Source organism: Bordetella sp. 15P40C-2 (assembly GCF_009763235.1).
In the GTDB taxonomy this organism is placed as follows: domain Bacteria; phylum Pseudomonadota; class Gammaproteobacteria; order Burkholderiales; family Burkholderiaceae_B; genus Bordetella_A.
This window is the reverse complement of the sequence record NZ_WSJA01000002.1, coordinates 56733-113990: the sequence shown is the minus strand read 5'-3', so window position 1 is coordinate 113990 and position 57258 is coordinate 56733. Positions and strand designations below refer to the sequence as shown.

51 protein-coding genes (2 of these 51 running past the window's edge) are annotated in these 57258 nt (G+C 62.2%); 17 read left to right on the top strand and 34 right to left on the bottom strand.

The annotated features are described in order from the left end of the window. The 10 genes from GOQ25_RS01405 to GOQ25_RS01360 all read right to left on the bottom strand — a co-directional run. Positions 1–721, bottom strand: partial view of an ABC transporter ATP-binding protein gene (locus GOQ25_RS01405; protein ID WP_160348652.1) — the 5' portion only. It extends 38 nt beyond the left edge of the window; 721 of the gene's 759 nt are visible here — the first part of the coding sequence; the start codon lies at positions 719–721; its stop codon lies off the left edge, out of view. After that, on the bottom strand, positions 721–2046 hold the full coding sequence (locus GOQ25_RS01400; RefSeq protein WP_160348651.1) for an acyl-CoA thioesterase/bile acid-CoA:amino acid N-acyltransferase family protein: 1326 nt from the start codon (positions 2044–2046) through the stop codon (positions 721–723). Before GOQ25_RS01400 ends, GOQ25_RS01405 begins: the two co-directional genes overlap by 1 nt. Then, positions 2043–3119, bottom strand: coding sequence for an ABC transporter substrate-binding protein (locus GOQ25_RS01395; protein ID WP_160348650.1), 1077 nt, complete (start codon positions 3117–3119; stop codon positions 2043–2045). The genes GOQ25_RS01400 and GOQ25_RS01395 overlap by 4 nt, the downstream gene beginning before the upstream one ends. 67 nt (positions 3120–3186) lie before the next feature. Beyond that, positions 3187–4713, bottom strand: a complete 1527-nt coding sequence (locus tag GOQ25_RS01390; protein ID WP_160348649.1) for a class I adenylate-forming enzyme family protein — start codon at positions 4711–4713, stop codon at positions 3187–3189. Between the two features lie 85 nt (positions 4714–4798). Then, positions 4799–5221 (bottom strand): PaaI family thioesterase, encoded by a 423-nt coding sequence (locus GOQ25_RS01385; protein WP_160348648.1) that lies wholly within the window; start codon positions 5219–5221, stop codon positions 4799–4801. A 45-nt stretch (positions 5222–5266) separates the two neighbouring features. After that, complete coding sequence (locus tag GOQ25_RS01380; RefSeq protein WP_202109289.1) at positions 5267–6271, bottom strand: zinc-binding dehydrogenase; 1005 nt, start codon at positions 6269–6271, stop codon at positions 5267–5269. A 35-nt stretch (positions 6272–6306) separates the two neighbouring features. Continuing rightward, positions 6307–7293, bottom strand: a complete 987-nt coding sequence (locus GOQ25_RS01375; protein WP_160348646.1) for an ABC transporter substrate-binding protein — start codon at positions 7291–7293, stop codon at positions 6307–6309. A gap of 15 nt (positions 7294–7308) precedes the next feature. Next, entirely contained in the window at positions 7309–8079 is a 771-nt protein-coding gene (locus GOQ25_RS01370; RefSeq protein ID WP_160348645.1) for an ABC transporter permease, read from the bottom strand. Continuing rightward, positions 8076–8870 (bottom strand): ABC transporter ATP-binding protein, encoded by a 795-nt coding sequence (locus tag GOQ25_RS01365; RefSeq protein ID WP_160348644.1) that lies wholly within the window; start codon positions 8868–8870, stop codon positions 8076–8078. The genes GOQ25_RS01370 and GOQ25_RS01365 overlap by 4 nt, the downstream gene beginning before the upstream one ends. Continuing rightward, a complete protein-coding gene (locus tag GOQ25_RS01360; protein WP_160348643.1) occupies positions 8867–9607 on the bottom strand; it encodes a GntR family transcriptional regulator in 741 nt (246 codons plus the stop codon). The genes GOQ25_RS01365 and GOQ25_RS01360 overlap by 4 nt, the downstream gene beginning before the upstream one ends. 525 nt (positions 9608–10132) lie before the next feature. Between GOQ25_RS01360 and GOQ25_RS01355 the strand changes: the two genes are divergently transcribed. Beyond that, positions 10133–10300 carry a hypothetical protein gene (locus GOQ25_RS01355; RefSeq protein WP_160348642.1) on the top strand — a complete coding sequence of 56 codons (168 nt, stop codon included), beginning with the start codon at positions 10133–10135 and terminating at the stop codon, positions 10298–10300. Positions 10301–10590: 290 nt separating this feature from the next. Further along, complete coding sequence (locus tag GOQ25_RS01350) at positions 10591–11235, top strand: OmpA family protein (RefSeq protein WP_160348641.1); 645 nt, start codon at positions 10591–10593, stop codon at positions 11233–11235. A gap of 104 nt (positions 11236–11339) precedes the next feature. Here the strand turns inward: GOQ25_RS01350 and GOQ25_RS01345 are convergent, their stop codons facing one another. The 3 genes from GOQ25_RS01345 to GOQ25_RS01335 form a co-directional block, all read right to left on the bottom strand. After that, positions 11340–12035: a DUF6776 family protein gene (locus GOQ25_RS01345; RefSeq protein ID WP_160348640.1), complete on the bottom strand. Its 696-nt coding sequence runs from the start codon at positions 12033–12035 to the stop codon at positions 11340–11342. 114 nt (positions 12036–12149) lie between these two features. After that, entirely contained in the window at positions 12150–12884 is a 735-nt protein-coding gene (gene murU / locus GOQ25_RS01340; protein ID WP_160348639.1) for an N-acetylmuramate alpha-1-phosphate uridylyltransferase MurU, read from the bottom strand. Beyond that, on the bottom strand, positions 12884–13924 hold the full coding sequence (locus tag GOQ25_RS01335; RefSeq protein WP_160348638.1) for an aminoglycoside phosphotransferase family protein: 1041 nt from the start codon (positions 13922–13924) through the stop codon (positions 12884–12886). The genes murU and GOQ25_RS01335 overlap by 1 nt, the downstream gene beginning before the upstream one ends. 199 nt (positions 13925–14123) lie before the next feature. Here GOQ25_RS01335 and GOQ25_RS01330 point away from each other — a divergent pair, with 199 nt between their 5' ends. The 3 genes from GOQ25_RS01330 to rsmA are packed head-to-tail and all read left to right on the top strand — an operon-like array spanning position 14124 to position 18834. Further along, positions 14124–16493, top strand: coding sequence for an LPS-assembly protein LptD (locus GOQ25_RS01330; protein WP_370519858.1), 2370 nt, complete (start codon positions 14124–14126; stop codon positions 16491–16493). Further along, complete coding sequence (locus tag GOQ25_RS01325; protein ID WP_160348791.1) at positions 16490–18028, top strand: peptidylprolyl isomerase; 1539 nt, start codon at positions 16490–16492, stop codon at positions 18026–18028. The genes GOQ25_RS01330 and GOQ25_RS01325 overlap by 4 nt, the downstream gene beginning before the upstream one ends. A 17-nt stretch (positions 18029–18045) precedes the next feature. Further along, positions 18046–18834 carry a 16S rRNA (adenine(1518)-N(6)/adenine(1519)-N(6))-dimethyltransferase RsmA gene (gene rsmA, locus GOQ25_RS01320; protein ID WP_160348636.1) on the top strand — a complete coding sequence of 263 codons (789 nt, stop codon included), beginning with the start codon at positions 18046–18048 and terminating at the stop codon, positions 18832–18834. A 111-nt stretch (positions 18835–18945) separates the two neighbouring features. On the opposite strand, the gene GOQ25_RS01315 is transcribed toward rsmA, so the two are convergent. Continuing rightward, positions 18946–20088, bottom strand: a complete 1143-nt coding sequence (locus GOQ25_RS01315; RefSeq protein WP_160348635.1) for a glycerate kinase — start codon at positions 20086–20088, stop codon at positions 18946–18948. Between the two features lie 163 nt (positions 20089–20251). Between GOQ25_RS01315 and pyk the strand changes: the two genes are divergently transcribed. From pyk to GOQ25_RS01300, 3 genes are all read left to right on the top strand, one after another. Next, positions 20252–21694: a pyruvate kinase gene (pyk, locus tag GOQ25_RS01310; protein WP_160348634.1), complete on the top strand. Its 1443-nt coding sequence runs from the start codon at positions 20252–20254 to the stop codon at positions 21692–21694. Between the two features lie 269 nt (positions 21695–21963). Further along, complete coding sequence (locus GOQ25_RS01305; protein ID WP_160348633.1) at positions 21964–22269, top strand: hypothetical protein; 306 nt, start codon at positions 21964–21966, stop codon at positions 22267–22269. A 61-nt stretch (positions 22270–22330) separates the two neighbouring features. After that, the gene (locus tag GOQ25_RS01300) at positions 22331–22666 is read left to right on the top strand and encodes a hypothetical protein (protein ID WP_160348632.1); all 336 of its coding nucleotides are present in this window, start codon (positions 22331–22333) and stop codon (positions 22664–22666) included. On the opposite strand, the gene GOQ25_RS01295 is transcribed toward GOQ25_RS01300, so the two are convergent. Continuing rightward, positions 22648–23877, bottom strand: coding sequence for a nucleoside recognition domain-containing protein (locus tag GOQ25_RS01295; RefSeq protein ID WP_160348631.1), 1230 nt, complete (start codon positions 23875–23877; stop codon positions 22648–22650). The genes GOQ25_RS01300 and GOQ25_RS01295 overlap by 19 nt on opposite strands. A gap of 222 nt (positions 23878–24099) precedes the next feature. On the opposite strand from GOQ25_RS01295, the gene GOQ25_RS01290 reads away from it, so the two are divergent. After that, positions 24100–26316 (top strand): acyl-CoA dehydrogenase, encoded by a 2217-nt coding sequence (locus tag GOQ25_RS01290; protein WP_160348790.1) that lies wholly within the window; start codon positions 24100–24102, stop codon positions 26314–26316. 10 nt (positions 26317–26326) lie between these two features. Here the strand turns inward: GOQ25_RS01290 and GOQ25_RS01285 are convergent, their stop codons facing one another. The 5 genes from GOQ25_RS01285 to GOQ25_RS01265 form a co-directional block, all read right to left on the bottom strand. Then, positions 26327–26848 (bottom strand): MarR family winged helix-turn-helix transcriptional regulator, encoded by a 522-nt coding sequence (locus GOQ25_RS01285; protein WP_160348630.1) that lies wholly within the window; start codon positions 26846–26848, stop codon positions 26327–26329. Beyond that, positions 26829–29141 carry a molybdopterin cofactor-binding domain-containing protein gene (locus GOQ25_RS01280; RefSeq protein WP_160348629.1) on the bottom strand — a complete coding sequence of 771 codons (2313 nt, stop codon included), beginning with the start codon at positions 29139–29141 and terminating at the stop codon, positions 26829–26831. The genes GOQ25_RS01285 and GOQ25_RS01280 overlap by 20 nt, the downstream gene beginning before the upstream one ends. A gap of 14 nt (positions 29142–29155) precedes the next feature. Continuing rightward, positions 29156–29824, bottom strand: a complete 669-nt coding sequence (locus tag GOQ25_RS01275; protein ID WP_160348628.1) for an isochorismatase family protein — start codon at positions 29822–29824, stop codon at positions 29156–29158. Next, entirely contained in the window at positions 29821–30906 is a 1086-nt protein-coding gene (locus GOQ25_RS01270; protein ID WP_160348627.1) for a 2,5-dihydroxypyridine 5,6-dioxygenase, read from the bottom strand. The genes GOQ25_RS01275 and GOQ25_RS01270 overlap by 4 nt, the downstream gene beginning before the upstream one ends. A 63-nt stretch (positions 30907–30969) precedes the next feature. After that, positions 30970–31824 carry an alpha/beta fold hydrolase gene (locus GOQ25_RS01265; protein ID WP_160348626.1) on the bottom strand — a complete coding sequence of 285 codons (855 nt, stop codon included), beginning with the start codon at positions 31822–31824 and terminating at the stop codon, positions 30970–30972. Between the two features lie 308 nt (positions 31825–32132). Here GOQ25_RS01265 and GOQ25_RS01260 point away from each other — a divergent pair, with 308 nt between their 5' ends. From GOQ25_RS01260 to GOQ25_RS01245, 4 genes are all read left to right on the top strand, one after another. Next, the gene (locus tag GOQ25_RS01260; protein ID WP_160348625.1) at positions 32133–33287 is read left to right on the top strand and encodes an FAD-dependent monooxygenase; all 1155 of its coding nucleotides are present in this window, start codon (positions 32133–32135) and stop codon (positions 33285–33287) included. 30 nt (positions 33288–33317) lie between these two features. Continuing rightward, positions 33318–33860 carry a (2Fe-2S)-binding protein gene (locus GOQ25_RS01255; RefSeq protein WP_160348624.1) on the top strand — a complete coding sequence of 181 codons (543 nt, stop codon included), beginning with the start codon at positions 33318–33320 and terminating at the stop codon, positions 33858–33860. Positions 33861–33949: 89 nt separating this feature from the next. Next, on the top strand, positions 33950–36847 hold the full coding sequence (locus GOQ25_RS01250) for a cytochrome c (protein ID WP_160348789.1): 2898 nt from the start codon (positions 33950–33952) through the stop codon (positions 36845–36847). An 87-nt stretch (positions 36848–36934) separates the two neighbouring features. After that, positions 36935–38251, top strand: coding sequence for an MFS transporter (locus GOQ25_RS01245; protein WP_160348623.1), 1317 nt, complete (start codon positions 36935–36937; stop codon positions 38249–38251). A 95-nt stretch (positions 38252–38346) separates the two neighbouring features. On the opposite strand, the gene def is transcribed toward GOQ25_RS01245, so the two are convergent. From def to glyQ, 10 genes are all read right to left on the bottom strand, one after another. Beyond that, the gene (gene def, locus GOQ25_RS01240) at positions 38347–38880 is read right to left on the bottom strand and encodes a peptide deformylase (RefSeq protein ID WP_160348622.1); all 534 of its coding nucleotides are present in this window, start codon (positions 38878–38880) and stop codon (positions 38347–38349) included. Positions 38881–38897: 17 nt separating this feature from the next. Next, complete coding sequence (gene gloA / locus GOQ25_RS01235; protein ID WP_160348621.1) at positions 38898–39293, bottom strand: lactoylglutathione lyase; 396 nt, start codon at positions 39291–39293, stop codon at positions 38898–38900. Between the two features lie 141 nt (positions 39294–39434). Then, entirely contained in the window at positions 39435–40673 is a 1239-nt protein-coding gene (gene tcuB / locus GOQ25_RS01230; protein ID WP_370519856.1) for a tricarballylate utilization 4Fe-4S protein TcuB, read from the bottom strand. Continuing rightward, complete coding sequence (gene tcuA, locus GOQ25_RS01225; RefSeq protein WP_160348620.1) at positions 40660–42075, bottom strand: FAD-dependent tricarballylate dehydrogenase TcuA; 1416 nt, start codon at positions 42073–42075, stop codon at positions 40660–40662. Before tcuA ends, tcuB begins: the two co-directional genes overlap by 14 nt. 79 nt (positions 42076–42154) lie before the next feature. Then, entirely contained in the window at positions 42155–43081 is a 927-nt protein-coding gene (locus GOQ25_RS01220) for a LysR family transcriptional regulator (RefSeq protein WP_160348619.1), read from the bottom strand. Between the two features lie 8 nt (positions 43082–43089). Continuing rightward, on the bottom strand, positions 43090–43971 hold the full coding sequence (locus GOQ25_RS01215; RefSeq protein ID WP_160348618.1) for a M48 family metallopeptidase: 882 nt from the start codon (positions 43969–43971) through the stop codon (positions 43090–43092). Further along, the gene (locus GOQ25_RS01210; protein WP_160348617.1) at positions 43949–44686 is read right to left on the bottom strand and encodes a 1-acyl-sn-glycerol-3-phosphate acyltransferase; all 738 of its coding nucleotides are present in this window, start codon (positions 44684–44686) and stop codon (positions 43949–43951) included. Before GOQ25_RS01210 ends, GOQ25_RS01215 begins: the two co-directional genes overlap by 23 nt. A gap of 2 nt (positions 44687–44688) precedes the next feature. Continuing rightward, positions 44689–45225, bottom strand: coding sequence for a D-glycero-beta-D-manno-heptose 1,7-bisphosphate 7-phosphatase (gmhB, locus tag GOQ25_RS01205; RefSeq protein WP_160348616.1), 537 nt, complete (start codon positions 45223–45225; stop codon positions 44689–44691). Then, on the bottom strand, positions 45222–47360 hold the full coding sequence (glyS, locus tag GOQ25_RS01200) for a glycine--tRNA ligase subunit beta (protein WP_160348615.1): 2139 nt from the start codon (positions 47358–47360) through the stop codon (positions 45222–45224). Before glyS ends, gmhB begins: the two co-directional genes overlap by 4 nt. Beyond that, positions 47361–48269 carry a glycine--tRNA ligase subunit alpha gene (glyQ, locus tag GOQ25_RS01195; protein WP_160348787.1) on the bottom strand — a complete coding sequence of 303 codons (909 nt, stop codon included), beginning with the start codon at positions 48267–48269 and terminating at the stop codon, positions 47361–47363. Positions 48270–48552: 283 nt separating this feature from the next. Between glyQ and GOQ25_RS01190 the strand changes: the two genes are divergently transcribed. Beyond that, positions 48553–49320, top strand: coding sequence for a crotonase/enoyl-CoA hydratase family protein (locus GOQ25_RS01190; RefSeq protein ID WP_160348614.1), 768 nt, complete (start codon positions 48553–48555; stop codon positions 49318–49320). 94 nt (positions 49321–49414) lie between these two features. Further along, on the top strand, positions 49415–50938 hold the full coding sequence (locus GOQ25_RS01185; protein ID WP_160348613.1) for a fumarate hydratase: 1524 nt from the start codon (positions 49415–49417) through the stop codon (positions 50936–50938). Between the two features lie 139 nt (positions 50939–51077). On the opposite strand, the gene GOQ25_RS01180 is transcribed toward GOQ25_RS01185, so the two are convergent. The 3 genes from GOQ25_RS01180 to GOQ25_RS01170 all read right to left on the bottom strand — a co-directional run bounded on the left by GOQ25_RS01180 (position 51078) and on the right by GOQ25_RS01170 (position 54163). Next, on the bottom strand, positions 51078–52280 hold the full coding sequence (locus tag GOQ25_RS01180; RefSeq protein WP_160348612.1) for a CaiB/BaiF CoA-transferase family protein: 1203 nt from the start codon (positions 52278–52280) through the stop codon (positions 51078–51080). 73 nt (positions 52281–52353) lie between these two features. Continuing rightward, on the bottom strand, positions 52354–53238 hold the full coding sequence (locus GOQ25_RS01175; protein WP_160348611.1) for a MaoC/PaaZ C-terminal domain-containing protein: 885 nt from the start codon (positions 53236–53238) through the stop codon (positions 52354–52356). A 10-nt stretch (positions 53239–53248) separates the two neighbouring features. Beyond that, on the bottom strand, positions 53249–54163 hold the full coding sequence (locus tag GOQ25_RS01170) for an SDR family NAD(P)-dependent oxidoreductase (protein ID WP_160348610.1): 915 nt from the start codon (positions 54161–54163) through the stop codon (positions 53249–53251). Between the two features lie 152 nt (positions 54164–54315). On the opposite strand from GOQ25_RS01170, the gene GOQ25_RS01165 reads away from it, so the two are divergent. Further along, positions 54316–55215: a LysR substrate-binding domain-containing protein gene (locus GOQ25_RS01165; protein WP_160348609.1), complete on the top strand. Its 900-nt coding sequence runs from the start codon at positions 54316–54318 to the stop codon at positions 55213–55215. Between the two features lie 135 nt (positions 55216–55350). Then, on the top strand, positions 55351–56334 hold the full coding sequence (locus GOQ25_RS01160; protein WP_160348608.1) for a tripartite tricarboxylate transporter substrate binding protein: 984 nt from the start codon (positions 55351–55353) through the stop codon (positions 56332–56334). A gap of 57 nt (positions 56335–56391) precedes the next feature. On the opposite strand, the gene GOQ25_RS01155 is transcribed toward GOQ25_RS01160, so the two are convergent. Continuing rightward, positions 56392–57258, bottom strand: the 3' portion of a protein-coding gene (locus GOQ25_RS01155; RefSeq protein WP_160348607.1) for a nitronate monooxygenase family protein. The gene runs 96 nt beyond the window's last position; 867 of the gene's 963 nt are visible here — the last part of the coding sequence; its start codon lies beyond the right edge, outside the window; the stop codon is at positions 56392–56394.

Genomic DNA, 57258 nt, shown 5'->3' with positions numbered 1-57258 from the left:
CCGCGGTGAAGTCCGCGTCGTTCAGCGTTTCCAGGGTGCGAGGACGCGGCAGGTCCGGGCGATAGTCCTCGATGATGCGACCCGGGCGGGGCGACATCACCAAAACGCGATCAGCCAGAAAGACCGCTTCGGGAATGCTATGCGTGATGAAGAGAACGGACTTTTTCTGCGTGCTCCAAATACGTTGCAACTCCAGGGTGAGAGCTTCACGGCTCAGTGCATCGAGGGCGGCGAAGGGTTCGTCCATCAAGAGCAAATCGGGATCGGGTAGCAGCATGCGGGCAATCCCAACACGTTGCTGCATCCCGCCCGACAGTTCATAGGGATAGTTCTTGGCAAAGCCTTCGAGTCCGACCAACTCGAGCAAGGTGCGCGCGCGTTCTCGCGCGGGGCCTGTTGGAAGCTTTAACGTCGTCGCCGGCAGCAAGACATTGTCCAGCACCGTTTTCCAGGGCAAAAGGTTGGGCTTTTGAAACACAACACCGGTGCGGCGGCTCGGGCGGGTGATGCGTTCGCCGCCCAGATCGATCGTGCCCGACGTCGCCGGCAGCAAACCCGCTGCGAGCTTGAGCATGGTGGACTTGCCGCAGCCGGAAGGCCCGAGCACGGCGACGAACTCGCCGTCTTCAATCTTCAAATCAATATCGCGCAATGCCTCGATCACGCCACTACGGGTGGGGTAGGTCAACCCCACGCCTTGCAGGTTCAAACTGGCGCTCATTACTGTCCCTTGTTGCCGCTTGCTTCGTGGCGAGCTTGCCGCGCCTGGGCGAGGAATTCATGCACGCGGGCCCACGAGACACGGTTGGCCGTGGCGTTAGCCGCGGCGGTTCCCCCGCCACTTAATACGACCTTGCCTACCGGATGCGGTTTGGCGATCAGCGTGGCCGGCAGGTTCGGTACGCCGATGGCGTGGCCCGCACCCTCGCAACGCACATGTTCGACCGGCCAGGCATGCTGGTGCTCGCGCAAGGTCTGCTCGATTTGCTCGCTATACCAGCTGGACGGCCAGAATCCATCATCCGTGCCCGAGATCAGCATGACCGGGCCGCGGATCTGCTCAACCGGAATGCGCGCGGCGGCCACGGCGGCGGCGTTGCGCATGGGCGTATGGAAAGCAGGCTCCTGACGTACCGGGCGACCATCTTCCGGCCGCTGATCAAAAGCGCTCCAGTCCACATCGGGATTGTTCTGCCAGACGTTGGGCAAGGGCTTGCCTTGCCATGTCCAGACGGAGGAGTCCGGCGCTTGACCGGCAAAGCCCGCGCGCAGCGTGCCGTGTATAACCGAGCTGGGCACATAAGCGAGGGTGGCGCTGATTTTTTCGGGAAAGCGCGAAGCAAGCAATAACGATAGTTCACCACCGCGCGATTGACCCGTGATGGCAACGAAGCCATCGGCGGGTTTCAGCTCCCGGTGCACCCAATCGAGCGCGCGTTCGAAATATTCCAGCGGCATATCGCCGATAGTGTCCGGCAGCCCCGGGGCTTTGAAATAGCCCAGCGCCAGTGCTTGATAGCCCTGAGCGGCATACAGTGCCGCGCGTTGGCGCGGAATCCCGCCGCCCGAGCCATTCATGACGATGATCGCAGGGTGCGGGCCCGGCGTGGCCGGCGTGAACAAGGTCCCCACGATCTGCGCTTCGGCGATCTCGCGGCGTGTCACGCCATCGACGATAAAGCGTTGGATGAATTGCGTCTGTGCCTTTTCACCGCGATCATTGCTGGCCGACAGCTGTATCGTCAGCGCGTTGGTTTCCTCGGAGAGTTCCAGTTCGGTGGGCAGCGACTGGCAACGCATTGCCCACACGGTAGCCATCGCGTCCGGGGTGTCCCAGTCGCCTTGTTGCGGCGCCTGAATATCCAGATCGACAATGCCAGTCTCGTCGAGGACAAACTGAGCGGTGCTGTGCCATGTACTGCCATCGGGATGCGACAACGTCGCAACGAGCGTCACAGGGCCCGCGGTAAATCCGCTCAGGCGCACGCTGCGGCGGACGTCAACTGCGGCATCGACGGGGGTGACCTCAATGTTCGGCTGACTCATTTAGCACTCCGGGCCTTTTCGCGCACGGCGTTGGCGTCGAAATTGTTGATCTGCTCGATCAGCGAATTGGAGAAAATGTCTTCGACGGGCACATTGGCCGAAGGGTACTCACCGGCATCGGCCATTGCCTGAATGCCCGCCTTGATCGAGGTCAAATCGTATTGGCCCGGTACGCGCGGCGTGCCATCACGCTTGTTCAGCACCCGGTCCAGACGGCGCGACAGCAGGGTTGCGGCATCGGCCAGTGCCTTTTCCGGCGCGACATCGGCGGGTTTGGCCTGCGGGTTGGCGCGCCAGAAGGCTTGCACGCAGTATTCCGGGTTCGCCTGGCAGGCGATCTGAGCCTTGGTATAGGCGCGGCCAAAGCGGGCCAGCAGATCCGGGTTGTCGCGGAAGTTGTCGACGTGCGTGATAAAGCCGTTGCCGGCCGTCTCGCTGAACACCTCGGGATACGCGACGCGGCGGATCTTGGTGCCCGACATTTCGAGCATATCGTTCCAGCTGCTGTTGAAGTTCAGCGCATCGACGCGGCCAGCCTTGAGGGCTTGAAAACCGGCCGCCAGGGCGCCCACAGCCACATAGTCCACGTCTTTACCGGGGGTCAGACCCGCCGTGCGCAGCGCGGCGCGGCCGCCCGGGATGGTGCCCCAGGTCAGGGCGCCCACGCCGATCTGTTTGTTTTTCAGATCGGTGATGGTCTTGATCGGCGATTCCTCCAAGACGGCGAATTCCATGGTGTTGGTCGGCACGCCGTTATAGAAGTAGCGCAGCGGCAGCACGTCCTTGCCGCTGAAATAGCTGGAGATGACGGGTTCCGAGGTCGGATAGCCGATGGTCACGCGTTTGCTGGCGACTTGTGGCAGCAACGCGCCCGCGCCTTGAAACACGATCGTTTTCACGCTCAGATTTTCGTCTTTGAAGAATCTGAGCTCTTCGGCCGCCGCGTAGGGTGCGCCGTCATGCACGGCCGGTGGGATGGCCAGGGCGACCGTAACTTCGTCCAGGGCGTGCGCGGCCGTCAAGGGGGCGAGCGCGGCCAGCGCGGAGGTCAGAGTAAGCAGCGTAAAGCGCATGATGATTCCTTCTCAGTCCTGTGAGTAGGGTGCGAGGCTGTTGTGAATGGACGCCTCGCACCAATTTTTAACTTTTGTTCTGTGCTTCTTGGGCCAGCCGACGCGCGGCGTCGGCTAACAGTTGATGGCGATCGATTTTGTTGGTGGATGCCAGTGGCAGAGCATCGACGAACCAAACGCGCCGCGGATGTTGATATGCGGGCGCATTGGCCAGTGCGTGCTGTTTGATTTCTTCTGCATCGACTTGATGTCCGGAGCGCAGGACCACGAACGCCACCGGCTTGGTTCCTTTGATGTCGTCATCGACCGGGACCACCGCCGCTTGCTGAATCGCGGGATGTTGCTCCAGCATCTTTTCCACTTCACCGGGGTAGATGTTTTCGCCGCCGCTGACGAACATATCGTCGCGCCGGCCGACGAAGGTGTAAAAGCCATTGGTATCGCGACGGAATACGTCGCCAGTGATGTAGTGCCCGTCTTCGGTAAAGGGCGCGGCCAGATCCGGCCGTTGGTGATAGCCTTGCATCAGTCCGGGGCTGCGTACAGCCAGGATGCCTTGATCGGGGCCGTCTTGCGGGCCGGGGATGAGTTTGACGCTGACCAGCGGATGCGGATAACCGACCGACATGGTGGGCGCCGGCAGACCGTCCGGGTGCGGGCCGAACACAACGGGTCCGCCTTCGGTGGTGCCATACGCGTTGATGACACGTGCGGCGGGGAAGATCTGATGGATCTGCTTGAGCAGGCTCGCGCTCACGGGGGCAGAGCCCATGCGGATCACTTTGACTGACGACAAGTCCGTACGCGAAAGCAGTTCGCGTTCGCGCAGCATCATCGCGATCATCGGCGGTACGGCGGTCAGCCAGGTGCAGCGATACGTACCAATGGCATCGATGTAGGCGGCCGCTGTGAATTGCGGCAGCAGCACTGTGGTGGCGTGGCTGGCCAGGGATAGAAAGGCCAGCGCAAGCGCATTCATGTGATAGAGCGGCGCGGCAATCAGCGCGCGTTCCGCATTGAGCGGCGTGGCTTGCACGCGCGTCTGCACGGTCCACCACTGTCCTGCGTGCGACAAACGCACGCCTTTGGGCTTGCCGGTCGAGCCGGAGGTGTACAGAAATAGGGCAGTATCGTCGGCGCTGGGCGCATACGACGGGGCGCTGCCTTCGGCACGCCAGACATCAAACGCTGCCGTATCGAGCGCCAGGCTGGGAATGCCAGCCGGCACCGCGCCGGCACGTGCCATGTCATGCAGTACCAAGCGCGCGCCCGAGTCCTTTAACACATACTCGATGGTGGCGGGCGGAAATTTGTAGTTCACCGGCACGGCAATCAACCCCGCGCGCATGATACCCAGCACGGTGGCGATATACGGCACGGAGTTGGCCGCCAGCACGGCGATGCGATCGCCGGGCTGATAACCCTGTTGCCGCAGGGCCTGGGCCACACCGCGTGCCATGTCATCCACATCGGCGTAGGTGTAGGTGCGCGGCACAGCCGCGGCGCCCACGCGCCCATCTAGCCCAATGAGGGCGACTTGTTGCGGGTCGGCTTGCGGATCGATCAGATCGCCCAGATTTTTCAGAGTTGTCATGATGCGGGACTGCGTGTCGGTGAACCGGAATGAGGGTCGTGCCTGAAGCGGCGCGTCCCCCGCGCGAGCAGGGGACGCAAGTGCTTTATGCCTTGGGTTTCGGCGTGGAATACGCGCCGCGGCCGCTGGCCAACAGCTTGCCTTCCGAGTCATAAACGTAGGCTTCGGCAATGGAGATGGAGCCAGCCTTGATGACTTTGCCCTTGGCACGCAGATCACCGCGCATGGCCGGGCGGTGATAGTCCACGCGCAGGTCGATGGTGGGCACACCACGACCCGTTTGCGATACCAGTGCCCAGTCTGCGGTCAGGTCAACCAATGCGGCCAGGATGCCGCCATGGGTGTAGCCGCCTTCGGGATTCACGACCCATTCTTCACGCCATTTGGCCGACAGCTCGATTTCGCCTTCGCCAACCGACAGGACTTCGATGCCCAGCCATTGGTGATAGGGGCCGCGACGCAGGCGCGTCTGGACGTCTTCTTTGCTGGGGAGAGTGTTTTCGCTCATGTTGCTTCTCAAAAATAGTTCGGACGATGTGAACGCCGTGTCAGCTTAGGGGGTGACAATGACCTTGCCCAATACTTCGCGGTCGCGGATCAGCGCGAGGCCTTCGGCGGCTTGCTCCAGCGGCACGACGCGGTCGATGACGGGCTTGACGCTGCCATCGGCAACCATGTCCAGCAGGGCCTTCAGGTTGTCGTCGTAGAAGCTGTTCGAACCCTTGATGTTGATCTCGAAGCTCCACACATAGCGCAGATCTTCCTTCGGATCGTGGCCGGCCGTCGCGCCGCAAACGAGCAGCGTACCGCCGCGCTTGATGCACTTGAGCGAAGGCACCCAGGTGTCGCCACCGGTGAAATTGATCACCACGTCCACACCGCCTTCGTCGGTGCGACGTTGCGGTTTGCCGTATTGCGCGATGGCCCACTTGGAGAAGTCGGTTTCGCGGTAGTTGATGACGTGGTCGGCGCCCACTTTGCGCAGCTGCTCGCCCTTGGCGTCGCTGCCTGCGCAAGCGATGACTTCGGCGCCCAGCAACTTGGCCAGAATGACGCAGGCAGTACCCACGCCGCCGCTGGCGCCCAGGATCAGCACGCGGTCGCCGGCCTTGACGGTGTTGTGCGTGATCAGCATGCGGTGCGCGGTACCGTAGGCCACCGGCAAGGCGGCTGCGTCTTCGTAGCTGACGGCGTCCGGCAGGGCGATAAGCTGAGGTGCGGACACCAGGCAATATTGCGCCATGCCGCCGTCGAGCATTTCGCCCATCAGGCCCTTGGAGCGGTTCAGCGGGTTGACCAGCACGCGGTCGCCGACTTTCCAGCCTTCGACGCCCGCTCCGACCTCGACGATCTCGCCGGCCATGTCCAGACCGATCACCACGGGCAGCGGCACTTTGATGCCGGGCATGCCGCGCACGGTGAACACGTCGTGATAGTTAAAGGAGGACGCACCCACACGAATCACCACGTGGCCTTCCGTCGCCGTGGGCACGGGTTTGTCGGTGACGACATGCAATTTGTCCAGGTCACCGTGTTCGCTCAATAGCAGGGCTTTCATCGTTTTGCTCATGGTTACTCTCTCTTCGGTAGTCGTTATTGAATGGACTTGGATTTTTCGTACGGGCCGGTGACAAACAGGTCAGCCGGCAGCTCGCCCTTGATCATGCCGCTGGCCTTAAAGACTTCGTGCTCGCGCTTGAGCGTGTCGATATCGGCTGGCTCGAAAGCCACGCGGTTCATCTGCGACCATTGCCCGGCATAGACGCGCGCGTCCGCCTCCGGCAGGTTGGCCGATTTCTGCAGAATCGTTGCGACTTCATCGCGATTTTTATCGCCCCAGGCCAGCGTGTTGCGCAGACCCGCCAGAACGCGGGCGACAACCTCGGGGTGCTTTTCCAAGAACTCGCTGCGCACGGTGCCGATACCGATATAGGGCACCGAGTCCGTCTTGGTCAGCTTTTTCCATTCGTCGGCGAATGATCCGAGTGGCGTGACCTTCAGGTCTTTGAGTTGGGCAATGGTGACAGAGCGCAAGGCAGAAGCGTCGACCTGTTTTTGCGCCAGAAACTGCGCCAGACGAGCTTCATTGCCACCCACCAACGAGAAGTCGTTGGCTTTAATGCCGTAGTTGCCATCGAGCACTGCGCCAGCGATCACGGCCACTGAGCTGCCTGCGGGCGACATGCCGACTTTTTTGCCTCGCAGTTGTTCCAGCGAGGTGATGGGGGAGCCTTCGGGCACGACGAATTGCACATCGGCGGGCTGCGTGGCGGCAACCACCTTGACGGGCACGCCTTCCGCGGCGCTGCTAAAGACCCCTGCGGCGGGCGCGCCAAACGCGAAGTCAATCGAGTTCGAGGCCAGCGCGCGCAGCGGTGCATTCACGTCCGGAAAGCGCACGAACTCGACATCGAGGTCCTGGTTTTTCAGAAAGTCAGTGGCTTCCAGCACCGAGCCATAGCCCAGGCTCACGCCGCTGCTCCAATAACCAATACGCACCTTGTCGGCGGCGAACGCCGACGCACTGGTCAGCAAGGCCGCCGCAGCGAGCCCGGCCGAAAGCAATTTTTTTCCGTTCATGTCGAACTCCTTGAATTAGAGCGGTTTCCAGCGGAACAGGCGTCTTTCCAGAGGCTTCAATATGCCGCCTTCGAGCGCCAGCATGAGCAAGACCAGCATTAAGGTCCAGGCGAACACTTGGTCTGTCTGTACCAGATCGGCGGCCTGCCGCAGGCGATAACCGATGCCATCGGATGAGCCCAACGTTTCGGCCACCAACGATACGCGCCAGCCAAAGCCAAACGCCAGGCGCGCACCGGAAAAGAAATACGGCAAGATGGTGGGCAGATAGATCTTTCGTAGAATCTGTGTGCGCGTCATGCGGAAACTGCGCGCCAGATCGATGTGCTGTTTATCGACGTTCTTCGAGCCCTGCCATACGTTGGTCAAGATCAGCGGCATGGCCGTCATGAACACCACGAAGATCGTGGTCGCATTCGAGATACCGAACCAGATGATGGCGAACACGGCCCAGATGGCCGACGATACGGTATTGGTGACCGACAGGAGCGGTTCGAAAAAGCTGGCTAGCGTACGATTCGACCCGAGCAACAGCCCCAAGGGCGTGCCCACGACCGTGGCCAGCAGAAAGCCCATGACCACGCGATATAGCGTCATGCCCACGTCATGGGCAAAGGTCGCGGTGCCGAACAAGGACTGCATCGCATGCCAGACTTTTAGCGGGCCGGGCAACACGAAGGCAGGCATACGCGAGGCCGCCAAGGCCCAAATGGCCACGAAGATCGCCGCGAGCGCGACACGTTGAGCCACGACGACCCAGATGGAACGTTGGGAGCCGTTGCTCATGGCGTGACCTGCAGACGGAGTTGACGGGTAAGTTCGGCGGTATCGCGATCCGTCGGTACACGCGGACGCGGCAGGTCGACCTCCACGATCTGCTTGACGCGGCCGGGTCGCGGTTCAAGCAGCACAATGCGATCGGCCAATACGACAGCTTCTTCTACATCGTGCGTGACAAACAGGATCGTCGCGCCAGTTTCGCCCTGAATACGCAGCAGCTCCTGATGCATTTGGCTGCGGGTATGCGGGTCCAGTTTCGAAAACGGCTCGTCCATCAGCAGAATCGAGGGTTCAACGACCAGACTGCGCGCGAGGGCCACGCGGCTGCGCATGCCGCCCGATAATTGATGCGGCCACGAGCGCGCGAACTCTTCTAATCCCACTACCTGCAATGCGCGTTCGGCGCGCGCATGACGTTCTTGTTTGGACAGACGCATGGCTTCCAGACCGAACTCGACGTTTTCTTTGACGGTGCGCCACGGTAGCAGGCGGTCTTCCTGGAACATGTAGGCGAGTTGATGCCATTGCTGGAACTGTGCCGCGGGCACGCCCTGGATCTCGAGCGTGCCGCTATCGAAGGTATCCAGCCCCGCCACGATGTTTAGCAGCGTGCTTTTGCCGCAGCCCGATGCGCCCAACAGCGCGACGACTTCACCGCGGCGGACATCGAAGGAAACGTCACGCAGCGCCTGCAAGCTGCCGTAGTACTTGTTCAGCGTCCGCACGTCCAGCACGGTGGGCGCATCGCTGCGCGCGCGGCTGTCAGACGTCAAGGCTTCGGGGCTTAACACATTCATCGCCAGCTCCCCGCACCCGTAAACGGGATCGCCGCGCCGGTTTGCGCCAGGCTTGCATATAGCTTTTCCATCGTCATGCTTTGAAAGGTTTCGATGTGCCGGCGGGCGATGGTTTCGGCTCGCTTGGCGTCCTGTTCTTCGAACGCGTCAATCAACGCGTTGTGATCGTGCTTGATTTCGGGCTTGGTCTTTTGCACGCCAAATCCCAACGCCACCAGGCGCGACATTTCGTCCAGCAAGGATTCCAGCGTGCGATGCAGACGTTCATTGCCAGAGGCGGCCGAGATCGCCAGATGAAATGCTTTATTCGCATGCATGAACGACTGGATGTGTTCGCTCAATGACAGCGCCGGGTCATGTTGCCGGCATGCGGCTTCCAGTTCGCGCAAATGCGCGGTGTCGACGCGGCCCACGGCCAATCGAGCCGCCAGCGGCTCGAGTTGCACGCGCAGCGTGAAAACTTCCTCGACGTCGCGCAGGGTGATCGGCGTGATCTGGTATCCCTTGCGAGGGCGCGATTGCATATAGCCTTCGTGGGCCAGTCGCACCAGTGCAACGCGCACGCTGGCTTTACGAATCCCGTAGCGCTGCATCAGCTCGGGCTCGGTCACGAACGCGCCGGGCGGCAGGCGGCAAGAAATAATGTCGCTGCGCAGGCGCGAGTATGCGTCGTCACCGAAGCTGATCGGGGCGTTTCCTTCTATTGCCGAGGCAGAGAGTGCAGTGGGAATGATCATGGAAGCCGCGTTTGAAAATGGTCGTGTGAGCAGCTCACACTGTGGTGTAAGTGCTGCCTACACAAAGCCATTCTAGGTGCCTACAAACTTGCCGTGAAACACTGATATACGCTTTACATATAAGTAAAAGCTATATAGATCGTCACGCGTAAGCGGCCCAGCGGATCTATTGAGGGGGGCGACCTCCGAGCCAGCCGTATCGCGGGGCCGCGTCGTCAGGCGTGGATCAGTCCTGTTTACAACCACCGGCCGGCTTAACGCGATCAGATTTGAGGGGCGTGTTTAGCCCGTGTTATTGAGGGATTTGCCCCGCAGCAGAGGTCAGTGCCGCGACGCTTGTAATGGGAGTTATCCCCCGATTTTCACTAGCCTGCAGGTTCTCTAGGCATGGCAAACGGTCTGCCCAGAGAATCCACCGTGCCGGCGAGTGTCGGTTGTACTTACCAGAGAGAGTGCGTTATGACTTGTTTTCCTCTATTTCTGCGTTGCAAAGTTGCGTGCCTGGCTTGCGTTGTGACGGCCGCCATGGCTGTTGCCACGCCCATCTCTGCACAGGCGGCGTCCCTGATTTCGGGTCCGCTGCTCGACAATGCGCGCCGCAACATCCTTGGCGTGCGTGGCAGCCTCGTGCAGGTGCCAGCGGACGAGCCCGCGCAGGGAGCATTCGTGCCGGAACGGTACGCCGAGCGATGATGTGAGGCAGACCCGGCTCTCCGGTCCTTTGCTAGCAGGAATGGCATGGACTCGGAGGGCCCATCCCAGACATTTGGCCTCTAGCGCCGCGCAAACCGAAATTGCATTGGCGTTGGAATGGTTACAAACAGTCGTAACAGTGGGTCTCTCACTTGCTAGGATTTCGCGGTCTACTTCTGCTTAACCCGCGCGACGTTGGCGCTTCGGGAGTCACAGGGTAGATATCAGGCTGTTATTCGCGCATCTATCGCAGCCGCCTGATTTACTGAATCCCGCGAGTGGAGATCGTTATGAAAATACAAACAAACCTTCCCCGAATCACCGCCATTGCGCTTGCGGCCATGCTGGTCACGGGCTGCGCCACGCAACAAGGCACGAACACCGCGATTGGCACCGGTGTGGGCGCCGCGGCTGGCGCTGGTATTGGGGCGCTGATTGGGCACGGCAAGGGAGCAGCCATCGGCGCGGGCCTCGGCGCCGTCGCGGGTGGTCTGGTCGGCTACAACTGGTCCGGCGTCAAGCAAGACGTCCAGCAGTCCGGCGCGTCGTCCCTGGGCATTGATGTGGTGGAAATGCCCGACGGCAGCCTGAAGGTCAATATCCCGAGTAACGTCTCGTTCGACACGGACAAAGCAGTGCTGAAACCCGAGTTGCTGCCCGTGCTCGACAGTGTCGCGCGTTCGCTCGCGCAGCATCCCGAATTGCGCACCAAGGTGGTGGGCCATACGGATAGCACCGGCTCGGAAGCACACAATCAGAAGCTTTCCGACAGCCGCGCGCGTAGCGTGACGACGTACTTGGCGAGCAAAGGTATCGCGCAAGACCGCATGACCATAGAGGGCCGCGCCGCGCGCGACCCGATTGCGGACAATTCGACAGCCGAGGGCCGGGCTCAGAACCGGCGCGTGGAAGTCTATCTGTACGCGGTGCAGTAAAGCGGATTCGGCTGACTCGACGTCGGCCGTACACTTCTACGCGATGATGTGCGTCGCGCGCCAACCTGAGGGTCGGCGGGCGACGCACATCATCGCGTTATCGGTCAGCCGCGTACGTAGTACAGGCGCATGGCCTGCTGACGGTCGGAGGGGTCCACCACCTGGATGCGTACGGCGTTCGGCGTAAAGCCCTCTGGCATTTCCGCCGTGCCTTGCGCGACCTGGTAGCGCCCCAAGGTCACCTCGATCGGGTCGAGTTCCACGGTGCCCGAGCGCCCATTGCGGTAAGTGCCTTGCACCGCCAGTTTCAAGCTGCCCTTGAATTCATTGCCCTTGCTGTCTTTCATCAGCAGGACTTGATAGCTCAGCTTGCCCGGCGCGCGGCTAAACGATCCGGCGCGTACCCCGATGTCAGTGCCGCGGGGGTCTGGCGGGATCAGGTTCTGGAAAATGGCCAGCGCTTGCTCGGCTCGCTGCAGACGCGTCCGCGCCTCATTCAGCTCGGTGGTGGCTTTGTCGCGCGTGGACTCGTTGGCGTCGCGCTGTGCGGTCGCTTCGCTCAATTGCGTCTGCAAACGCTGCCGGTCCACATTGGCGGCGTTCAGTTCAGATTGCAATTGCTCGGATTGTTCCGCCGTCAGGCGGGTCGGGCCGTAATTGGCCTGCAGGAAGAGCACGCCGCCCGCGCCCAGGCCCATTCCCACCAACAGCACGCCCAGCCAGCGCGGCATGCGTCGCTGGCGCTTGCCCGGTTGGTAGACCGATGGTTTGAATACAGCTCGTTGTGAGCGTCCGAACATCCCCATTCTGAAAAACCTTGTGTGCGTGAGTAACCGGCCAGGTGCCGATTCAAAACCCTAGAGGATAACGGTTGTAGCGCGAGACGGGCATTTTAGACAAATCTAGTTGCGACTTCACCCCGCCGCGCGCAGTCTCGCATCAAGCACGTCGAGGCGCTCGGGCGTGCCCACATCCGTCCAGCCGCCAACGTGATGGCTGCCCAATACGCCGGGTCGGGCCATCGCGGCACGCAGGATGGGCGCCAGGCGCTCGCGCGCCCCGGCGGGAATCGCGGTAAACAGCCCGGGCCGATACACCCCAATGCCCGCAAAGGTCAGGCGCGGCAATCGCGACTTCGCATCAGGCAGCCCGGCGACGTCTGCGGATGCTTGTTCTGCTTGGACCCAGCCATTGGGCGCCAGATAGAAATCGCCCTGCGGATGGTGTTCGGGATTGTCCACGAGCAGCAGCCATGCGTCCGCGTGTGACCGGTCCATCGCCTCTCGCTGCGCGAGGGCATGGGCGGGGTCCCAATCGCACCAGATGTCGCCGTTGACCACCAGGAATGCTTCCTTGCCCAGTAATGGTAAGGCCTGCGCGATGCCGCCGGCCGTCTCCAAGCCGCCGGCGGGCTCGGGCGAGTATTGAATGCTCACGCCAAACCGGCTGCCATCACCCAGCTGCGCGGGCAGCTGCTCGCCCAGCCAGGCGTGATTGATCACAATGTTCCGGAATCCGGCGGCGGCCAGCCGTTCCAGATGCCAGACGATGAGCGGCTTGCCGGCCACCGGTAACAGGGGTTTGGGCGTATGGTCGGTGAGCGGGCGCATGCGCTCGCCGCGTCCGGCCGCCAGGATCATGGCGCGCATCAGAACGTATACCCCACTTTGACTTCGCGATTGTCGATCCGGTCTAAGAGTCGCAAAAGCGGTGCAAAGACGCCATAGCGCTGCGCGACCTGACGCACATAAGCGTTCACACGCGGGATATGGTTCAGATATGAGGACTTGCCATCGCGATGATGCAGGCGCGCGAATACGCCCAGGATGCGCAGGTTGCGCTGCAGGCTCATCCATTCATAGGCCTGGTGAAAGGCGGCGAAATCGCTGTCTACGGGCAGGCCCGCGGCGCGCGCCATGTCCCAATAGCGCGCGGCCCAATCCAGCTGCTGCGGCTCTTCCCAGGTGGTGCGGGCATCCATCACGAGCGACGCCAGGTCATAGGTGATGGGGCCGGCCAGCGCGTCCTGGTAGTCCAGTACACCTGGATTCGGCCCATACGCGGGGTCGTCGCACACCATCAGGTTCGGGGAATGAAAATCGCGGTGCACCAGAACGGGTTGGTCCGTGACGCAGGTCTTAGAAAGCAAGTCGAATATCCGTGCCAGCGCCGCCGAGGTCTTGTCATCCAGCTCCAGGCCATGATGCTTGCCGACATACCACTCAGGGAACAGCGTCAGCTCGGCGGACAGGCGGGCGCTGTCATACGCCGGCAGGCCGTCGATTCGCGCCTGCTGCATGCGCACAAGCGCGGCCAGCGCCTCGCGGTAGAGGGTTTGCAGCTGGGCATCCGGCAAGCCGTCTTGGATGCGCTGGTAATACGTGTCGCGGCCCAGGTCGGACAATAACAGCAGGCCTTGCCCGGCGTCTTGCGCCAAGACTTGGGGCACGTTCAGCCCGGTTTCGCGGAGCAGGTCGCCCACGTGCAAGAACGGACGCACGTCCTCGTGCGGGGGCGGCGCATCCATGACGATGACCGTACGGTCGCCCGCGCGCAGGCGGAAATAGCGGCGGAAACTGGCGTCACTGGACGCCGGTTGCAAGGTATCCAGGGCCAGCGCCAGCTCGGCGGGCAGGGATTGGAGCCAAGTACGAACCTGGTTCAGGCGGGAGTCGTGATCGGTGCTCAAGAGGGCCGTCTCTCAGTGCGGTAGAGTTTCTGTTTCAATGCCGACGCGAGCCTTCGGTAGGTTCGCGTCCGCCTTCTCTATAATACCGGGTCGTTCCCCCTGGCAGGCATGATCGCGTGCGTGTCGTGGCCGGGCCCTGTTCGCCGTTGATGACGGTCTCATCGCGGTGGGCGTTTTCGTCGAAAGGTATGCGTTTACGGTGCGTATGGTCCGGTGGTTGATCCTCTCTGCTGTCACCCTGGCGGGGGCCGTGCATGCCCAGGGTACCGTGTCGTCTTCCGGCACCACCCCTGGGACGGCGGCGACGCAAGGCTCGCTGCAGTTGCGCAGCTCGACGGGGTTGAGGGTACGCAACGTGCCCCAGGACGATGCGGCGTCGTACCTGCAGGCCGATCAGATCCAGGGTGATCCCGATTCCAATCTCACGTTGAGCGGCGCGGCCGAGGTGCGTCGTATCGATGGCGTGGTCAAGGGCGAGCGGATCGACTATCGCAGCGATACCGGGCAGACCGATTTGCAGGGCAATGTGCGCATGATGCGCGACGGGACGCTGATTACCGGGCCGTCCGCGCAATACAACATCGATACGGATAGCGGCGAAATCGAGTCGCCGAATTTCTGGATCGGCGCCAGTGGCGGCTCGGCGCGCGCGGATCGTGCAGAGATCTTCAGCCGATCGCAGCTGCGTCTGACACAGGTGCGATATACCGGCTGCCCTTGTCCGGAACCCTCCTGGTATATCGATGCGGACCGGGTGGATCTGGACTTCGACGAGAACGAAGGCGTCGCGCGTAACGGCGTGCTGTATTTCAAGGGCGTGCCGTTGTTGGCGTCGCCTTATCTGACGTTCCCGGTCAAAAAAGAACGTAAGTCTGGCTTTTTGATCCCGACGTATGGGGTCAGCAGCAAGAGTGGTTTGGATCTGTCGGTCCCTTACTACTTCAACCTTGCTCCGAACTACGACGCGACCTTGCAGCCGCGCTACCTGAGCAAGCGTGGCATGCAGCTCGGTGGCGAGTTCCGTTATCTGGGCGAGAGTTATTCCGGTAGCCTGCTCGGTACCTATCTGGGCGACGATTGGGAGACCGGCGACAAACGCTGGCTATTCCGTTCGCGTCACCAGCAGACGCTGGGTGGCGGCTTCTACGCGGACTGGGATTACGCCCGGGTGTCCGACGACAACTACTTCCGCGATTTTTCGTCGATGGGGCTCAACGATGCGTCGACCACGTATCTGCCTCAACGCGGCCTCGTCGGCTGGGGCAACAAATACTGGCAGGCCACCGCGCAAGTCTATAAGTATCAGACGCTGCAGGATCCGGATGCGCCGGTCACGCCGCCGTATAACAAGATGCCCGAATTGACCTTAAAGGGCGCGCGCTACGATCTGAACAATCTGGAGTTGGAGTGGACATCTTCGGCTGTGCGCTTTCAGCGCCCCGTTTACAAGGGAGACCGGGTGGGTCAGGATGGCGATCGCTTGCAGTCATATCTGACGGCGGCGATGCCTATTCGCCGTGCGGGCTGGTACGTCGTGCCCAAGGTCGGCTTCCATTACACGCAGTACAACACTGACTGGTACGACGTGCAGAACCGGTCGCGCGATATGTCGCGCGCCCTGCCCATCATGTCGGTGGATGCCGGGATGGTGTTCGAGCGCGATACCAAGCTGTTCGGCAATGATTCCATCCAGACTCTGGAGCCGCGTCTGTACTACCTGCGCGTGCCGTATCGCGACCAGAGCAAACTGCCGGTTTATGACACCACGCTGGCGGATTTCAGCTTTGAACAAGCGTTCTCGGAAAACATCTATGTGGGCGGCTGGGATCGTATCGCGAATGCGAACCAGCTGACGGCCGCGTTGACGACGCGATGGCTGGATGCGGATACCGGGTTCGAGCGCATCTCGCTGTCTGGCGGGCAGCGGCTTTATTTCGAAGACCAGCGCGTGACCTTGCCGGACGAAACGCCGCGCAAGGATCGTAACGTCCGGTCCGATTTTCTGGTTGCCGCCAGCGCCGCGTTGACCGACACGCTGAGCACCGAGGTGGCCGCGCAATACGACCCGTACGACAACAATTGGTCGCGCGGGCTTGTCAGTGCGCGCTGGCGTCCTCAGCGCCTGACGTCGGTCGCGCTGTCGTATCGTTATCAACGTGATCCCTCGCCGGTGGGTGCGCTCTATCAGCCGCGCGGACAAAACCAAATCAGTCTCGCGTTTCAGTGGCCGTTCACGGATCGTCTCTATGGCGTGGGCCGGATCGATTATTCCTTGCGCTCCGTGCCTCAATCGACGATCGCGGATTCGACCAATGAGTCCCCGCGTGTGACCCAGGCCATCGCGGGACTTGAGTACAAAGGCGATTGCTGCTGGACGGGCCGTGTGGTATTTCAGCGCTATGCCGTCTCGGCGACCGAGTCGAACTCCACGGTGTTCTTCCAGTTGGAACTAAGTGGGCTGGGATCGCTCGGAACGAATCCGATGGACCTGTTGAACAAGAGCATCCCTGGCTATCAGGCTGTGTCGCCACAGCCCGCACAGGGATCGAAATTTGAAAGGTATGAATAATGCGTCGCTTGCATACTATGCGCCGGCTCTCCGGTAATCTGCTGGTTCTGACGGCGTGCGCGGTTGCGTCTGCGGCTTATGCCCAGCCACACGCGACACCGGCCAAGACCGGCGCCGCCGCACAGCCTGCCGCCAAGGGCGAACAGATGGTCGATGGCATCGCGGCGGTAGTCAACAAGGACGTCATCACGCTGCGAGAAGTCGACGCGGCCGCCAAAAGCGCCATGGCGGAGCTCAAACAGCGGGGCATCCAAGTGCCGCCGCAGGATATTCTGCGCCGCCAGGTGCTGCAGAACTTGATTCTCGAGCGCGTGCAGTCGCAAGAGGCAGACCGACTAGGTATCCGCATCAACGATGCGCAAGTGGATCAGGCGATTGAATCGATCGCCGCGCGCAACCGCATCACGGTGCCGGCCATGCGCGCTGAAATCGAAAAAGGCGGTGTCAGTTGGGCGGAATATCGCAAATCTCTGGCTGGTGATTTGCGCCTGAATCGCTTGCGTCAGCGCGCGGTCGATTCCAATATCGTGATCAGCGATGCCGAGATCGATGCGTTCCTGCGCGATCAGCAGAATAATCCTGCCGCTCGTGCTGGCGGCAACGTCATGCAAGGTCAGCCGGCCGCGCGGCCTCAAGCCCAGACTCAGGCGGGGCCCGAGCAGATCGCGCTGGGTCAGATCCTCGTGCGTGTGCCCGAGGGTTCGAGCCCCGAGCAGGTGGCCGCGCTGCGTAAAAAGGCCGAAGGCCTCTTGCAACGCTTGAAACAAGGCGCGGATTTCGCGAGTTTGGCGGCCGAGGCTTCTGACGGACCCGAGGCTCTGCAGGGTGGCGTGATGGGCGCGCGGCCGATCGATGGCTGGCCGGATCTGTTTGTGCAGGCGGTATCGTCGTTGCAGCCCGGTCAGGTCAGTAAGGTGCTTCAGAGCGGCAACGGTTTTCACATTCTCGCCGTGCTCGACCGTACCGGTGGCCGATCGGCACCCGCGCAGCCGGCGGCACCGCAGCAGGCGCCGGCGATGCCGCAGCCGGGCGCGGGCATGCCTGCTCAGCAGGGGCCGGTACAGGTGACGCAGACGCGCGCGCGCCATATCCTGATCAAGACCTCCGCCGTGATGAGCGACGATCAGGCACGTCAGCGCTTGCAGCAGATTCGCCAGCGTGTCGTCAATGGCGGTGCGAAATTCGCTGACATGGCACGACAGTATTCCGAAGACAGCAGCGCACCGCAGGGCGGCGATCTGGGTTGGGTGAATCCGGGCGAAATGGTGCCCGCGTTCGAACAAGCCATGAATGCGTTGCCGGTCGGAGGCATCAGCGAGCCGGTGTTGTCGCCCTTTGGCTGGCACCTGATCCAGGTCGAAGAGCGTCGCGAACACGATGTCAGCGATGAACTGCAGCGCATGCAGGCGCGTCAGATCTTGTTCGAACGTCGCGCGGAGCCCGCATTCGAAGACTGGCTCGAACAGCTGCGCAATGGTGCTTACATCGATAACCGCCTGGAGAAGCAGTCGGAAATCGAGCAGAACAACCGCTAAGCGTATCGAGTGCATTCATGAGCAAGCACCAGGCGCGCAAGCGTTTCGGACAACACTTTCTGACCGACGACAGCGTGATCGAAGGGATCGTGCGGGGCATTGCGCCCGCCGCCGATGATCACATCGTCGAGATTGGCCCGGGTTTGTCGGCGCTGACGCAGCCCTTGCTGCGCAGCCTCAAGCACCTGACCGTAGTCGAGATCGACCGCGATCTGGCGGCGCGGCTGCGTCGCCAACATCCCGCCGAGCGCCTGACCGTGATCGAGGCCGATGCCTTGACGGTGGATTTCGGGGCGCTGGGCGAGGGACTGCGGGTGGTGGGCAATCTGCCCTACAACATCTCCAGTCCGTTGCTATTCCATCTGATGGGCGCGGCCGATACCGTGCGCGATCAGCATTTCATGCTCCAGCGCGAGGTGATCGATCGCATGGTGGCGCAGCCGGGAACCGCCGACTATGGCCGGCTGTCGGTCATGCTGCAGTCGCGCTATCGCATGGAGAAGCTGTTCGACGTGCCGCCGGAAGCCTTCGATCCGCCGCCGCGCGTGGTGTCGGCGGTCGTGCGTATGGTGCCATTGCCCGCTGACCGTTTGCGACCGGTTAGCGATTCGGCACTGGAAACTGTGGTCGCGCGCGCGTTCGCGCAGCGTCGCAAGATGCTGCGACGGGCCTTGGGCGATTGGGCCGCGCAGGTTCCCTGGGAAGTGCTGGATATCGCGCCCACCGCGCGAGCCGAGGAAGTCTCTGTCGAAAAGTTCATCGGCATGACCGATGCGCTGGTGGAAGCCGGAGTGGTTGCGGCGTAAGCGGTTGGGATCAGCCTCGTCGTGGACGATATTCAGCGGCCTATCACCCGCGATAGCCCGCCAGGCATTGACAGCCGGCTCGTGCCGGCCAGCCCTTTACAGCCTGCGCGTTTACAGCCTGCGTTTCCCAGCCGCCAACCACAGCTGCATCACGTCGCGAGCACGATCACATAAGTACTGGGCAGCGTTTTCGCAGGCGTGTTCCAGCGTCACGGGCCCGGGCGCCAGGCTGAACGCGGCCGTGATGCCGCCGGCATGCAGTTCCTCGTAACCCGCCCCTAACGAACCTGCCAGCGCGACCACCGGGACGCCTGCACGTTGGGCGATACGCGCTACACCGGCGGGCGTTTTGCCCCGCAAGGTCTGCGCATCCATGCGGCCTTCGCCGGTGAAGGCGAGCGCCGCGCCCGCCATGGCTTGCGCCAGATTTCCGAGTTCGGCCACTACCTCGACGCCGGGGCGAAAGCGCGCGTTTAGAAATGCATGCGCGGCAAACCCCAGACCGCCCGCCGCACCCGCGCCGGGCGCATCGCGCAGATCTCGCCCGAGGTCGCGCGCGCAGACATCGGCAAACCGCCGCAAGCTGTCGTCCAACAGTTTGACCTGCTCGGCTGTGGCGCCTTTCTGGGGGCCAAAAATCGCCGATGCACCTTGCGAGCCGCACAGCGGATTATCGACATCGGAGGCAATCTCGATCCGGGTTTGCGCCAACCGCGCATCAAGCTTCGACATATCCAGCCGGTCGAGGTTTGCCAGCGCGGCACCGCCGCAGGGCAGGGTGCTGCCATTGCTATCCAAGAAACGTACGCCTAATGCGGCAAGCAGGCCCGCGCCGCCATCATTTGTACTCGAACCCCCCAAGCCCAGGATAATGCGCTGCGCCCCGGCATCGAGCGCCGCGAGGATGAGCTCCCCTACGCCACCGCTGCTGGCGCGCATGGGATCGCGTTTGTCGGGCGGTGTTTGCTCCAGACCCGCCGCGGCGGCCATTTCGATCACGGCCGTGGCGTCATCGAGCCAGCCCCAGGGAGCTTCGATGGGTTCGCCCAATGCACCGCGTACGCGGGTCGTGCGCCATTGGCCGCCGGTTGCCGCCAGCACCGCGGCTACCGTGCCTTCGCCACCGTCGGCCATCGGGATGCATATCGTCTCCGCATCCGGGTACGCTTGCTTGACACCCCGCGCGATGGCAGCGGCTGCGTCGGGGGCAGAGAGGCTTTCTTTAAACGAGTCGGGAGCGATGACGATTTTCACGTTGATCGTTGAGAGTCAGATAAAAGGAGTTGGGATCGCGCGCAGTCAATGAAACGCGTTAATAATACCCGCAGAGCCCGCCGGGTTTGTACGCCATATCTCATCAATCATGCGAGGGTGTCGTACCATAGGTCGTTCGTTGTCAATGTCAGAGAGGTGATTCATGTCAGTATTGCGTCGCACCAAAATTGTCGCCACGCTAGGGCCCGCGACGTCCACGCCCGAGCAGTTGGAAGCCCTGGTGCGTGCGGGCATCGACGTCGCGCGATTGAACTTCTCGCATGGCACGGCCGACGATCACCGCGAGCGCGCGCGCCTCGTGCGCGAAGCCGCCGAGAAGCAAGGTCGCTATGTCGCCATCATGGGTGACTTGCAAGGGCCAAAGATCCGTATCGCGCGCTTTACCGATAAGCAGATCGAGTTGCATGTCGGAGATAAGTTCGTGCTGTCGAATAGTCACCCCAAACACCAGGGCACGAAAGAGATTGTCGGAATCGACTATCCCGAACTGGTGCAGGACTGCAAGCCTGGCGATGAGCTGTTGCTCGACGACGGCCGCGTGGTGCTGGTTGTGGATCGCATTGTCGATGATGCCGTGCATACGACGGTGACGGTCGGTGGCCCGTTATCGAACAACAAGGGTATTAATCGTCGTGGTGGGGGATTGTCCGCGCCGAGCCTGACGGATAAGGACCGCGCCGATATTCTGGTGGCGGCCGAACTTGAATTGGAATATGTGGCCGTCTCGTTCCCGCGTTATGGCAGTGACATCGACGAAGCGCGCCAATTGCTGCGCGCCGCCGGCAGCGACGCGTGGATTGTCGCCAAGATTGAGCGCGCCGAAGCGGTCGTCGATGACGAAGCCCTGGACGCATTGATCCGCGCCAGCGATGGCGTCATGGTCGCGCGTGGTGACCTGGGGGTCGAAGTGGGCGACGCGGAACTGGTGGGCATCCAGAAACGCATCATTCAGCACGCGCGCACGCTGAACAAAGTGGTCATCACTGCCACGCAGATGATGGAATCGATGATCTCGAGTCCATTACCCACGCGTGCAGAGGTATCCGACGTTGCCAATGCGGTGCTGGATTACACCGACGCGGTCATGTTGTCCGCTGAAAGCGCATCGGGTAAATATCCCGTCGAAGCGGTGCAGGCGATGGCACGCGTGTGCCTGGGCGCGGAAAAGCATCCCACCAGCATGAAGTCGCATCATCGCCTGGGCGAAACATTTACGCGTTGCGATGAGACGATCGCACTCGCGGCCATGTATGCGGCCAACCATTTCCCCGGCGTCAAAGCCATCATCGCCTTGACCGAAAGCGGCCATACGCCGCTCATTATGTCGCGCATCCGGTCGGCGGTGCCGATCTATTGCTATAGCCCGCATCACCACACGCAACATCGCGCGGCGATGTTCAGAGGGGTATATACGGTGCCATTTGATCCATCGGCATATGACCCGTCGGAACTGAGCGACGCAGCGATCGGCGAACTGAAAAAACGTGGCCGTGTGCAGCCGGGCGACTGGGTGATCCTGACCAAGGGCGATTCCTACCGCGATAGCGGCGGGACCAACGGGATGAAAATCCTGGTGGTGGAATAAGGCGGGATTCAGCGTTTCGCATAGCATATTGACTGCGCATAGCCTTCGCGCAGTCTGGTTTCTCGCATCCACCGCGAACTCCGAACCTGGGCTGAACTGACACAACTATAAAGCCGGTGATGCGGTGCCCCGATCGTCGAATTGGCGTGGCGGGACACCGCATTGTTAGCAAGATAAGTTCGCAAGCCCGTACAACATCAAGGTTGGAGTTAACGATGCATGAAATCTCTTTATGTCATTTGGAGCGTGCTTCGGGGGGGATCGACCGCATGTCCCTCGTTCTATTCGGTAGTTTTGGCGCCCCAATCGGCTATGTGCTCGGATCGCAGCTTCTGGGGGGCTGCTCGCCCGCGGGGGTGATTCAGCAAGTCTGCACAGGATGGGTCGTACCTACCATTGCCAGCTACGTTCCTGGCGTCCCGAGCAGCCTCATGTCCCCGGGGCACGCTGTCGCTGCCAGCGCACTGGCTGGCGCTTTGCATAGCGCCATCGATTTCGGCTTTTCAAGCGCGCCGGTGGTACATAACGACACCTCAGCCACCAACGCTCCCAGCATGTCGATTGTCAGGGCGTGAGCGCTACCGAAGACGGCGACTCGATTCGCCAACCTAACCATTAACCATTTGGAGAAACACGATGCAAACAATTTCTTTACACGACGCTTCGCGCGTCGGCGGTGGTATGGAAGAGGCATATTTGGCGATGTTAGGAGGTATAGGCGGCTTTCTCGGCCATACCACGGGCTCCATGATGCAAGGGAAGTGCGACTGGGGCGCGTTACCTGCAGCCGCTGTAGGTGCGGGTCTGGCGTTCGCAACGGCGCGCTTTAGTCCACATGGCCCTGCGTATACGCCTCCCGTGGCCGCCGCATTTGTCGGAACAATCTATGGACTGATGACAACCCTCGACGAACTCAGATTGGGCAACATCGCAGTGGAATTGCCACGATTGAGTTACGCGAAAAACCAATAACACACCGCGATCGACGCCAGTACGCCGGCGAGATCGGCCAACAACGCGCACCCCACTGCATGGCGCGCGCGCAGGATGCCGACCGACCCGAAGTACACGGCGAGCACGTAGAAAGTCGTTTCGGTGCTGCCCTGCATGACGGAAGCCAGCAGCGCGGGAAAGCTGTCCACACCGAAATGGCTCATGGTCTCTAGCATCATGGCGCGTGCGGCGCTGCCGGAAAACGGCTTCACCAGGGCCGTCGGCAGCGCATCCACCCACCGTGTATCCCAGCCAATGGCGTGCGCGAGCCAACGGATGCCGTCCAGCGCGATATCGAGGGCACCCGAGGCGCGCAGCACGCCTACCGCGCAGAGCATGGCCACGAGATAGGGCAACAGACTCTTGGCCACATCGAAACCATCCTTCGCGCCCGCGATAAAGGTTTCGTAGACGGGGACACGCTTGTAGGCGCCAATGATCAGAAAGGCCAGCAGAATGCCGAACAGCATCAGGTTGCCCATCAACGAGGATAGCGTGGCAATGGCCACGGCAGACATCCCGGCCAGCATCGCCATGAACCCGCCCAACAGCAGCGCTACGCCACCCAGCCAGGCCAGCACCACGGGATCGTAGAGCTTCAGACGCTGGCACAGCGCGACAGACAGCAAGCCCGCGAGCGTGGACGCGCTGGTGGCCAGCAAGATAGGCAGGAACACCATGGTGGGATCGGCGGCGCCTTGCTGCGCGCGAAACATAAACACCGTGATCGGCAATAGCGTCAGTGACGATGCGTTCAACACCAGAAACAGGATTTGCGCGTTGCTGGCGGTGTCCGGGCTGGGGTTCAGCGTCTGCAGTTCGCGCATGGCGCGCAACCCGATCGGCGTCGCGGCATTATCCAGGCCTAAACCGTTGGCGGCGAAATTCAGGGTAATCAGCCCAATGGCGGGATGGCCACGCGGGACCTCGGGCATCAGGCGCGCGAACAAAGGTCCCAGCAGCACCGCGAGTTTTTCCACGAGACCGGCGGCCTCGGCGATACGCAGAAAGCCTAGCCACAGCGTCAAGGTGCCAAACAGCAGCACCATGACCTCGACCGAGACGCGCGCCATGTCAAACAAGCTGCCGACGATCTGGCGGAACACTTCGGGATCACCGATATAGAGCCAGCGATGCAGCGCGGCGGCGGCGGCCGCGAGAAAAAATCCCAACCAGAGTTTATTGAGCATGACGAAGACGAAGACAGCGTTAACGTGCCGTGCATGGCGACGCTCATTGTCGCAGACTTGCCCCAACGCGCACCGATTTCTGTTCTGCCCGCCTGTAACTCGGGTGCGAGCCGGGCAGACGGTGCGTTCTGGCCGGATATACGGGATTCATCCCATGTGCAGGGAGCGTCAATTCGGTATGCTTGATAGGGATACGCGGAGACTGTGAATAAAAGGTTGCATATGGACTTCAACGCATGGCGTCGTCGGCGCATTTCGGAGCCTGCCTTTCGCTGGGCGCGCAAGGCAATGCCAGGATTGTCGGACACAGAGCGCGAGGCCATCGACGCGGGCGATGTGTGGTGGGACGCCGATTTGTTCACCGGAGATCCGGACTGGAATAAATTGCTCTCCGTACCTCGCGCCACGCTGACGGAGGCCGAGCAGCAGTTTCTGGATGGGCCGGTCACGCAGTTGTGCGCGATGCTGGACGAGTGGGATATCACCTGGCGTCGCGGCGATCTGCCCGAGGCCGTGTGGCGGTTCCTGCGCGAACACCGCTTTTTCGGGATGATTATTCCGACCTCCTACGGCGGCCTGGGTTTTTCGCCGTATGCGCATTCGGAGATCGTGCGCCGGATTTCCGCGTATTCGGTCACGGCCGGCGTGACGGTGATGGTGCCTAACTCGCTCGGCCCAGGCGAGCTGCTGCTGCAGTTCGGCACGCCCGAACAGCGGGATTACTGGCTACCGCGTCTGGCCGACGGCACGGAGATCCCGTGTTTTGGCCTGACAAGCCCCGAGGCGGGCTCGGACGCGGCCTCCATGACGGATACCGGCGTGGTGTGCCGCCAGGTCGTCGATGGGCAACAAGTGCTGGGGATTCGCCTCAATTGGCGCAAGCGCTATATCACGCTCGGTCCGATTGCCACCGTGCTCGGTCTGGCGTTCAAACTCCAGGACCCCGATGGTCTGCTAGGTGGCAAGACCGACATCGGGATCTCTGTCGCGTTGGTGCCGACCAATTCCGCTGGCGTCACGATCGGCCGTCGCCATTTGCCTTCTATGCAGGTATTTCAGAACGGCCCAACCGAAGGCAAAGACGTCTTTGTACCGTTGGATGCGCTGATCGGCGGGCCAGGCAAAGCCGGCCACGGCTGGCAAATGCTGATGAGCGCACTGGCGGCAGGGCGCGGGATCTCTTTGCCTTCGCTATCGGCCGCTGCCGCCGTCTATAGCGCCCATGTGACCGGCATGTATGCGCGGGTGCGTCAGCAGTTTGGCATCGCGGTCGGGCGCTTTGAAGGCGTGCAGGAAAAGCTGGGCCGACTGGCGGGTAATGCCTATATGGTCGAGGCGGCGCGCCGATTGACTTGCGCGGCGTTGAACCAGGGGCATAAACCCGCTGTGGTGTCAGCGATCATGAAGTATCACGCGACCGAGCGTATGCGCGAGTCGGTCAATGATGCGATGGACGTGCACGCCGGCAAGGCGGTGATAGACGGGCCATCGAATTATCTGGGGTCCTTGTATCGCGCGTTGCCCATAGCCATCACGGTAGAGGGCGCGAACATTCTGACGCGTTGCCTGATCATTTTCGGGCAGGGCGCCATCCGCGCGCATCCATATCTGATGCGCGAAATCCTGGCGTTGGGGGACAAGGATGAAGCGCGCGGTCTGCAGACCTTTCACGATGTGTTCTGGACGCATCTGACGCATAGCGTCAAGAACGGTTTTCGTGCCTGGGGGCGGGCATGGACCGGCGGGCTGCTGACTCGCGCGCCCTCTAGCGGCCCGATCGCGCGGCAGTATCGGCGGTTGAGCCGCTATGCGTCGGCGTTCGCGTTGGTGGCGGATGTCGCCATGGGTGTGTTGGGCGGTGCGCTCAAACGGCGCGAGATGCTGTCGGGGCGTCTGGGCGATATCCTGGCTGAGCTGTACCTGTTGTCGGCGGTGCTCAAGCGATGGGAAGACGATGGTCGCTGTCAGGCGGACTTGCCACTGGTGCAATGGTGCATGGACGACGGCTGCGCGCGTCTGGAGACCCGATTCGATCAGGTCCTGGCGAATCTGCCGCAACGTCCCCTGGCATGGGCGCTGCGCGCGATCGTCTTGCCGGTACGTTTGAACAGGGGCCCGAGCGATGCGTTGACGCGAGAGTGTGCCGAGCTGTTGTTGTCGCCATCGCCCACGCGTGCCCGTGTCGTGGCCGATCTGCAGCGGGGCCGGGGCGATGATGCGGTCGCACAACTTGAGCGCGCCTTCGCGTTGGTGCATGCCGTGCAACCGCTGCTTGACCGGTTAAAGCGCGAGGGTGTGCGGGATTGGCGGCTGGCGCATCAGGCGGGGGCGATTACTGATGAACAGGCTCGCGAAATTGAAGCCGCGCAAGATGCGGTCAGCCAGGTGGTCGCGGTGGATGACTTTATGCCGGGCGAGTTTGCGCGTCCGTCGGTGTAAAGCCGGACTGCTACGAGCCCATCTGGTCGAGGTCGGGGTATTTCGTGCCCGCTTCGGCGTCAGTCATTTTGCGCAGCAAATACAGCAAGGCGACACGTTCGGCTTCGTTGAGGGGGCCGAACGTTTCCTCCGTAATCGCGCGGGCGAAAGGTTGCATCTCGATCACCAGCTGCTGACCGTCCGCCGTTAACGCGACCATGACTTTGCGACGGTCGGCGGGATCCGCCTGCAAGCTCACGAGTTCGCGGTTTTTCAGACGATCTACCACGCCGCGTATGGTTGCCTGATCGATCACAGTGGCCTTGACCAGATTCGCGATTGAGGTGGGGCCATCTTCGTTTAACGCGCACATCACCACGAACTGCGCAACCGTGAGCTTCGAATCCGGAATGAATTGCTGAAAGAGCGCGGTGTGGCGCTGATAGGCGCGACGCAGCAAGTGACCTACCTGCGTGGAAAACTGGTATTTACTCGAGTCCTCCGTGGCGGTGCGAGCGGCGGTTTGCGGCAGGTCAGGCGAGGATCGGGTCATTGACGCTATGGGTTTGTTGTAGAGCTGAACGCAGTTTTTCTGCAGTATAAGGCGGCGCACACAGGCGTAAACCCGTGGCATCGAAAATGGCATTCGCGATAGCCGGCGCGCAAGGCAATGATGCCGATTCGCCCACACCCAGCGGCGGTTCATCCTGTCGTGGCATCAGCAATACATCGACCTCGGGTATGTCGGTGAAGTTGATAATCGGGTAGGCGCCCCATTCGCGGCTGGTGACACCTTGCGGGCCAAAGGTGACCTGCTCAAGCAGGGTGCGGCTCAAAGCCTGGATGATGTTGCCATGCACTTGATGGCGCACGCCCGCGGGATTGACCATCATGCCGGCATCCTGGGCCACGGTGATACGGTCCACGCGCAGACGGCCGGTGACCGGGTCGATGTTGATGTCCACCACCCAGGCGGCCCATGCCGCGCCAAAGCCGGGGAATTTGCTATGGATATAGCGCGCATAGGCCAGGCCGCGCCCGCGTAACAAGCCATCCGCGCCGGGAACGCCCCGACTACCGGGGGTATGTGGGCGCCATTGCGCGCGTTCGCCGACGGCGGCAATCAGGTCACGCGCGCGCGTGTCGTCCAGATGCCGCAACCGATATTCAAGCGGATCGGCGTCGCTCAGATGCGCCAGTTCGTCGATCATGCTTTCGTGCGCGAACACATTGGGCAGTGCCGACACGCCGCGCAGCCATGATGCGCGCACCAACGGCGGCGTGTCATGGCAAACGATGTTCATATTAGGGTAACGATAGGGCGGCATCGCGGTGCGATCACCCATTTGCAAGGTGCGCGGCTGATTGGAGATCGTGCCGGTCAACAATAGCGCGAGCAGGGGCGCATCGTTCGACGGATATCGTACGCCGAGGTCATAGGCGAGCAGATTGCCGTCTGCGTCTGTGGCGGCTTGCAAGTCGATCAGCTGGGCGGTGCCTTTAGGCTCCCATTGATGTTCCTGTTCGCGCGTCAGTTGCACGCGCACGGGCGCGCCCACGGCCATGGCGAGCAGCGCGGCATCGCCACACACATCGTCGGCGCAATTGCGGCCATAACAGCCAGACGCCTCGTACCGGACGATCTCGATATTGCCTTCGCCCAGCTGCAGCAACCGGTCCAGATCGGTGCGCAGCATATGCGGATTCTGCGTACCGGACCATATGATCAAACGGTCATCTCGATAGTCGGCCACCGCGCATGACGGGCCGATCGAGCCATGCATGTGATAGGGCCAGACGTAGCTGCGGCGCACGACGTGGCGCGCGTGCGCAGGCGGCGTCGCGCCTAGCACTTCATCGGGCTGGCCTTGTCGATGGAGCGGGCGCGGCTCGGAGGGGTTCGCGCGTAGCGCGGTCTCCAGATCACTCAAATCTGGTGCGGGTGGTATAGGTTTCCACTGGATCTTCAGAGCCCGCATGGCGGCGATGGCTTGTTCCTCGCGGTCCGCCACCACACCGACGAAGTCGCCTTTGACCACGACCTGTACATTGCCCGGCAGATGCGCGACAGACGACTCATCGACAGCGATCAAGCTATGCCCGATGAAGTCCCCGCCATCGCGTCCCGGATAAGGGGGGCGAATGACACGGCCATGCCGCATGCCGGGCACGCGCACGTCATGCACAAAGGTGAGTTCACCGGTCGCCTTGGCCGGGATGTCGACGCGGTTGTGCGCCTTGCCCACGATCTCATAGGATGACGCAGGCTTCAGAGGCACATCTTCGGCAAGCGTCAGTCGGTCATGCCGGCCGCGTACCAATTTTCCGTAGTGCAAGCTGCGTGTGTCCGACGCATCTTTGAATACGATGGCCCCCGCGCGCGCTTGTAGCGCATGCACAGGCACCTGCCAATGTTCGGCCGCGAGCTTTATCAAATGCTCGCGCGCTTGCGCGGCCGCGCGCCTCAGTGGTACTGCCGAGATCTGTATTGTGGCGCTGGCTATCGTGGGGCCTTGGTTTGGCGCGGCCTCGGTATGGCCGAGCACCATGTCCAGCCGCTCGAACGGGACCTCGATTTCCTCGGCCGCAATCTGCGCGAGGGAAGTGCGTATGCCCGTGCCCAGATCCACATGCCCGTTAAAGGCTTGCACCCGCCAACCACCAGGCGCTTCGGGTGCATCGAGCACTGCGATGAATATCTCCGGCGTTTCCGGCACATAATCCGTGGGCGCCCCGGGTTGCCCGGGCGCGGGCTTGGGTGGGGCGACGGGGTCACGGACAATCAACAGGACGCCCTGTTGATTCAGCAACCCATCATGCAGGGATTTGGGCGAGGGCAGACTCATGGCAACGCGATTGCTTAACGCGAGACAGCCTGCGTGTCCGCGATGGCCTGCGCCAGCGGCATGACCGCGGCATATTTCTGCGCCATGTCGAACAAGTTGGCATCATGCGGGCCAATTGCACGGTCGCCCACGCAATCGGACACGACTAAGGGGCGGAAACCGGATTGCATGGCATCAACCACACTGGCGCGCACGCATCCGCTGGTCACGCAACCTGCGACCAGCAAGGTCTGCACGCCGCGTTGTGCCAACCATGGAGCAAGCATGGTGCCAAAGAACGCCGAGGGCGTGCTCTTGCGCACCACGTACTCGCCCGGCGCGGGCGCGAGCTGCGGCACGATTTGGCTCGCGGGGCTGTCTTCTTTCAAGGTCAGCATGCCGGGCACTTTCAGGCAGAAGATGTTCGTGTCTGCGTCGTCGTCGGCGAATACGATACGGCTATGCGCCACTGGCCAACCCTGCGCGCGCGCGTGCGCCAGCAGGTGCTCGGTCTGCGCCATGGCTTCGGGTATATTGCCGCCGCCAAACACCGCCGGATCCGCGAATCCATTGACGAAGTCGATGATCAACAGGCCAAACGGCGCTTTCAAAGGCAGCGGGGTGCCAAAGCCCTGACGGGCATAGGCCGAGACGTCGCCCTTGACGCCGTCGGTGGGAATGGTTTGAGTCGAGACGGTGTTCATTGCACGATTCCAACGAGTTGTTTGCGGCGCTCGGCGCGCGCGAGGCCTTCTTTATCCTGAACCACGCCATCGATCACGGTCGCCTGGCCGTCGAGGCGAACCGAGCAGTTACGCATCGGGATATCGATGTGGCAAGCGGTAGTGCGATTGCCGCCGGCTTCGTTATTGGGACCCATGGACCACAGGAAGTTGCCTTCGAACGCGCGGGCGTCCATGCCGATATGCGATTCTTTATCGTAGTGAGCCAGCATCGACCAATGCGCGCGCGGCTGCAGACCCCAGCCCACGTGCGACACCGCGTAGGCTTCGGGGTCCTCGTACGAGGCCATGTATTCGCGCAGGATCTCGGCTTGCAAGCCGCCTTCGATGGCGCGGACATAGCCATCGCGGATCGTGAGCTTGATCGGGTCGTTGACGTATTCCTTGAGCGGCAGCAGGATGTCGCCACGATCCAGCACGACGACGCCCTGGCTTTGACCTTCGTTAGGCCAGGTCAGCACAAAGCCGCTGGGCCAGTGGTCCCAACGTCCTGGCTCATCGACAAAGCCATATTCGCAGATGGCGGGGAATTCGCCGAGCTGGCAGCGCAGATCCGTGCCGGCCTCGGACGTGATGTGCATTTCCTTGGCGGCTTTGATGTGCTCGGACGCGGCGATGACGCGTGCGCGATCGGCCTCGGTGGGCACGAGCCGGCACAGGACCTCGGGCGGCTCGACGGCCAGCAGGATCTTGGTGCCGCTGCTCAGGATGTCGTGTTGTTCGGGCGAGAACAACAGCGTCATCAGGTCCAGCACCAGATCGCTGGCCTTCAGCGCAGCAATGGCGGCGGGATTGCCGGTCAGTGGCGTGGTGCCCAAATAGGCCAACGAATCGCGAGAGAGCGACTTCTCGGCATTGACGGGGGGTAAGTCCAGACGATTGACCCGAGCGCCCATGTCGCTGGCCGCGGCGATTGCGCAGCGCAAGGTCTGAGGATGCGTATCGGCGCCGGTGAGCACGGTGACGGTTTGACCGGCTTCCAGTTTGGACAGTTTAAGTACCTGTTTCCAGGCGTGGATCAGATCGATATCGCTGACGGACATGGCGGGCTCCAAATAGCGAGAGAGGGGGGCGGCTAGCCACCGCAAGCAACGTGAGGCGATGCGTTAACGTACAGCGTCCAGGCGCTGACCCAGAAAATCACCGAACGCGGCGTAGAAACCTTCCTCGTTATCCCACGGAATCATATGCCCCGCATCCGGCACGCGCACATGCTGAGTCTGGCCGGCGAGCTTTTGCCATTCCGCCACGTCCTCGTCGCGCACGACATCGCCGCGTTCAGCGGTCATGAGCAGCATGGGGGTCTGGATTTTCGGCAGATCCGCATGGATATCGTCGCGGCCAAAATCCTCGAAACTCTGCACGATGGCCGGTTCATAGCAGGTGTGCAACCATTGTGCCCGCAGACGCAGCTGCGCCTCGGTCCAGGTCGGGCAGAACGCGCGCATCGCCTCGGCATCCATGCCGTGCGTGGCCTGGCGGATCGAGTCTACATACCAGGGCAACTTGGCCGGGTAGGGGCGACGGCCGGGGCCGGATACCGGAGGATCGACGGCCACCAGATGCGTCAGGCCGGCGGGTTGCGTACGCGCAGCGCGTACCGCGATACGCGCGCCCATTGAGTGGCCCACGTAGGCGTAACGCGTCAGACCCAGCGCCTCGGTCAGGGCGAGTACGTCAGCGGCTTGCGCATCCAGGCCATAGTCCAGACCAGGACCCGACGACGACAGACCGCGGCCGCGCACGTCCAGCACATAGGTATCGAAATGCTGACCCAGGCGTTCGGCGACAAAGCCCCAGGTGACAGCCGGGCTGGTGATCCCCGGGATCAGCACGATGGAGGGACGTTCCGCGCGCGCGCCGTCTTGGCCGCCGTAGCGCAGGTAGTGTTGACGGATGCCGTTGGCATGCACGTTGGCGCCGTAGAGAAAGGTGGAGGGGGACGCTTGCGTCGTGGGCACTTGAGTCTCCAGAGAAAAGAGGTCGGCACGGAGCGTCCCGGTCTCCGGGCGGCATCCATGAGGGAGTATTCGAAAAATACAGCGTAGACGCTCAATATATAGAAATTGCCAGCGTGCCGCAATGCGCTGTAGCGGCCAGAAAACTCTAGGGAAAACACCTAGATAGATTGTGCATTGAATTCTTGTGTTTCATTCTGGGTGCCGGTAAATTTTAAAAAAAGAGCGTATACGCTGTATTGATAATCCTCAAACCGACCCCTGACATTGCGGTCGTCGGCGCGAATTTTTGACTGCTAGGAGTTTTCTGTATGTCCGCACAACCTCGAATCGCCGTCATCGGCGCTGGCCTGGGAGGCGCGGCCGCTGCTTCGCTGCTGGCCCAGCAAGGGTATAACGTTCACGTTTATGAGCAGGCGCCGTCGTTCTCGCGTCAGGGCGCCGGCATCCACGTCGGCCCCAACGTGATGAAGATTCTGCGCCGTATCGGTATCGAGGACGCGCTGAACGAGCAGGGTTCGCATCCGGAATTCTGGTATAGCCGTCACTGGCAGACGGGCGACGTGCTCGCGCAGATCCCGCTGGGCGACTATGCGGTCAAAGAATATGGCGCGAGCTACCTCACCGTGCATCGCGGCGATTTCCATGCCTTGCTGATCGACGCGCTGCCTGATGGCATGATCAGCTTTGACAAGCATCTGGTCAAAGTCGAGGACAAGGGCGATGTGGTGCATCTGCACTTCGCCGATGGCTCCATGGCCGAGGCTGACCTCGTCGTCGGCGCCGATGGCGTGAACTCGCGTATCCGCGAGGAACTGCTCGGACCCGAGCCTCCAAAGTACGCCGGCTATCTGGCACACCGCGCCGTGTTCCCGACCCCGCAAGTCAAAGACGGCATGTTGCCTTTCGACCCGTGCGTGAAGTGGTGGAGCGACGATCGCCACATGATGACCTACTTCGTCACGGGCAAGCAGGACGAGCTCTATTACGTGACCGGCGTGCCGGTCGAAGAGTGGGACCTGAAAGATCGTTGGTTGCCCAGCAGCAAGGACGAAATGCGCGAGGCCTTCCAAGGCTGGCACCCCACCGTGCAAGCACTGATCGAGGCCACGGTGGAGGTCACCAAATGGTCGCTTCTCGAGCGCGATCCGCTGCCGTTGTGGAGCCGTGGCCGTCTGGTGCTGTTGGGTGACGCATGCCATCCGATGAAGCCGCACATGGCGCAAGGCGCCGCAATGGCGATCGAAGACGCCGCAATGCTGGCCCGTTGCTTCAAGGAAGTGGGCGTGAACAACTACGAACTCGCCTTCGATTTGTACGAAGCCAACCGTGCCGAGCGCGCCAGCAAGGTCCAGCGTATCTCGCATGACAACACCTGGCTGCGCACGAACGAAGATCCTTCGTGGTGCTTCGGTTACGACGTGTTCAGTGTGCCGCTCGTCGACCCGAAGTCCAAGGCGGCGTAAGCTCTCACCTTTTTATTCAGGGCCCTCGTCATGAACCGCCACGCCGTCGCTGCAAGCGCTGCAGATCACCCTGACACGATTTCGTTATCGGTCAACGGTCAGGCGTGTGCGGTTGTGGCGGACGCGGCCACGCCGCTATTGCTGGTGCTACGCAACGACTTGGGCCTGAACGGTCCGAAGTACGGCTGCGGTCTCGGGGAATGCGGGGCGTGCACCGTGCTGATCGATGGCGTAGCCGCACGATCGTGTGTCATCCCGGTCAAGGGCGCTGTAGGCCGCGAGGTCACGACCTTGGAGGGGCTGGGCGACAGCCGTTGTCCCGGACCGACGCAACAAGCCTTCATCTCTTGTCAGGCTGCGCAGTGCGGCTATTGTCTCAATGGCATGATCATGACGGTTGAGGCCTTGTTGCGGCGTCATCCCAATCCCTCCGAAACGATGATCCGGCAAGAGTTGCGTCATAACCTGTGCCGTTGTGGCACGCATCTGGAAATTCTGGAGGCCGCGCGCGAAGCCGCCGTGCTGCGTGCGCAAGCTTCTATCGCGTCTCCTTCCGAGGATAAAAAGCTGTGAGTGGCGCCGATCTCATCGACGTCAGCAAGGCGCAGCCGGTAGCTGTGCCTGAGGGCGTTCTGCATGGCGCGCTGGTGCGTCCGGCCAAAATGCGCTGGGATGGCCAGCGTTATGTGGGCACGCAGCTCATTGATATCGATATTGACGCGACATCGTCGCAATCCGGCGTCGTGCAGGTGGTGCGCTTGGCGAACTACGTGGGGGTGGTGGCCGTCTCGGCCGTCCAGGCCCGCCAGGCCGCCGAAGCCTTGCGGGTGCGCTGGCAGTCGCGCGACATCGCGGCCAATCGCGCTTCGGGTGAAGCGACCGATGGCGAGGCACCCGCCTATACCTGGCACACAATGCCGCAAGCTGGGCAAGATAACCCGTTGGTAACGGCGTGGTCTTCGTCCAGCCATGCAACGGTGTGGCTATCCTGCCCCCCGTCATATCAAGAAATCGTGCGCGCTGAACTCGGCGCGCTTTTAGGGCTGGCGCCTGAACGCATCACGCTGGTTGAGTCGGGTGTGGCACACCGCTCGCATCCGCTGGATGTACTGGATGCTGCGGCCGATGCGAGCCTGCTGTCGCGCGCGGTCGGTCGGCCGGTACGCTTGCCGGTACGCAGCGTGGGCCAGGGCGCCGAAATCCGATTGCATCGTAGGGCGACGGCGCCATCTCGCCAACATGCGGATACCACCGGTGGAGCAACCTCGCCGTCGGTGTCCGCCACGGACGCTGCATGGATATCTGAAACGCCCTGGGCGCTGCGCCCCAGTCTCGCGCGTCTGCTCAGCCAGCCCATGCATGCCGATCCCGTGGCCTGGCCGCAAGTCATGGATTCGCCGGTGCAGGCGCCGGCGGGCTTGGATTCGGGCAGACCCCTGACGCATGCTTCGCTCGCCGAGCTTGAGGCCTTGCAGGTGTTCGCGCAAGAAACCTGGTTGGATGAGCAGGCGGCACAATCCAAAGCGGATCCGGTGGCGTATCGGCTGGCGCAGTTACCGCCCGGGCCCGCCCGAACTCTGACGCAGCGTGTGGCCGAGCAAGCGAACTGGGCTGCGTTGGGCGCGCCGCGCGAGGCGTCACGGCTGCCGCATGAAGGACCCAGTAAGTCGGAAATCGGGGCAGCCGATTCGGCATTGACGGTCCGTAGGCATGACGATGGCGCCACGTCAGTACTGCGCGGACGAGGCTTTGCCGCCGCGCATGTACGTGACGCTGAAACGACCGAGAACGGCAGTGAGACCTGGGCAGCTTGGGTCGTCGAAGTGGAAGTCGAACCCAAAACGGGACGCGTCGATGTGACGCGCCTGGTGGTTGGCCACGACAGCCAGTCCCTGCAAACTGCCCAGCAAGCAACGGTTCGCGAACAGGACCCGCTGCTATTAAACGCCGCGCGGCGCTTGTTGCAGGCTCCCGCGTCCTTTGATGATTGGGGCGCAGCCGGCGCGGGCGCGAGTTTCGCACAAACAGATTTTGATGTGGCGTCGTCCTCGCTGCAGGTGGCAGGCGAGACGGCGATAGATAGGCCTGTCGATAGCGGTCAACTCGCGCTCGATGGCGTGATGACCTTGCCCGCCGCTGCCGCGATTGGCAATGCGATTTTCAACGCCACGGGTGTGCGCCTGCGCGAAGTGCCGTTCAATGCGGCGAAACTGCGCGACGAGCTCGCTGGCACCTCGCCGCTCGCAAAGGATGCAGCGTCACGCGGCTGGCTACGGCGCAGTGGCGTATGGCTCGCCGCCGGGGCAAGCGCCGTGGCGGGGCTGGTGAGCATGGCGTGGCCGCTCAAGCCGGCTATCGCCCCTACCGCAGGCCCCGATGTCTCTTTATATTCCGCCGCAGCGATCGAGCGCGGCAGGCTGGTGGCCGCCGCCGGCGACTGCGTGGTCTGCCATACCGCGCCCAACGGGAAGCAGAATGCTGGCGGTCTGGCGCTGGACACGCCGTTTGGCACCATCTACACCACCAACATCACGCCGGATAACGAGACCGGCATCGGACAGTGGTCGTATCGCGCGTTCGAACGCGCCATGCGCGAGGGCGTGCACCGCGACGGGCGGCAGCTTTACCCCGCCTTTCCCTACACGGCATTCGCCAAAATGACGGATGCCGATATGCAGGCCTTGTACGCCTATCTGATGGTGCAGCCGCCCGTGCGCAGCGAACCGCCCAAGACCGAGCTGGCGTTCCCGTACAACATGCGCGGGCTGCTGGCGGGATGGAATGTGCTTTTCCATGAATCGGGTGTGTATCAGCCGGACCCCACGCAGTCGCTCGCCTGGAATCGTGGCGCTTATCTTGTGCAGGGTGCGGGTCACTGCGCGGCTTGCCACTCGCCGCGCAACGCGTTGGGGGCCGAGAAGACCGGAATAGAGAATTATCTGGCCGGCGGTGAGGCCGAGGGCTGGGAGGCCCCGGCATTGAATCGTCTGGCCACGGGCGCGCGCCCTTGGACCGAAGATTCGCTGGTGCAATACCTGCGCACCGGTTATTCCGCCAACCATGGCGTGGCCGCGGGGCCGATGGCACCGGTGATACATGGGTTGGCCGAAATGCCCGAATCGGACGTGCGCGCCATCGCGACGTATTTGCTGAATCTGCCTGGCAGCCCCAAGCCTGCCGCAGCCGCTGAGACGCTGACCGCCGACGCGAGCGCGCGCGTATTCGCGGGCCGGGCCAATGGCGAACGTATTTATCAAAACGCTTGCGCGGTCTGCCATGAGGCCTCTTCCGGGCCCACGCTCTTCGGCGTCAAGCCTTTGTTGTCGACGAACACGAACCTGTACGCTGCAACACCAGACAATCTTGTGCAGGTGATTCTGCATGGAATTCAAAATCCGGCCAATGACGAGCTGGGCTACATGCCTGGATTCAAGGATAGTCTGGACGATGATCAAGTGCAGGATCTGTTGAGTTATTTAAGGGCGCGTTTTGCGCCGCAAGAACCTGAGTGGACCGATAGCCGCGCGTTGATCGGTCGAATACGGGATCAAGCCCATTGATGCGGCATGCCACTGCATTACTGAGCCTGATTATTTAACTGCGCGAAAGCGCGAGACGAGCAACGGCCAAACCGCGTAGGAGTAGCCATGGCAGGATCAACAATAACGATTGAACAAGGGTTGAATAGCGTAGGGGTCGGGAAATTCCAGTACCGGCTGTTTGTGATTTTCGGGTTGGTCTGGATGGCCGACGCGATGCAGGTGTTGTCGATCGGATTCAGTGCGCCATCGATTGCCAAGACCTTCGGTCTGACCATTCCTCAAGCGCTGCAAACCGGCACGATGTTTTTTGTTGGCATGCTGATCGGGGCATTCGTCTTCGGGCGGCTGGCTGACCGTATCGGCCGGCGTCCCGTGCTGATGCTCGCTGTCATTATCGATGCCTGCGCGGGTGTGGCGTCGGCATTCGCGCCGGATTTCACCTGGCTGCTGGTCTTGCGCTTTATCACCGGTATCGGGGTGGGTGGCACGCTGCCTGTGGACTACACGATGATGGCGGAATTCCTGCCGGCGCAACGTCGTGGCCGTTGGTTGGTGTGGCTGGAGTCGTTCTGGGCCGTGGGCACCATCCTGCTGGCGATCCTCGCGTTGTTCGCCGCGTCCTATGGTGACGATGCGTGGCGCGTGATCTTCTTTGTCACCGGCATCCCGGCGATCGTGGGTGTGGTGTTGCGTTTCTACGTGCCTGAGTCGCCGCTGTACCTGAACAAAACCGGCAAGGGCGCGGAGGCCGCTCGCGTGCTTGAGCGCGTGGCTGCCACGAACGGCAAGCCCGTCACGATCTCCGCGCTGGAGCCGCAAAGCATGGAGCGCAAGTCCGTGCTCGCGCTGTTCAGCCCGGGTCTGGCGCGCCGCTCGATTGCGTTGCTTGCCGCATGGATGCTGATATCCATCGCCTACTACGGTGTGTTCGTGTACCTGCCGGTCAAACTCTCGGCCCAAGGGCTGGGTTTCATGCGTGGTCAGGAATTCCTGATCGTGCTGGCGTTGGCACAGTTGCCGGGCTTTGCGCTGTCGGCCTATGCGGTCGAGCGTTTCGGACGCAAGCCGACCTTGATCGGTTTCCTGTTGCTCAGCGCGGTGGGTTGCTTGCTGTATAGCCTGGGCACCTCGGTACCGCTGGTGGTGGGTTCGACGCTGTTGATGAGCTTCTCGCTGCTGGGTACGTGGGGCGCGCTCTATGCGTTCACGCCCGAGGTCTACCCGACGGATCTGCGCGCAAGCGGCATGGGCATGGCTGGCGCGATGGCGCGTCTGGGCGGCTTGTTCGCCCCGGCGCTGATTGCCCCGATCATGGCCACACAGTTCACGCTGTCGCTGTTCGTGCTGTCGGGCATGTTGGTGGTGGGCGCGATCGCGATCAAGCTGGTCGACGTGGAATCGCGCAACCGCGCGCTGGATTAACCAGAGCCTGACGAGCAAGGGGGCAGACATCGCTGGATGTCTGCCCCCTTGTCGTTTCTGCCGCTATGACGGATGGCGGTGCCTGAACCGCCGCCTCAGTCGTCCTGATTTGGATCCATCCCGGGGAACAGAATTTCGGTGAAACCGAACTTCGAAAAGTCCTCGATGCGCGACGGATACAAGCGCCCGATCAAATGGTCGCATTCGTGCTGCACCACGCGCGCATGAAAGCCCTCGGCCTCGCGCTCGATACGCTCGCCCTTGGGATCGTAGCCGCTGTATCGGATATGCCGGTAACGCGGCACCAGTCCGCGCATGCCAGGCACGGACAAGCAGCCTTCCCAGCCGTCTTCACGTTCGTCCGATAATGGTGTGATGACCGGGTTACACAACACGGTCTGCGGTACCGCCGGCGCATCGGGGTAGCGCTCGTTGCGCTCGAACCCGAAGATCACTACCTGCAGGTCCACGCCGATCTGCGGCGCGGCCAGGCCGACCCCGCGCGCGTGTTCCATGGTCTCGAACATGTCCGCGATCAGGGCGTCGAGTTCCGGCGTGTCGAAGGCCTGCACGGGCTGAGCGATGCGCAACAGGCGGGGATCGCCCATTTTCAGGATGGAATGAATCATGGCGGCAGTGCCGGGTCTTAGTCGACGCGGTTTTTGTTCTGGATGAATTCGATTTTGTAACCGTCCGGGTCCTCGACGAAGGCGATGACGGTGGTGCTGTGCTTCATCGGGCCGGCTTCGCGCGTGACCTTGCCACCGCGTTGCTTGACCTTTTCACAGGCGTCGTAGGCGTCATCGACCTCGATGGCGATATGACCATAGCCGGTGCCCAGATCATAGTGATCGGTGTCCCAGTTGTAGGTCAGCTCGATCGCGGCCGCTTCGCTCTCGTCCTGGTACCCGACAAAAGCCAGGGTGAATTTGCCTTCCGGGTAGTCTTTACGGCGCAACAGGCGCATGCCCAGTACGTTGGTGTAGAAGTCGATCGACTTGTCCAGATTGCCGACTCGCAGCATGGTATGCAAGAGACGCATGAGGAATTCCTTTTTCTAATTGAAAACAAGGCTCGTGGCCCACATCGACATCGTAGCAAAACAAGCGCGGCGTTCCCTGCGAATGCAGAAAACGCCGCGCGATGTCTGGCGCTGCCTCGAGGGGCAGCCGTCAGGGACGGATCAGTCAGAACCCAGTTTCAGCGGGTCCGGCTGCCGTTTTTCGATCGACCATTTCAACAGCGATGCGCTGCGATAGATACCGTGAGCGAACTTGCCGTAGGGCAGCGTGAGGAACAGCGCCATCACCACGCCCAGGTGGATCGCCAGCAGCAGGCCCATGAACTGCGTATCGCGCAGAGCGAGCAGCAGCAGGCCGGTCAGGCTGATCAAGAACAGCAGCGCGATGAATCCGCGATCCATGGGACGTTGCGCGGTGTCGCCTTGCAGCGGATGGCGCTTCACGTTCAGCCACAGCAAACCCGCCGGCCCGATGAGCAGACCGATGCCGCCAACCGTGCCCAGAATCACGGGCAGGCTGAAGTACGGATACGGGGCTTCCCAGCCAAAGGCATAGTGGTAGAGCGTGGCGACCGACGTGGCGGCAAAGCACAGCATGAAGCCGTAGAAGGTCAGGTGATGGAAACGCCGGCGCAGCAGCGTGAACGCGTCATCGGCGTTGTTGCACCCCTTGCCATGGCCGCCATCCAGATACTTCAAGCGCAGGACATTGTGCGTGGCTTCCGCGACCGCCGCCCCTGAGGCGCTGCCTGGGGATACCTCCCGCCAGAAACGCGTTACCCCGATACCGAGCGCGATGATCGCGAACACAAATACCACGCCAAACATCAGCGCCAATGTGTTGTGCGGGAAGATCGCATAGAAATTTCCCGCCAACGGCGCATGCAGCAGGCTGCCATTGATCATGACGGTCAGCACCAGGAACAGCGCCAGCGCGGCAGCCGCGGCCATCGACACCGTCAGACCATTGCGCTTGTACAGCTTGCCCAACGCAGCCGGCCAGGCATAGTCGCTATAGGTCTGAACGCGAACCTTGGCCATGGCCTGGGGCACGTTCACGCCGAATTCATGCGGGGGCGCGTATTGGCACGCGTGCAGACAGGCGCCGCAGTTATGGCACAGGTTGGCCAGATAGTTGATGTCGGCCTTGCCGAATTCCAGCCGGCGCGTCATGGCCGGGAACACCGCGCAGAACCCTTCGCAATACCGGCATGCGTTACAGATCTGCATCACGCGTGCGACTTCGGTCTCGTCGTCGGTCAGCGTGGCGGGCGTGATGGACGCACCCTTGGCGTGAAAATGGACGGGTTGTTCCGTCACGGCGGCGCTGGCCGAACGCGGCATCATTGCCGGTGCGGCAGCGTCACGGGCCTGTTGGGTCAGGGCTTCAAGCTGCTTCACGTTGTGCTCCTACGGCGCGTTGCGCCAGCGCTGCTTGGGCGGCGCGCGTGCCGGCAATGCGGCCAAATGCCGTGCCGATCGACATGCCGACGCCAGCCGTATAGCCTTTGCCCAGCACGTTGCCGGCCATCATTTCACCGGCGACAAACAGGTTGTCGCTGGGTTTGTCGTTGAATCGAACCGCGGCGGTCTCGTCGACCTTCAGGCCCAGATAGGTAAAGGTAATGCCCGGGCGCAGCGCGTAGCCGTAGAACGGACCAGTGTCGATCGGACGGGCCCAGTGCGTCTTGGCGGGCGTGACGCCTTCGGTGTGGCAATCATCCAGCGAGGTGTGATCGAACGTGCCCACGCGGCAGGATGCGTTGTACTCGTTCATGGTTTGCATGAACTGCGCTTCGTCCAGACCGAGCTTGCTCGCGAGTTCGGGCAGCGTATCTGCCTTCACCCCCGGGAAGACGGGCGGCATGAATCGACCGATGGCCTTGGAATCGATGATCGAGTAGGCGATCTGCCCCGGCTGCATCGCGGTCAGCCGGCCCCAGATGGCGTAACGCTTGGGCCAGAAGTCCTCCCCCTCGTCGTAAAAGCGCTTGGCTTCGCGATTGACCACCACGCCCAGCGACACGCAGTCGATACGCGTGCAGATGCCACCGTCATACAAGGGCGCGCGCGCATCGATCGCCACGCAGTGCGATTGCGACGGATCGCCGATGATGTCAGCACCCGCATTCATCATGAACTTCAGCAGCACGCCTTGGTTGAAACGGGTTCCACGGATGAGGAAGTTATCGGCCGGCCATTCGCCGCGCTCGTTCTGTCCCCATGCCTCGCGCAGCCACTCGCGGTTGGATTCGAATCCGCCCGCGGCCAGCACACAGGCGCGCGCCGTGATGCGTTCGTTGCCCACGCGCGCGGCCACGAAGCGGCCGTTGTCCAGTTCCAGCGAATCGACCGGCGACTCGTAGCGAATCTGTACGCCCAGCGCTTCGGCGCTGCGATAGTAGGCATTGACCAGCGCTTTGCCGCCGCCCATGAAGAACGCGTTGGTACGCGCCACGTGCAGCGCGCCGGATAATGGCGGCTGGAAATTCACGCCATGTTTGCGCATCCAATCCCGACAGGTGGACGAGGCGCGAATCACCAGGCGAGCGAGGTGTTCATTAGTAATGCCGCCCGTGACCTTGAGCAAGTCTTGCCAGTATTCCTCTTCGGGGTAGGCATCGACCAGCACGTCTTGGGGCGCATCGTGCATGCAGCGCAGGTTGCGCGTGTGTTGGGAGTTACCGCCACGCCATTCTTTGGGCGCGGCTTCGAGCATCAGGACACTGGCTCCCGCCTCGCGCGCCATCAGGGCTGCGCATAGTGCGGCATTGCCACCGCCTATCACCAGTACGTCTATCATGAGTATGAGCCTGTAAAGTCAGGCTCGCACTATAGGGCCAGGCAGGGTCTGACGCCAGACCCATTCCCTCAATGGGCGTTCACGATTTGTGAAGGGTCGCCCCGGGCCAGGCCCCGTTGCGCACCAAGGTTTCGACGGTTTGGGCTAGCAGCACGCGGGCCGCCAGCGCCGCGGGCGAGAGCTCGTCGTCGGAGACGCTGGCCAGCAGATTGGAGCGCCGCAGATGCCGGTCGGTGATCTGCCGCACCGCCAGGGCCTCGCCACGCAGGCGCACGGTCGCGGCGCCCGGTTGAATCGTGGCGCCAAATCCGCTGCGCACGAGGTCCATCAAGACGTCCAGCCCATCGATTTCCGCCGCGAGATTCGGCTCGATACGCAGTCGGGCGCAGGATGCCTCGAACTGCAGCCGCAAGCCATGGCTGGCGCTGGGCATGAGCAAGGGCAGTTTGGCAATGTCCTTTAAACGAACCGGCCCTTCCGGCGGCAAGCCGGGCATGTCCTGCGGGGCGATGAGAAACAGCCGTTCCTCGATCAAGGGCAGCGTGCTCCAGCGGCGCGCGGTCTCGGTGCGAAACACCACCGCGAGATCAAGCTGGCGCGAATTGAGCATCGCGGTCAGATACCCCGACAGACTTTCGATCAGATGGACACGTACCTCGGGGTAGCGATCGCGCATGGCTTGCATGAATGGCACGGCGAGCACCGAGGCCGTCGTCGCAGGCAAGCCAACGTTGACTTCACCGCTGAGTCGCGACGCCTTGGCGGCCCGGGCCGCGCCATCGGCGTGCCGCAGTGCGAGCTGGGCTTGCCGCAGAAAAGCGAGCCCCGCATCAGTAGGGACCACGCCACTAGAGGTGCGAATCAGCAAGCGCGTCGATAGCTCGCTTTCCAGCCGGCTGATCTGCTGGCTTAGCGCCGAGGTCACAACGCCCAGATCCGCGGCCGCGCGTCCCATGCTGCCGTATTCGGCCACTTTGACGAAGTAACGTAGCTGGCGCAGTTCCATGGCGGTCTCTAAAACTGAGGCAGGGTCGCGGGATCATGCTGGCGCAGCACGCGCTTGGCTTCCTCGAAACCGGGCAGGATCTGGCCGACTTCGGCCCAAAAGTCAGGACTATGGTTCATCTCGCGCAGATGCGCCAGTTCGTGGGCGATCACGTAGTCGATGATGGACGGAGCGAAATGGATCAGGCGCCAGTTGAGCATAATGTTGCCATCGCTGGTACACGAGCCCCAGCGGGTGGCGGCCGAAGACAGCCGCCAGCGGCGAATCTTCAGACCGGTGATCTGCAGAAAATGCGCAAGGCGCGAGCCGAACAAGGTGCCCGCGCGCTGTTGCAGCCAGGCCTGCGCCGTGTCACGGATGCGCGCATCCTCGGCGTCCATCGGCAAGGGCAGGATCAAGGCATCGCCATCCTGCGGCGACTCCACATCGCCTGAGAAACGAGCCTGACGTGTTTGCGGACTGAGATCGAGCACGATGCGTTTGCCCAGATAGGGCAATTCGCCGCCGGCCTGCCAGCGCGTTTGCGCCATCGCCAGCCGTTCGCGGCGCGCATGCCAATCGCGCAGCTTGGACAGTATCCAGCGCGCCTTTTCCCGGACGGCTTCGTCGATCTGGGTCAAGGTCACCCAATTGGGCGCGGTCACGCGCAAGCCGTCGTCGGTAATGACAAAGCCGATGCTGCGGCGGCGCGAACGCAGCAGCACGAATCCGATCGTTTGTTGCTCGGTTTTGACTTCACGCCAGCGCGCGCCGGCAGGCAGCGTGGCAGGGCAAGGCGTGACGATGATGGCGGGGGTGCCGGCGGCCGGTCCCGCTGTGACGTCTGGCGCGGCAGGCGTCACAGGTGCGGGAGGCGAGAACAACAATTCAAGCTGACCGTTCTGAGGCATACCTTTCGGGATTGAGTTGCCGCATTTCCCCTTCGATCCACGCTTGCACTTTCGCGTTCAACTCATCGGGGCTGAGGCCTTGCGAGGCGATGGCGGGGCCGATTGACACGGTGATCAGACCGGGGCGCTTGATAAAGGCATTGCGCCGCCAGCACTCGCCCGCGTTATGCGCGATGGGGATCACCACCGCGCCCGTGCGCGAGGCCAGTATCGCGCCACCGGCCTTGAACCGCGCCGTCTTGCCGGGGGCAACGCGCGTGCCTTCCGGAAAGAGCAGCGGCCAACGGCCTTCGTTCATGCGCAGCTGACCGAGTTTGATGACTTGCTCGAACGCATCGCGCCCCTTGGCCCGATCGATCGGGATCATGCGCAGCAGCGCCAGACCCCAGCCGAAAAAGGGTACTTTGTGCAATTCTTTCTTGTACACAAAGCAGACTTCGCGTGGCATGTGAGCCGGGAAAAACAAGGTTTCCCACGCGGATTGATGCTTGGACAACAACACCGCCGGTCCGTCTGGCAGATTCTCCGCGCCCTTGACGCGCCAGCGGATGCCGCAGAAGAACCGGGCGCCCCAGATGGCCATGCGCGGCCAGCCCATCGTGAGCTTATACCGCCAGTGCAAAGGCGCAGGCGACCACAGCAGGCAGGCAAAGGCGTACGGAATCACCGTGATGATCAAGAACGCCATGTATAACGCTGAACGCAGCCAGGCCATGCTCAAGCTTCCTGCAACAGCGCATCGACCACGGCCGACAGATCCGCTGCGACCCGCGTGCCCGGCGGCAACTCGCCTTGTTGTGTTTTCCGGCCATTGCCGGTCAACACCAGCCAAGGCTGGCAGCCCGCGGCGGCCGCGGCCTGCAGATCGCGCAACGAGTCGCCCACGGCGGGCACGCCCGTCAGATCGATGTCATAGCGGCGCGCGATGTCACGATACATGCCGGGCAGCGGCTTGCGGCAGTCGCAGCCATCCTGCGGGCCATGCGGGCACATGAAAATGGCATCGACGATGCCACCGGCCTGGGCGACCTCGGCGTGCAGCTTGGCGTGGATATTGTTGAGCGTGGCCGTATCGAACAGGCCACGCGCCAGCCCCGACTGATTGGTGGCGATGGCCACGGTATAGCCCGCCTGCGACAGCCGGGCGATCGCCGCCATGCTGCCCGGCAGGGGGATCCATTCCTCGGGACTTTTGACAAATTCGTCGCTGTCCTGATTGATGACGCCGTCGCGATCGAGGATGATGAGCTTCACTGGGCCAGCCTCGAAATATCGGCCACCTGGTTCATCAGACCATGCAGTTGACCCAGCAATGCGAGCCGGTTGGCGCGCACAGCAGGGTCTTCGGCCATGACCATGACATCGGCAAAGAACGCGTCGACCGGCTCGCGCGCCTGGGCCAGCGTGCTCAGGCTACCCGCGAAATCGCCCGCTTGCAGCTGCGCTTCGGCCTGCGGACGCAGGGTCGCCACGGCGCTGGCCAGGGCCTGTTCGGCCGGTTCGGTCAGACGCGAGGCGTCCACCGAGCCGATCTCGCCTTCGGCCTTCTTCAACAGATTGCCGATACGCTTGTTGGCAGCGGCCAGGCTCGCGGCTTCGGGCAACTGTCCGAATGCCGTGACGGCACGCACGCGCGCGGCGACTTGATGCAGCGGCGGCGCCAGCGCGATGACGGCATCGACCGCGTTACGGTCGAAGTCGCTCGCGAGCTGATTGCGATACCGTTCAAAGATGAAGGTACGTACTTCGGCCAGGGTGTCGGCCGGGATCTTGCCGGCGGGGAACGTTTCCGTTGCCAGCGTCAGCAGCCCGTCCAGCGACAGGGGGCCGTCTGCGCTCGCGGCCAGCCAGCCACCGGCGGCCAGTTGCTCGAAAGCACTGATCAAACCGAGCGCGGCGCGGCGCAGGCCAAAGGGATCGCGTTCGCCGGTAGGCGCCAGTCCAATGCCCCAGATACCGATCAGCGTCTCGGCGCGTTCGGCGATAAAGAGGATCGCGGCGGTCAGCGACTCGGCATTGACCGGCGCATCCAGACGGATACGGTATTGGTCGCGCAACGCTTGCACGACGGTGGGGGATTCGCCGTCACCGGCCGCGTAATAGGCGCCCATGACGCCTTGCAGCTCGGGGAATTCACCCACCATGTTGGTGCCCAGATCGGCCTTGGCCAGCAGGGCGGCACGATCGGCGGCGGCAACATCGCTGCCCAGTTGCTCGGCCACGCCACGCGCAATCGCGCGCACGCGTTCGACGCGTTCGAGCTGGGTGCCGAGCTTGTTGTGATAGACGATGCTGCCCAGCTGTTCGACCCGCGCGGCCAGCGGCGTCTTGCGATCGGTCTCGAAGAAGAACTGCGCATCGGCCAGACGCGGGCGCACCACGCGCTGATTGCCCTCGACAATGTGGACGGGGTTGTCCGTCTGCATGTTGCTGACGATCAGGAAACGGTGGGTCAGCTTGCCCGTGGCCGGATCGAATAGCGGGAAGTATTTCTGATTCAGACGCATGGTCAGAATCAGGCATTCCTGCGGCACTTGCAGGAACTGTTCTTCGAACTGGCCCACGTAAACCGTGGGATGTTCCACCAGCGCGGTGACTTCGTCCAGCAGCGCGAGGACTTCCGGGTCATCGCCCAGCGTCGCGCCGAGCTTGTCCGCGTGCGATTGCAGCTGCGCACGGATATCGTCGCGGCGCGCTTCGAACGACGCCACGACGCGGCCTTGTTTGGCCAGCGTGGTTTCATAGGCGGTGGCATCGGCGATATCGATGACGCCGCTGGACATAAAGCGATGGCCTTGGGTGCTGCGGCCTGCCGTCAAGCCCAGCGCGGCGACCGGCACGATGTCCGCGCCATGCAGTGCGATCAGGCGATGCGCAGGGCGCACGAATTTCACCGTGGTCACGCCATCGGCCAACTGGTATTGCATGACCTTGGGGATCGGCAGGCCGTCAATGGCGGCTTGCAGGCCTTCCTGCAAACCCACTGCGAGCTTGGCACCGGGCGCGGTGCCGCGGGCGATCAGGTATTCCTGCTTGCCGTCGGATTCGCGGGCGAGGGTAGCCAGATCGATATTTTCGAGGCCTTTGGCGGCGAGCTTTTTGGTCAGCGCGGGCGTGGGCTTGCCCTCGGCATCCAGGCCGACTTTCACGGGCATCAGCTTTTCGGCGTAGGCCTGATCCGGCGCTTGTTCACGCACATGCGACAGGCGCACGGCCAGGCGGCGCGGCGTGGCGAAGGCGGTGACGGTGTTCGCGTCATCGAGCAGCGCATGCTTGGCCAAGGTGGCGCGCAGGCCTTCGGCAAAAGCCTGGCCCAGTTTGTGCAGGGCCTTGGGCGGGAGTTCTTCGGTCAGCAGTTCGACCAGCAGGGGGCGGGTAGACGTTGTCATTCAGGCAGCCTCCTCGTTGCGGCGATTCGCCAGCATCGGAAAGCCCAATCGTTCACGGGAATCGTAATAGGCCTGCGCGACGGCGCGCGACAGGTTGCGGATGCGGCCGATATAGGCGGCGCGTTCGGTCACGCTGATGGCGCCGCGCGCATCCAGCATGTTGAACGTATGCGCGGCCTTGAGCGCTGCCTCGTAGGCGGGCAGGGCGAGCGGCACGTCCATCAGGCGCTTGGCTTCGGCTTCGTAGTCGTTGAAATGCGCGAACAGCATGTCGGCCGACGAATGCTCGAAGTTATAAGTGGACTGCTCCACTTCGTTTTGATGGAACACGTCGCGATAGAGCACGCGGCGGCCATTGGCGCCCTCGGTCCAGACCAGGTCGTACACGCTTTGCACGTCCTGCAGATACATCGCCAGACGCTCCAGGCCATACGTGATCTCGCCGGTCGTGGGGTTGCAGTCCAGGCCGCCGACCTGCTGGAAATAGGTGAACTGCGTCACTTCCATGCCGTTGAGCCAGACTTCCCAGCCCAGGCCCCAGGCGCCCAGCGTGGGGTTTTCCCAGTCGTCTTCGACGAAACGGATATCGTGCTCGGTCGGGTCGATGCCCAGTGCCTTGAGCGAACCGATATACAAGTCGAGGATTTCTGGCGGCGCGGGTTTCAGCACCACCTGATATTGATAGTAGTGCTGCAGGCGGTTGGGGTTCTCGCCATAGCGGCCGTCCTTAGGACGGCGCGAGGGCTGCACGTAGGCGGCGCGCCAGGGCTCCGGGCCGATGGCGCGCAGGAACGTCGCCGTGTGCGAAGTGCCCGCGCCGACCTCCATGTCATACGGTTGCAAGAGCGCGCAGCCCTGCTTGTCCCAGTAATCCTGGAGCGTGAGAATGATTTGCTGAAAGGTGAGCATAAGATTCTTGGAATTCGGGTCGCCGGGCAGCCCGGCCTGCCGTGGCAGTGTAGGCCCCATGTTGGCGGGAAAGGCGGCCATTTTAACTGGCCCGCCGGCAAGGCGCTGTGCAAGCCGTCCGCAGTGGACGATGGCAGGCCGCAGCATACCCGGAATCTTTGGTCGCGCAAGACGCGCGCGAGAGCATTACTATTTGTAAATTCGCGGAGGCTGGGATAATCGTATGATTCGGAGTCGTTCCCCATCTATTCCGGGCGCCGCGCCCATCAGCAGAGGATCTAGCATGTCTGAGTTAGTCAAGGTCGAGCTCATTGACGGTATCCAGGTCATGACCATCAATCGTCCAGAGGCGAAAAACGCCATCAATCTGGAAACCGCGCAGGCGCTGGCCGCCGCGCTGGACGACCTTGATAACCGTGACGAAGCGCGCATTGGTATTCTGACTGGCGCGGGCGGCGTGTTTTCCGCTGGCATGGATCTGAAGGCCTTTGCGCAAAAAGGCGAGCGTCCGAATATTCCGGGCCGTGGATTTGCCGGCATCACCGAGCGTCCGCCGCGCAAGCCTTTGATCGCGGCGATCGAGGGTTTCGCTTTGGCCGGTGGCTGCGAAATGGCCTTGTCGGCGGATCTGATTGTCGCGGCCAACAACGCGAAGTTCGGGCTGCCCGAAGTGAAACGTGGGCTGGTTGCCGGCGCTGGCGGTCTGCTGCGTCTGCCGCGCCGCCTGCCCTATCACATCGCCATGGAAATCATCCTGACGGGCGATATGTTCACCGCCGAACGTGCCCATGCCTTCGGTCTGGTCAATCGTCTGACCGAGCCCGGCCAGGCGCTCGAGGGCGCGCTCGCCCTGGCGCGCATCATTGTCGAAAACGGTCCGTTGGCAGTGCAAACGGCCAAGAGCGTGGTGGCGCAAGCCGTCGATTGGGACCAGGAAGGCATGTTCGATCGCCAGCGCCCGCTGATTTCCCATATCTTTACCTCGGCCGACGCCAAGGAAGGCGCCACCGCCTTCGCCGAAAAACGCAAGCCCGTCTGGCAGGGCAAATAAGGCCGGCAACGCTGGACCTAAAATACCTGATTGATCCGGGCGGCTGGCTACCGTGGCCGCCTGTTCCCCTTTCGTTGTTTTCGCTCAAGCACTCATGTCTACCCTGATCAAAGAAGAAGACTTCATACAGTCTATCGCTGACGGCATTCAGTTCATCAGCTACTACCATCCCGTTGACTACATCCGCCACCTGGCCCGCGCCTATGAGCGCGAGGAAAGCCCGGCCGCGCGCGACGCGATGGCGCAGATCCTGACCAACTCGCGCATGTGCGCCGAGGGCAAGCGTCCGCTGTGCCAGGACACCGGCATCGTCAACGTGTTCCTGAAAGTGGGCATGAACGTGCGATTCGAGACGAACCGCACGCTGCAAGAGCTGTGCGACGAAGGCGTGCGCCGTGGCTACACGAACCCGGACAACCCCTTGCGCGCTTCCGTGCTGGACGATCCGATCTTCGCGCGCAAGAACACGCGCGACAACACGCCCTGTATCCTGCATGTCGAACTCGTCCCGGGCGACAAGGTCGATGTGCAAATTGCTTCCAAGGGCGGCGGTTCCGAGAACAAGTCGAAGTTCGTGATGCTCAACCCCAGCGATTCGCTGGTGGACTGGGTGCTCAAGACTGTGCCCACGATGGGCGCTGGCTGGTGCCCGCCGGGCATGCTGGGGATCGGCGTAGGCGGCACGGCTGAGAAAGCCATGCTGATGGCCAAGCAGTCGTTGATGGAAGACATCGACATGTACGAGCTGCTGGCCCGCGGCCCGCAGAACAAGCTCGAGGAACTGCGTATCGAGCTTTACGAAAAGGTCAACGCACTCGGCATTGGCGCGCAGGGCCTGGGCGGCTTGACGACCGTGCTGGACGTGAAGATCAACACTTTCCCCACGCACGCGGCGTCCAAGCCCGTGGCCATGATCCCCAACTGCGCGGCTACCCGTCACGCGCATTTCGAACTCGATGGCTCCGGCCCCGCTCGCCTGGAACCGCCCGCGCTGTCGGAATGGCCCGAAGTGCGCTGGGCGCCGGACTACAACAAGTCCAAGCAAGTCAATCTGGATGCCCTGACCCCGGAAGAGGTCGCCAGCTGGAAGCCCGGCCAGACGCTGCTGTTGTCGGGCAAGATGTTGACCGGCCGTGATGCCGCGCACAAGCGCATTCAAGACATGCTGGCCAAGGGCGAGCCGCTGCCGGTGGACTTCAAGAATCGCGTGATCTACTACGTCGGTCCCGTGGACCCCGTGCGCGACGAAGTCGTCGGTCCCGCAGGCCCCACGACCGCGACCCGCATGGACAAGTTCACCGAGATGATGCTGGCGCAGACCGGCTTGATCGCGATGATCGGCAAGTCCGAGCGCGGCCCGGTCGCGATTGAAGCGATCCGCAAGCACAAGTCGGCCTACTTGATGGCCGTGGGTGGCGCGGCTTACCTGGTGTCCAAGGCGATTCGCGAGGCGCGCGTGTTGGCCTTTGAAGACCTGGGCATGGAAGCCATCTACGAGTTTGATGTCAAGGACATGCCGGTCACCGTGGCGGTCGATTCCGAAGGCACGTCGGTGCACAACACCGGGCCGAAGGAATGGCAAGCGCGTATCGGCAAGATCCCGGTCGCTGTAGCGTAACAGCGCCTGGCGGGAGAGGGTGGGGCAATCGCTCCACCGGCTCCGCGTTGCAGGGTTTGATTTGGATAAGGGCCGCACATCGTTGCGGCCTTTATTGCGTCTGGCGTTCGCTGATACCAAATGGTGGTGTGGGGACGTCTTATCGCTCTGTCGTTCTCCCCAGCACTTCTCTCAGGATTTCCTCCGTGTGCTCACCCAGCAGGGGAGGTGCTTTTCGGTACACCACGGGCGAGGCCGAGAATCGCAGCGGGCTGGCTGTCACGGGCGCGGTGCCGCCCGATGGGTGTGGCAATTCGCGGCGTAATTGACGCGCCTGCACCTGGGGATGCTGGAACGTTTGCGCGATGTTGTTGATAGGCCCGCAAGGTACGCCGGCCGCTTCGAGTTTGCGGATCCATTCATCGCGCGGGCGTTGCTTCATGATGTCCGCCAGCAATGCGACAAGCGTATCGCGATTCGTGACGCGCAAGCGGTTAGTGGCGAAGCGGGGATCTGCCGCCAGTTCAGGTGCGCCTATGGCGCGGCAATAGGCTCGGTATTGTGATTCGTTGCCCGTCGCCACGATCAGATGGCCATCGCGCGCGGCAAACACCTGGTAGGGCACGACGTTCTGATGCGCATTGCCCGCACGCGTCGGCGCGATGCCGGAAGTGAAATAGTTGGAGTTCTGATTCGCCAGCAGCGCGACGTGGCAATCCAGCAGCGCGATATCCAGATGCTGCCCCAACCCGCTGCGATGACGTTCCTGTATGGCTGCCAACACGGCGACGGTGGCGTACATACCGGTGATGATGTCGGTCACGGCCACGCCGGCTTTTTGCGGGCCGCCACCTGGCAGGTCGTCGCGCTCGCCGGTGATGCTCATCAGTCCGCCTAACCCTTGAATCATGAAATCGTAGCCGGGCAGATGCGCGCAGGGGCCGTCCTGGCCGAAGCCGGTGACGGAACAATAAATCAACCTTGGGTTGATTGCGTTGAGGCTTTTATAGTCGAGGCCATACTTGCGCAAGCCGCCGACTTTGAAGTTTTCGACGAGGATGTCGCAATGCTGCACCAAGTCTCGGATCAGCGCAGCGCCTTGCGGCGAGGCGATGTCGGCGACCAACGAGCGTTTGTTGCGGTTGGCACTGAGATAGTAGGCGGCCTCGCTCGTATCCTGACCCTGGGCGTCTTTCAGGTAGGGAGGGCCCCAATGACGCGTATCGTCACCCGTGCCGGGGCGTTCGACTTTAATGACATCTGCGCCCAGGTCGGCCAGGTTTTGCGTACACCAGGGACCTGCGAGGATGCGGCTCAGGTCGAGGACTCGGATGCCTTCCAGAGGCGGGGGGCGGTGTTGCATGATGGATTCTCTTTGCGGCGCAGCCGCAGTTGCCCGCGCAAGAGCGGGCTAGGTTCTTCGTAACGAGGCTGCCTTAAATTGCAGACGTGGCTCGCCCTGATTCGGCAAGGGTGGCGGTGCCGTGCGACAGCACGACGACATTGCGTTCCACGGCGCGCATGACAAAGCGCAACGTCCGTTCATCCGCACGCCACATGTCGCACTGCAAGGTTTCGCCGGGATAAACCGCAGCCGAAAAACGCGCATCGATACTACGCAGGCGAGACGCGTCGTAGTCGCACCAGGTTTTAATCAGGGCATGCGCGGCCATGCCATAGGTGCACAGGCCATGCAATATCGGGCGCGGATATCCCGCGCTTTGGGCCACTTCCGGGTCGGCGTGCAAGGGGTTCGGATCGGCATTCAAGCGATACAGCAGCGCAGCGTTAGGGGCGACGGAAAGATTGCACGTGCGTTGCGGTGCGTTGTCAGGCGGGGCGGATAGTGGCGGCAACGGGGTATCGCTCTTGGCCAGACCGCCATCGCCGCGACAGAAAGTGATTTGCTGTAGCGTCGCCAAGAGAGCGTCGCTATCGTCGTGCAAGCTTCGTTCCGTCACTACCAGCGCACCCTTGTCAGCGCCCTTGTCAATGACATGCGTCACGCGCGCTTTGCTGGTGACGGTGCCCTGTGCCGGCAACGGGGCGTGTATGCGCAGCCGTTGTTCGCCATGCACCACGCGTACCCAGTCGATGCCTGCACGGGGGTCCTTCATCCAAAAACCAGGATGCCCCAGCACGGTTGCGAACGTGGGCAGTGTTTGCAGATCACGCTCGTACACGTAGCGCAGTTGCTGCGTATCCAGCGGGTCGGCGCCCAGCCCAACGCCCAGCGCATAGAGCATGGCGTCCTTTTCATCATAGTGATGAACGACCTCGTCAAAGCGCCAATTCTTGATGGTGTGATAGTCCATGGGCATGAGACCTCGCTCAGATGGGGTCCCAGTCGATCACATCGGGCGAGCGTTCCAGCGCATAGAAGTGTTTGCGCAGGGCAGGCATGGCGATGTCGCCGATGAGTTCCGGTGTCCAGCCCTCGCTGTAATGCACGGTGCGCAGCGGACGCGGCTGGCTCATCAGCATGATCTCGTTGGCCCGTACGGCGAAGATCTGCGCGGTGATGTCGCGCGCGGCATCGCTCACCAGGTATACCGCCAACGGCGCGACCTTGCCGGCTTCCATACGCTTGAGCTTTTCCACACGCGCTTTTTCCGCTTCGGTCTCGGAGGGAATCGAGCTGGTCATGCGGCTCCATGCAAAGGGAGCGATGCAGTTCGAACGCACGTGATAGCGCGACATATCCAGCGCGATGGATTTGGACAGCGCCACGATGCCGAGTTTCGCGGCCGCATAGTTTGCCTGGCCAAAGTTTCCGATCAGGCCCGAGGTCGAGGTCATATGCACCAGCGCGCCCGATTCTTGCTCGCGGAAATAGGGCGCCGCCGCGCGGCTCATGTAGAACGAGCCATTCAGATGGACGTCCAGAACTTGACGCCATTCCTCTTCGCTCATCTTGTGAAAGACGCGATCGCGCAAGTTGCCAGCATTGTTCACGACGGCATCGATGCGGCCATAAGCCTCTATCGCGGTTTGAATAATACGACTCGCGCCCTCATAGCTGGCGACGCTATCGGTATTGGGGACGGCTTCGCCGCCTGCTGCCTGTATTGTTTTCACTACCTCACGCGCGGGGCCGTCCGTGCCACCTTCACCTTGCAGCGACACACCGATATCATTGACGACGACTTTCGCGCCCGCGGCCGCCATCGCCAGCGCGACGCTGCGTCCGATTCCGCCGCCGGCGCCCGTGACCACCACCACCTTGCCTGAAACCATTCCATTCATCTGCTCGTCTCCTTGTTGTCTGTGCGTGCAGGGCAGCACGATTCGGCGCGGATCTTTCGCCGGTTTGGCACGCCAGACTCTCTGCATGGTAGATTTCAAGCCTGTCCGGCGGAATTCAAAATTAAAGACACCCCCCTTTTGTGTGGCGGAACATGAGACACGACCTGACTGATCTACGCTTGTTCGTCAACGTAGGCGAGACCCTGAATCTGACGCGCGCGGCCGAGCGCACGTTCCTGTCCTTGCCGGCCGCCAGCGCGCGGATCAAGAACATGGAAGAAGGTTTCAAAGCGCGCTTGCTGATCAGACAAGCCACCGGTGTCGCGCTGACGCCCGCAGGCGAAGTCCTGCTCAAACATGCGCACGCGGTGTTTAGACAACTGGAGTGTCTGAACGCGGATTTGCAGCCCTATGCCAGCGGCATCAAGGGTCGGTTGCGCTTATTGGCCAATACCACTGCCACCAACTCATTCCTGGCCGATGCGATGTCGACGTTTCTGGCGGAGAACGCGGATGTCGACATCGAACTCGAGGAGAAAATGTCGGGCGACATCGTGCTTGCCATCCGTGCCGGTACGGCGGATTTGGGCATCGTCGCGGGAAATATCGATGTTGACGGGCTGGATGTCATGCCGCTGTTTCGCGATGAGTTGGCCATCGTGACGTCGTTGAATCATCCGCTGTCCAAACGGGATGCTGTGCAGTTTGTCGATGTCATCGACGCCTATCAGTTCGTGGGCATTCATCCTAATAGCGCCATCCAGACCTTTCTGGAAGACATCGCCTTGGGCCTGGGTAAACGTCTTTGCCAGCGCGTGCATGTGGGTAGCTTCGAGGCCGTCTGCCGCATGGTGGAGGCGGGCGCCGGCATCGCGGTGGTGCCGCGCGCGTGCGTGGCGCGATATAGCCGGCCCGAGGGATTGCATGTGCTGCAGATCAAGGATGCCTGGGCGCAGCGCGACCGGCTGCTATGTCGTCAACGGGGCCGCGATCTGCCGCGTTTCGCCGAGGAATTCATCGAGCACGTACGCCGTGCCGCGCGCGTGGGTTGAACGCGCGTCTGTGGCTGCGCCTGAACGGGGGCTTCGGCAAAAACAAATCGGCAATGGCGGGCTCTGCGCCAATAATGCGCGAACGCAACTGGCATTGCGCCGGGCTGCAATGAAAAAACAACGGAGACCCACATCATGCACGATATGCAACGCCGGCGTCTGCTGGCGGGGTTCGCAGCGGCCAGCGTCGCCGCTATGCTGCCCCTGTCGCTCCATGCGGCGAAATGGCCCGAGCAGCCGGTCAACTTCATTGTTCCGTTCCCGCCGGGAGGCCCCGTTGATACGACCGCGCGCTTCATCGCGACGCCCTTAGGCGCGCTGTGGGGTACGCCCACCGTTGTCGCCAACAAGGCAGGCGCGGGCGGCATCGTCGGCGCGCAGGCAGCGGCCAAGGCACCGAACGACGGGCAACACTTTTTCTTTGCCTCTATTCACCACACCGTCCTGCCCAGCTTGCGCGGCAATCTGAGCTACGACATCCAAAAGGACTCTGTGCCGGTCGGCATGGGCGCGGTCTTTCCCATCGTGCTGGTGGTGCATTCATCGCTGCCTGTCAAGAATGTCAAAGAGCTGATCGACTACGCGAAAGCCAACCCCGGAAAATTATCCTTCGGCTCGTCAGGCACGGGTGGCGGCACGCATTTGGCTGGCGAGCTCTTTAACAGCATGACGGGCACGCGCATGCAACATGTGCCGTATCGCGGCAGCGCGCCGGCCATGCAGGACTTGCTGGGCGGCCAGGTACAGGTCATGTTCGCCGATGGCCCGTCCGCCATGCCGCATCTGGCAGGAGGCAAGATTCGTGCGCTAGGCGTGGGTAATCCCGAAACCTCGCCGCTATTTCCTGACCTGCCTACTATCGCATCCTCGGGTGTGCCCGGCTATGAAGGCTATTCTTGGAGTGGGCTACTGGCGCCCGCCGGTACGCCGGCCACGGTGGTAGAACGTGTCAACGCCGATATGCAGAAAGTGCTGAACGCTCCCGAGAACGCCAAACGGATGCTGGCCGCGGGTGCGGAGCCCAAGCCAGGGTCGCCCGAGGAATTCAAAGCGTTTATTCAGTCGGAACTGGATAAGTGGAGCAAGGTCGTCAAGGACGCGAATATCAAGGTGGAGTGACCGTAATCGCGGCCCGCGTGTCGTCGGGCCACGATGCTGCGACGCAACCGTTCCGCGTTAAGTCATATCGCGGACGGCGTCACGCGCTTGCGTATATTCCTGAATGAGCTGATCCACCAGCGCATGCGTGGGCAGGATCTCCTGCACGGCGCCTACCCCTTGACCCACGCTCCATATGTCTTTCCAGGCCCTGGGTTTGCTGGCTTTATCGAGGTTTACCGCATTGCCGCCGCTTTGACGCAACTGATCGGGATCCAGTCCGGCGGCTCGCACGCTCGGAATCAAATAGTTCGCCGGGACCCCGGAGAAGTAGGGCGTGTAGATGACGTCGTCGATGGAAGATTCCAACACCATTTCGCGGTAACGGTCGGGCGCCAGCGACTCCTGGGTGGCGATAAATCGGGTGCCCAGATAAGCGAAATCGCAGCCCAGCACTTGTGCGGCCAGAATGTCCTTGCCATGGCTGATACAGCCCGACAGCACCAGCGGGCCGTCATAAAACGCGCGTACTTCATTGATCAATGCGATCGGATTCAATGTGCCCGCATGTCCACCCGCACCGGCACACACGAGGATCAAGCCATCCACGCCGGCTTCCAGCGCTCGCCGCGCATGGCGCACGTTGGTCACATCATGAAAGACCAGCCCACCATAGGGACGGACGGCGCGCACAACCGCATCGGGCGCATGCAAAGAGGTGATGATGAGCGGCACGCGATGCGCCACGCAGGTTTGCAGATCGTCCTGCCAGCGCGGGTTGGTGGGGTGAATAATCAGGTTCACTCCGTAAGGCGCCACGCGCGCGTTGGGATGCGCGCGGCGATAGTCGTTGCAGCCTTGCTCGATGCGAGTCAGCCAGGCGCTTAGCGCTTCCTGGGGTCGTGCATTGAGCGAGGCAAAGCTGCCGACGATGCCCGCCGTGCA

Bases quoted from the DNA above. Each gene is read 5' to 3' on its own strand.
- GOQ25_RS01400 (WP_160348651.1), bottom strand. From the start codon at position 2,046: ATGAGTCAGCCGAACATTGAGGTCACCCCCGTCGATGCCGCAGTTGAC.
- GOQ25_RS01395 (WP_160348650.1), bottom strand. From the start codon at position 3,119: ATGCGCTTTACGCTGCTTACTCTGACCTCCGCGCTGGCCGCGCTCGCC.
- GOQ25_RS01390 (WP_160348649.1), bottom strand. From the start codon at position 4,713: ATGACAACTCTGAAAAATCTGGGCGATCTGATCGATCCGCAAGCCGAC.
- GOQ25_RS01385 (WP_160348648.1), bottom strand. From the start codon at position 5,221: ATGAGCGAAAACACTCTCCCCAGCAAAGAAGACGTCCAGACGCGCCTG.
- GOQ25_RS01380 (WP_202109289.1), bottom strand. From the start codon at position 6,271: ATGAAAGCCCTGCTATTGAGCGAACACGGTGACCTGGACAAATTGCAT.
- GOQ25_RS01375 (WP_160348646.1), bottom strand. From the start codon at position 7,293: ATGAACGGAAAAAAATTGCTTTCGGCCGGGCTCGCTGCGGCGGCCTTG.
- GOQ25_RS01370 (WP_160348645.1), bottom strand. From the start codon at position 8,079: ATGAGCAACGGCTCCCAACGTTCCATCTGGGTCGTCGTGGCTCAACGT.
- GOQ25_RS01365 (WP_160348644.1), bottom strand. From the start codon at position 8,870: ATGAATGTGTTAAGCCCCGAAGCCTTGACGTCTGACAGCCGCGCGCGC.
- GOQ25_RS01360 (WP_160348643.1), bottom strand. From the start codon at position 9,607: ATGATCATTCCCACTGCACTCTCTGCCTCGGCAATAGAAGGAAACGCC.
- GOQ25_RS01355 (WP_160348642.1), top strand. From the start codon at position 10,133: ATGGCTGTTGCCACGCCCATCTCTGCACAGGCGGCGTCCCTGATTTCG.
- GOQ25_RS01350 (WP_160348641.1), top strand. From the start codon at position 10,591: ATGAAAATACAAACAAACCTTCCCCGAATCACCGCCATTGCGCTTGCG.
- GOQ25_RS01345 (WP_160348640.1), bottom strand. From the start codon at position 12,035: ATGTTCGGACGCTCACAACGAGCTGTATTCAAACCATCGGTCTACCAA.
- murU (WP_160348639.1), bottom strand. From the start codon at position 12,884: ATGCGCGCCATGATCCTGGCGGCCGGACGCGGCGAGCGCATGCGCCCG.
- rsmA (WP_160348636.1), top strand. From the start codon at position 18,046: ATGAGCAAGCACCAGGCGCGCAAGCGTTTCGGACAACACTTTCTGACC.
- pyk (WP_160348634.1), top strand. From the start codon at position 20,252: ATGTCAGTATTGCGTCGCACCAAAATTGTCGCCACGCTAGGGCCCGCG.
- GOQ25_RS01305 (WP_160348633.1), top strand. From the start codon at position 21,964: ATGTCCCTCGTTCTATTCGGTAGTTTTGGCGCCCCAATCGGCTATGTG.
- GOQ25_RS01300 (WP_160348632.1), top strand. From the start codon at position 22,331: ATGCAAACAATTTCTTTACACGACGCTTCGCGCGTCGGCGGTGGTATG.
- GOQ25_RS01295 (WP_160348631.1), bottom strand. From the start codon at position 23,877: ATGCTCAATAAACTCTGGTTGGGATTTTTTCTCGCGGCCGCCGCCGCC.
- GOQ25_RS01290 (WP_160348790.1), top strand. From the start codon at position 24,100: ATGGACTTCAACGCATGGCGTCGTCGGCGCATTTCGGAGCCTGCCTTT.
- GOQ25_RS01285 (WP_160348630.1), bottom strand. From the start codon at position 26,848: ATGACCCGATCCTCGCCTGACCTGCCGCAAACCGCCGCTCGCACCGCC.
- GOQ25_RS01280 (WP_160348629.1), bottom strand. From the start codon at position 29,141: ATGAGTCTGCCCTCGCCCAAATCCCTGCATGATGGGTTGCTGAATCAA.
- GOQ25_RS01275 (WP_160348628.1), bottom strand. From the start codon at position 29,824: ATGAACACCGTCTCGACTCAAACCATTCCCACCGACGGCGTCAAGGGC.
- GOQ25_RS01270 (WP_160348627.1), bottom strand. From the start codon at position 30,906: ATGTCCGTCAGCGATATCGATCTGATCCACGCCTGGAAACAGGTACTT.
- GOQ25_RS01260 (WP_160348625.1), top strand. From the start codon at position 32,133: ATGTCCGCACAACCTCGAATCGCCGTCATCGGCGCTGGCCTGGGAGGC.
- GOQ25_RS01255 (WP_160348624.1), top strand. From the start codon at position 33,318: ATGAACCGCCACGCCGTCGCTGCAAGCGCTGCAGATCACCCTGACACG.
- GOQ25_RS01250 (WP_160348789.1), top strand. From the start codon at position 33,950: ATGCGCTGGGATGGCCAGCGTTATGTGGGCACGCAGCTCATTGATATC.
- GOQ25_RS01245 (WP_160348623.1), top strand. From the start codon at position 36,935: ATGGCAGGATCAACAATAACGATTGAACAAGGGTTGAATAGCGTAGGG.
- def (WP_160348622.1), bottom strand. From the start codon at position 38,880: ATGATTCATTCCATCCTGAAAATGGGCGATCCCCGCCTGTTGCGCATC.
- gloA (WP_160348621.1), bottom strand. From the start codon at position 39,293: ATGCGTCTCTTGCATACCATGCTGCGAGTCGGCAATCTGGACAAGTCG.
- tcuA (WP_160348620.1), bottom strand. From the start codon at position 42,075: ATGATAGACGTACTGGTGATAGGCGGTGGCAATGCCGCACTATGCGCA.
- GOQ25_RS01220 (WP_160348619.1), bottom strand. From the start codon at position 43,081: ATGGAACTGCGCCAGCTACGTTACTTCGTCAAAGTGGCCGAATACGGC.
- GOQ25_RS01215 (WP_160348618.1), bottom strand. From the start codon at position 43,971: ATGCCTCAGAACGGTCAGCTTGAATTGTTGTTCTCGCCTCCCGCACCT.
- GOQ25_RS01210 (WP_160348617.1), bottom strand. From the start codon at position 44,686: ATGGCCTGGCTGCGTTCAGCGTTATACATGGCGTTCTTGATCATCACG.
- glyS (WP_160348615.1), bottom strand. From the start codon at position 47,360: ATGACAACGTCTACCCGCCCCCTGCTGGTCGAACTGCTGACCGAAGAA.
- glyQ (WP_160348787.1), bottom strand. From the start codon at position 48,269: ATGCTCACCTTTCAGCAAATCATTCTCACGCTCCAGGATTACTGGGAC.
- GOQ25_RS01190 (WP_160348614.1), top strand. From the start codon at position 48,553: ATGTCTGAGTTAGTCAAGGTCGAGCTCATTGACGGTATCCAGGTCATG.
- GOQ25_RS01185 (WP_160348613.1), top strand. From the start codon at position 49,415: ATGTCTACCCTGATCAAAGAAGAAGACTTCATACAGTCTATCGCTGAC.
- GOQ25_RS01180 (WP_160348612.1), bottom strand. From the start codon at position 52,280: ATGCAACACCGCCCCCCGCCTCTGGAAGGCATCCGAGTCCTCGACCTG.
- GOQ25_RS01175 (WP_160348611.1), bottom strand. From the start codon at position 53,238: ATGCCCATGGACTATCACACCATCAAGAATTGGCGCTTTGACGAGGTC.
- GOQ25_RS01170 (WP_160348610.1), bottom strand. From the start codon at position 54,163: ATGAATGGAATGGTTTCAGGCAAGGTGGTGGTGGTCACGGGCGCCGGC.
- GOQ25_RS01165 (WP_160348609.1), top strand. From the start codon at position 54,316: ATGAGACACGACCTGACTGATCTACGCTTGTTCGTCAACGTAGGCGAG.
- GOQ25_RS01160 (WP_160348608.1), top strand. From the start codon at position 55,351: ATGCACGATATGCAACGCCGGCGTCTGCTGGCGGGGTTCGCAGCGGCC.